The organism is Oculatella sp. LEGE 06141 (genome assembly GCF_015207605.1).
GTDB lineage: Bacteria > Cyanobacteriota > Cyanobacteriia > Elainellales > Elainellaceae > Oculatella.
Genome location: NZ_JADEWO010000032.1, coordinates 1 through 57,671 on the forward strand (window position 1 = coordinate 1; position 57,671 = coordinate 57,671).

General features: G+C 50.9%; 47 protein-coding genes (1 of these 47 running past the window's edge). 20 read left to right on the top strand and 27 right to left on the bottom strand.

Annotated features, from left to right (window positions below; genetic code table 11):
- A partial coding sequence (locus IQ268_RS19780) for an N-acetylmuramoyl-L-alanine amidase (RefSeq protein ID WP_193882962.1) occupies positions 1–593 on the bottom strand: 593 nt, incomplete at its 3' end.
- Positions 594–903: 310 nt separating this feature from the next.
- Between IQ268_RS19780 and dnaG the strand changes: the two genes are divergently transcribed.
- A complete protein-coding gene (dnaG, locus tag IQ268_RS19785) occupies positions 904–2,877 on the top strand; it encodes a DNA primase (RefSeq protein WP_193882964.1) in 1,974 nt (657 codons plus the stop codon).
- Positions 2,878–2,914: 37 nt separating this feature from the next.
- Here dnaG and IQ268_RS19790 read toward each other — a convergent pair whose 3' ends face one another.
- On the bottom strand, positions 2,915–3,436 hold the full coding sequence (locus IQ268_RS19790) for a pentapeptide repeat-containing protein (protein WP_228035541.1): 522 nt from the start codon (positions 3,434–3,436) through the stop codon (positions 2,915–2,917).
- 171 nt (positions 3,437–3,607) lie between these two features.
- Between IQ268_RS19790 and IQ268_RS19795 the strand changes: the two genes are divergently transcribed.
- Positions 3,608–4,144, top strand: a complete 537-nt coding sequence (locus IQ268_RS19795) for a YraN family protein (protein ID WP_339383427.1) — start codon at positions 3,608–3,610, stop codon at positions 4,142–4,144.
- A gap of 259 nt (positions 4,145–4,403) precedes the next feature.
- On the opposite strand, the gene IQ268_RS19800 is transcribed toward IQ268_RS19795, so the two are convergent.
- Positions 4,404–4,793, bottom strand: coding sequence for a hypothetical protein (locus IQ268_RS19800; protein ID WP_193882968.1), 390 nt, complete (start codon positions 4,791–4,793; stop codon positions 4,404–4,406).
- Between the two features lie 252 nt (positions 4,794–5,045).
- Here IQ268_RS19800 and queA point away from each other — a divergent pair, with 252 nt between their 5' ends.
- The 4 genes from queA (at position 5,046) to IQ268_RS19820 (ending at position 10,678) form a co-directional block, all read left to right on the top strand.
- Positions 5,046–6,107, top strand: a complete 1,062-nt coding sequence (queA, locus tag IQ268_RS19805; protein ID WP_228035551.1) for a tRNA preQ1(34) S-adenosylmethionine ribosyltransferase-isomerase QueA — start codon at positions 5,046–5,048, stop codon at positions 6,105–6,107.
- A gap of 462 nt (positions 6,108–6,569) precedes the next feature.
- The gene (locus IQ268_RS19810) at positions 6,570–8,147 is read left to right on the top strand and encodes an MBOAT family protein (protein WP_193882972.1); all 1,578 of its coding nucleotides are present in this window, start codon (positions 6,570–6,572) and stop codon (positions 8,145–8,147) included.
- Positions 8,148–8,305: 158 nt separating this feature from the next.
- Positions 8,306–9,256: a hypothetical protein gene (locus IQ268_RS19815; protein WP_193882973.1), complete on the top strand. Its 951-nt coding sequence runs from the start codon at positions 8,306–8,308 to the stop codon at positions 9,254–9,256.
- Positions 9,257–9,553: 297 nt separating this feature from the next.
- Positions 9,554–10,678, top strand: coding sequence for a peptidoglycan-binding protein (locus tag IQ268_RS19820; RefSeq protein ID WP_193882975.1), 1,125 nt, complete (start codon positions 9,554–9,556; stop codon positions 10,676–10,678).
- Positions 10,679–10,777: 99 nt separating this feature from the next.
- Here the strand turns inward: IQ268_RS19820 and IQ268_RS19825 are convergent, their stop codons facing one another.
- Positions 10,778–13,162: a 5'-nucleotidase C-terminal domain-containing protein gene (locus IQ268_RS19825; protein ID WP_193882977.1), complete on the bottom strand. Its 2,385-nt coding sequence runs from the start codon at positions 13,160–13,162 to the stop codon at positions 10,778–10,780.
- Between the two features lie 269 nt (positions 13,163–13,431).
- On the opposite strand from IQ268_RS19825, the gene IQ268_RS19830 reads away from it, so the two are divergent.
- Positions 13,432–15,918: an endonuclease MutS2 gene (locus IQ268_RS19830; RefSeq protein WP_193882979.1), complete on the top strand. Its 2,487-nt coding sequence runs from the start codon at positions 13,432–13,434 to the stop codon at positions 15,916–15,918.
- Positions 15,919–16,325: 407 nt separating this feature from the next.
- Positions 16,326–17,927 (top strand): DUF3370 domain-containing protein, encoded by a 1,602-nt coding sequence (locus IQ268_RS19835; RefSeq protein WP_193882981.1) that lies wholly within the window; start codon positions 16,326–16,328, stop codon positions 17,925–17,927.
- Here the strand turns inward: IQ268_RS19835 and IQ268_RS19840 are convergent.
- A complete protein-coding gene (locus IQ268_RS19840; RefSeq protein ID WP_193882983.1) occupies positions 17,896–18,450 on the bottom strand; it encodes a hypothetical protein in 555 nt (184 codons plus the stop codon). The two genes, IQ268_RS19835 and IQ268_RS19840, sit on opposite strands and share 32 nt — an antisense overlap.
- A gap of 222 nt (positions 18,451–18,672) precedes the next feature.
- Here IQ268_RS19840 and IQ268_RS19845 point away from each other — a divergent pair, with 222 nt between their 5' ends.
- Entirely contained in the window at positions 18,673–19,689 is a 1,017-nt protein-coding gene (locus tag IQ268_RS19845; protein ID WP_193883053.1) for a hypothetical protein, read from the top strand.
- Between the two features lie 8 nt (positions 19,690–19,697).
- On the opposite strand, the gene IQ268_RS19850 is transcribed toward IQ268_RS19845, so the two are convergent.
- Both IQ268_RS19850 and acsF read right to left on the bottom strand, forming a co-directional pair.
- Complete coding sequence (locus IQ268_RS19850) at positions 19,698–20,639, bottom strand: hypothetical protein (RefSeq protein ID WP_193882984.1); 942 nt, start codon at positions 20,637–20,639, stop codon at positions 19,698–19,700.
- A gap of 116 nt (positions 20,640–20,755) precedes the next feature.
- Positions 20,756–21,832: a magnesium-protoporphyrin IX monomethyl ester (oxidative) cyclase gene (gene acsF, locus IQ268_RS19855; protein ID WP_193882985.1), complete on the bottom strand. Its 1,077-nt coding sequence runs from the start codon at positions 21,830–21,832 to the stop codon at positions 20,756–20,758.
- A gap of 617 nt (positions 21,833–22,449) precedes the next feature.
- Here acsF and IQ268_RS19860 point away from each other — a divergent pair.
- The 3 genes from IQ268_RS19860 (at position 22,450) to IQ268_RS19870 (ending at position 29,067) form a co-directional block, all read left to right on the top strand.
- Positions 22,450–24,210 (top strand): iron uptake porin, encoded by a 1,761-nt coding sequence (locus IQ268_RS19860; RefSeq protein ID WP_339383428.1) that lies wholly within the window; start codon positions 22,450–22,452, stop codon positions 24,208–24,210.
- Positions 24,211–24,560: 350 nt separating this feature from the next.
- Entirely contained in the window at positions 24,561–25,091 is a 531-nt protein-coding gene (locus tag IQ268_RS19865; protein ID WP_193882986.1) for an NINE protein, read from the top strand.
- 508 nt (positions 25,092–25,599) lie between these two features.
- On the top strand, positions 25,600–29,067 hold the full coding sequence (locus tag IQ268_RS19870; protein WP_193882987.1) for a PAS domain S-box protein: 3,468 nt from the start codon (positions 25,600–25,602) through the stop codon (positions 29,065–29,067).
- A 24-nt stretch (positions 29,068–29,091) separates the two neighbouring features.
- Here the strand turns inward: IQ268_RS19870 and IQ268_RS19875 are convergent, their stop codons facing one another.
- The 5 genes from IQ268_RS19875 to pgeF form a co-directional block, all read right to left on the bottom strand.
- The gene (locus tag IQ268_RS19875) at positions 29,092–31,137 is read right to left on the bottom strand and encodes an ABC transporter ATP-binding protein (RefSeq protein WP_193882988.1); all 2,046 of its coding nucleotides are present in this window, start codon (positions 31,135–31,137) and stop codon (positions 29,092–29,094) included.
- Positions 31,138–31,352: 215 nt separating this feature from the next.
- Complete coding sequence (locus IQ268_RS19880) at positions 31,353–32,537, bottom strand: glycosyltransferase family 4 protein (RefSeq protein ID WP_193882989.1); 1,185 nt, start codon at positions 32,535–32,537, stop codon at positions 31,353–31,355.
- The gene (locus IQ268_RS19885; RefSeq protein WP_193882990.1) at positions 32,521–33,573 is read right to left on the bottom strand and encodes a glycosyltransferase family 2 protein; all 1,053 of its coding nucleotides are present in this window, start codon (positions 33,571–33,573) and stop codon (positions 32,521–32,523) included. Before IQ268_RS19885 ends, IQ268_RS19880 begins: the two co-directional genes overlap by 17 nt.
- 25 nt (positions 33,574–33,598) lie before the next feature.
- Positions 33,599–34,669, bottom strand: coding sequence for a glycosyltransferase family 2 protein (locus IQ268_RS19890; protein WP_193882992.1), 1,071 nt, complete (start codon positions 34,667–34,669; stop codon positions 33,599–33,601).
- 606 nt (positions 34,670–35,275) lie between these two features.
- Positions 35,276–36,076, bottom strand: a complete 801-nt coding sequence (gene pgeF, locus IQ268_RS19895) for a peptidoglycan editing factor PgeF (RefSeq protein ID WP_193883057.1) — start codon at positions 36,074–36,076, stop codon at positions 35,276–35,278.
- Positions 36,077–36,150: 74 nt separating this feature from the next.
- Between pgeF and IQ268_RS19900 the strand changes: the two genes are divergently transcribed.
- Complete coding sequence (locus IQ268_RS19900) at positions 36,151–37,017, top strand: biotin--[acetyl-CoA-carboxylase] ligase (RefSeq protein WP_193882993.1); 867 nt, start codon at positions 36,151–36,153, stop codon at positions 37,015–37,017.
- 355 nt (positions 37,018–37,372) lie between these two features.
- Positions 37,373–38,764 (top strand): M23 family metallopeptidase, encoded by a 1,392-nt coding sequence (locus tag IQ268_RS33265; RefSeq protein ID WP_305082380.1) that lies wholly within the window; start codon positions 37,373–37,375, stop codon positions 38,762–38,764.
- Between the two features lie 220 nt (positions 38,765–38,984).
- Here the strand turns inward: IQ268_RS33265 and aroF are convergent, their stop codons facing one another.
- The 5 genes from aroF to IQ268_RS19930 form a co-directional block, all read right to left on the bottom strand.
- The gene (aroF, locus tag IQ268_RS19910) at positions 38,985–40,040 is read right to left on the bottom strand and encodes a 3-deoxy-7-phosphoheptulonate synthase (protein WP_193882995.1); all 1,056 of its coding nucleotides are present in this window, start codon (positions 40,038–40,040) and stop codon (positions 38,985–38,987) included.
- Positions 40,041–40,173: 133 nt separating this feature from the next.
- Entirely contained in the window at positions 40,174–40,647 is a 474-nt protein-coding gene (locus IQ268_RS19915; RefSeq protein WP_193882997.1) for a PAM68 family protein, read from the bottom strand.
- Between the two features lie 11 nt (positions 40,648–40,658).
- Positions 40,659–40,928: a 30S ribosomal protein S15 gene (gene rpsO, locus IQ268_RS19920; protein ID WP_193882999.1), complete on the bottom strand. Its 270-nt coding sequence runs from the start codon at positions 40,926–40,928 to the stop codon at positions 40,659–40,661.
- 169 nt (positions 40,929–41,097) lie between these two features.
- Complete coding sequence (ruvA, locus tag IQ268_RS19925) at positions 41,098–41,724, bottom strand: Holliday junction branch migration protein RuvA (protein ID WP_193883001.1); 627 nt, start codon at positions 41,722–41,724, stop codon at positions 41,098–41,100.
- An 81-nt stretch (positions 41,725–41,805) separates the two neighbouring features.
- Positions 41,806–42,561, bottom strand: coding sequence for a sucrose-phosphate phosphatase (locus IQ268_RS19930; protein WP_193883003.1), 756 nt, complete (start codon positions 42,559–42,561; stop codon positions 41,806–41,808).
- A gap of 282 nt (positions 42,562–42,843) precedes the next feature.
- Here IQ268_RS19930 and IQ268_RS19935 point away from each other — a divergent pair, with 282 nt between their 5' ends.
- The gene (locus IQ268_RS19935) at positions 42,844–44,094 is read left to right on the top strand and encodes an MFS transporter (RefSeq protein WP_193883004.1); all 1,251 of its coding nucleotides are present in this window, start codon (positions 42,844–42,846) and stop codon (positions 44,092–44,094) included.
- Positions 44,095–44,120: 26 nt separating this feature from the next.
- Here the strand turns inward: IQ268_RS19935 and IQ268_RS19940 are convergent, their stop codons facing one another.
- Together IQ268_RS19940 and hisIE are read right to left on the bottom strand one after the other, a co-directional pair.
- On the bottom strand, positions 44,121–44,762 hold the full coding sequence (locus tag IQ268_RS19940; protein WP_193883006.1) for a MarC family protein: 642 nt from the start codon (positions 44,760–44,762) through the stop codon (positions 44,121–44,123).
- A gap of 36 nt (positions 44,763–44,798) precedes the next feature.
- The gene (gene hisIE / locus IQ268_RS19945) at positions 44,799–45,449 is read right to left on the bottom strand and encodes a bifunctional phosphoribosyl-AMP cyclohydrolase/phosphoribosyl-ATP diphosphatase HisIE (protein WP_193883008.1); all 651 of its coding nucleotides are present in this window, start codon (positions 45,447–45,449) and stop codon (positions 44,799–44,801) included.
- A gap of 119 nt (positions 45,450–45,568) precedes the next feature.
- On the opposite strand from hisIE, the gene hemL reads away from it, so the two are divergent.
- Positions 45,569–46,870, top strand: a complete 1,302-nt coding sequence (gene hemL / locus IQ268_RS19950; RefSeq protein WP_193883011.1) for a glutamate-1-semialdehyde 2,1-aminomutase — start codon at positions 45,569–45,571, stop codon at positions 46,868–46,870.
- Between the two features lie 83 nt (positions 46,871–46,953).
- On the opposite strand, the gene IQ268_RS19955 is transcribed toward hemL, so the two are convergent.
- From IQ268_RS19955 to IQ268_RS19990, 8 genes are all read right to left on the bottom strand, one after another.
- Complete coding sequence (locus tag IQ268_RS19955) at positions 46,954–47,118, bottom strand: metallothionein (protein WP_193883013.1); 165 nt, start codon at positions 47,116–47,118, stop codon at positions 46,954–46,956.
- A gap of 104 nt (positions 47,119–47,222) precedes the next feature.
- On the bottom strand, positions 47,223–48,488 hold the full coding sequence (locus IQ268_RS19960; RefSeq protein WP_228035544.1) for an adenylate cyclase: 1,266 nt from the start codon (positions 48,486–48,488) through the stop codon (positions 47,223–47,225).
- A gap of 173 nt (positions 48,489–48,661) precedes the next feature.
- Positions 48,662–49,222 carry a cofactor assembly of complex C subunit B gene (locus IQ268_RS19965; protein ID WP_193883015.1) on the bottom strand — a complete coding sequence of 187 codons (561 nt, stop codon included), beginning with the start codon at positions 49,220–49,222 and terminating at the stop codon, positions 48,662–48,664.
- Positions 49,223–49,532: 310 nt separating this feature from the next.
- On the bottom strand, positions 49,533–49,895 hold the full coding sequence (locus IQ268_RS19970; protein ID WP_193883016.1) for a PadR family transcriptional regulator: 363 nt from the start codon (positions 49,893–49,895) through the stop codon (positions 49,533–49,535).
- Positions 49,896–50,407: 512 nt separating this feature from the next.
- Positions 50,408–51,067: a response regulator transcription factor gene (locus IQ268_RS19975; RefSeq protein WP_193883017.1), complete on the bottom strand. Its 660-nt coding sequence runs from the start codon at positions 51,065–51,067 to the stop codon at positions 50,408–50,410.
- 134 nt (positions 51,068–51,201) lie between these two features.
- Positions 51,202–51,945 carry a DUF554 domain-containing protein gene (locus IQ268_RS19980; RefSeq protein WP_193883018.1) on the bottom strand — a complete coding sequence of 248 codons (744 nt, stop codon included), beginning with the start codon at positions 51,943–51,945 and terminating at the stop codon, positions 51,202–51,204.
- A gap of 287 nt (positions 51,946–52,232) precedes the next feature.
- Entirely contained in the window at positions 52,233–52,910 is a 678-nt protein-coding gene (locus tag IQ268_RS19985; protein WP_193883019.1) for a response regulator transcription factor, read from the bottom strand.
- A 234-nt stretch (positions 52,911–53,144) separates the two neighbouring features.
- Entirely contained in the window at positions 53,145–53,477 is a 333-nt protein-coding gene (locus IQ268_RS19990) for a 2Fe-2S iron-sulfur cluster-binding protein (RefSeq protein WP_193883021.1), read from the bottom strand.
- Between the two features lie 246 nt (positions 53,478–53,723).
- Here IQ268_RS19990 and IQ268_RS19995 point away from each other — a divergent pair, with 246 nt between their 5' ends.
- The 4 genes from IQ268_RS19995 to xth form a co-directional block, all read left to right on the top strand.
- On the top strand, positions 53,724–54,140 hold the full coding sequence (locus IQ268_RS19995; RefSeq protein ID WP_193883024.1) for a hypothetical protein: 417 nt from the start codon (positions 53,724–53,726) through the stop codon (positions 54,138–54,140).
- Between the two features lie 461 nt (positions 54,141–54,601).
- Entirely contained in the window at positions 54,602–55,825 is a 1,224-nt protein-coding gene (locus tag IQ268_RS20000) for an acetamidase/formamidase family protein (RefSeq protein WP_228035545.1), read from the top strand.
- Between the two features lie 295 nt (positions 55,826–56,120).
- Positions 56,121–57,107 (top strand): cation diffusion facilitator family transporter, encoded by a 987-nt coding sequence (locus IQ268_RS20005; RefSeq protein WP_193883026.1) that lies wholly within the window; start codon positions 56,121–56,123, stop codon positions 57,105–57,107.
- 87 nt (positions 57,108–57,194) lie between these two features.
- Positions 57,195–57,671 carry the 5' portion of an exodeoxyribonuclease III gene (gene xth, locus IQ268_RS20010; RefSeq protein WP_193883028.1) on the top strand. The gene runs 327 nt beyond the window's last position, so 477 of the gene's 804 nt are visible here — the first part of the coding sequence; it begins with the start codon at positions 57,195–57,197; the stop codon falls past the right edge of the window.

The window sequence follows — 57,671 nt, forward strand, 5'->3', positions numbered from 1 at the left end:
GGGGTAGGGGTGGGAGATGGCGAAACGCCAGAGACCGCTCGGCTCCATGCCGCTAACCCTTCTGCAATGCCAACGGCATAGTCTTGACGGCGGGTTTGCAACAGTTGACGATCATCAGGATTCGTCAGAAAGCCCACTTCCATTAGCAGGGAGGGAGGAACAACTTGACGGCAAAAGGCCAGCGTTCCCGTTCCGGTAGCGGTGTCGGGTTTAGCGCCTCGGCTGGGCAATTGCGGTAAGCGGCGCAAGAGCGAGAACAACAGCAGTTCCGCATGGGAGCGGCGCTGGTCGTTGTTGGCAATGTAATAGACTGTCGCACCTCTAACGGAGGGGTTGTTAAACGAATCGGTATGGATTTCGAGCGCCACATCTCCCGGTTGCGCCCGGACATTAATCCAGGAGAGGGTTTGACTCATGCTGAGATCGTCTGGAACGGCCAGCACTTCATATCGCCGCGATCGCAACTCTGCCACAATTAGATCCCGCAACAGAATCATTTCTCTGGCTTCGGTTGTGCCGCCTGCAATCACACCTGAGTCAACGACTCCACCTTCTAAACCGCCGTGCCCTGCTGAAATAAAAATTCGTGCCATCTATTCAACCAAAATGTCTGCTGCAAGTCTCAATGGATGACTCTAACTGTCAAAAATACCAGTTAATCTCAGTTTTGCTCGCTATCGTGCCCAAATCTGCACCAATCCAATCAAAAAACAAATGGATGGAACCGAAAGCGTGCCCGATGCAAAGGCGATCGCCAGCCGTTCATCCTACATTTGGAACTGACTACACCCTACTGGTTACTGGCACCTGTGAACCATAGACGTAGGACAACGCAAAAAAAATCGCAATCTATTCACCAGAGGCGGCACAATAGAGGTGCTTCCGGTCATCAACAGGGTTGCAATGGAGATTCCTCGACTACATCCCGATACGATTGAGCAGGTCAAACAGCGTGTTGACATCGTGGATGTCGTGTCTGAGTATGTAGTGCTGCGGAAACAGGGTAAAGATTTTGTGGGGCTGTGCCCGTTTCATGACGATAAATCGCCAAGCTTTAGCGTTAGCCCCAGCAAGCAGTTTTATTATTGCTTTAGCTGCGGGGCGGGCGGCAATGCGTTTAAGTTTTTGATGGAGTTGGGCAAGCGATCGTTTGGTGAGGTTGTCCTCGATTTAGCTAAACGGTATCAGGTTCCCCTGCAAACGCTGGAACCCGCTCAACGGCAAGAACTCCAGCGGCAGATTTCCCTCCGAGAACAGCTCTATGAGATTTTGGCGCTAACGGCTCGATTTTATGAACATGCGCTGCATCAGGCAACAGGGGAAGGAGCGTTGCGCTACTTGCAGGCCGATCGCGGCTTATCTCAAGCCACGATTCAGCAGTTTCAGCTTGGGTATGCCCCGGCAGGGTGGCAAACCCTGTATGGCTACCTGATTGAGCAAAAGCATTATCCGGTAGAACTGGTAGAAAAAGCAGGGTTAGTCGTACCGCGTCAGGGCAACAACGGCTATTACGATCGCTTTCGCGATCGCCTGATGATTCCGATTCATGACCTGCAAGGACGCGTCATTGGCTTTGGTGGCCGAAGCCTGGGTGATGAGCAGCCCAAATATTTGAATTCCCCAGAAACAGAGCTATTTGACAAAGGCAAAACTCTGTTTGCCCTGGATAAGGCACGAGCTGCGATCGCCAAGCAAGATAAAGCCGTGGTGGTTGAAGGCTACTTTGATGTAATTGCGCTCCATGCGGCGGGCATCGTTAATGTGGTGGCCTCTTTAGGAACGGCTCTCAGCCTGGCTCAGGTGCGGCAACTGTTGCGCTACACCGAGTCGAAACAGGTTGTCCTCAATTTTGATGCCGATGCGGCGGGCACCAAAGCAGCAGAACGAGCGATCGGAGAAGTTGCGGATTTAGCGTATCAGGGTGCCGTTAAGCTGCGAATTCTCACCATTCCTGAAGGCAAAGACCCCGACGAGTTTCTCAAACACCATGCGGCAGATGACTATCAAGCCCTGCTGGATGACGCACCGCTATGGCTCGATTGGCAGCTCCAGGCCATTTTTGCCGATCGCAACCTGAGGCAGGCCGACCAGTTTCAACAGGCAACGCAGGATGTGGTCAAACTGCTGGGAGACATCGCCAACGCCGATACCCGAACCCACTATGTGCGACAGTGTGCCGAGTTGTTGAGTAATGGTGATTCGCGGTTGGTGCCTCTCCTGGCTGAAAACCTGCTGGCTCAGGTGAGACGGCAGCGACGGCGATCGCCGGAAGGAAAAGAATCGCCCAAAATCGCTAAAGTATCGCTGGTTGAGTTCTTAGAACAGGCAGAAGCCACCCTGTTGCGAATCTATTTGCATTCGCCCGATTATCGTCAGCAGGTGGTGGATGCCCTGGAAGAGCGAGATCTCCCCTTCAGCTTGTCGCACCACCGTTTTCTCTGGCGACAAATCCGCGACATTGAACAGGCTTCATCCACCGATTCTGGCTCGGACGATTTAACGTCGATTGATTTGGTGGGGCAACTGCGCGATCGCTGTGCCGAGTTTGCCGGAGCGTTTAACCAGGTCGATCACCTGTTTCAGCTTGAAGAAAAAACGCAACGCGATCTGCTGCGAACGCCGTTAGTTATCAAAGCCGCCTCCGACTGCCTGGAGCGGGTGATGTGTGAAAAGCGGTATCGGCATTTCAGCGATCTCTGGCAGCAAACCGACTTTGTCACCTCGGCTGACCTGAGCCAGTATTACTACAAGCAACTCTATGCCGAGAAAAAGCGGATGGAAGAGCTAGATCGGCAGCGATCGATCACATTTGCTGAACTGGCTCAAACGCCCTGGATCGGTGAGTTCTATGAAACGCTAGGGATTCCCAAGGGTTAGTGAACTCAGGCAACGTTATTGGCTAAATTGTAAACACCTAACACTCCAGCGTGTCTCGGGTTTTGCGCCCGGTGACAGGGTTGGTACCGCTGGCTATTTTACAGAGTTGCGCCTGGACATCTTGCCGTAAGAGAACATCTGTAAAATCGGCACCGTCAATCACCGCCCCATCAAATTTGGTATTGAAGGCAAATGCGCCTTCCAGCACAACATTCTTTAAATTCGCGTTGGAAAACCGCGCCGTGTCGAGGGTGGCAAAGCTCAAATTTGCCTCTTCTAAGTTGGCACCTTCTAAATTGGCACCAAAGAAACTGACACCCCGCAGATCGGCTCGGCTGAAGTCGCTTTCGCGCAGATTCGCTTTGGTAAAGGTAGAGTCGGTTAGCGATCGCCCTGAGAAATCGACTCCAATCAAAATATCTTTGGTGTAATTTTCGGCTAACGCTGCCGGGGGCAAGCTCACGCTAAGTACCGCAATTGCCCCAATTAGCACAAAGCAGATGAAGCGAGGGGCGATCGCACCTGTTAACCGAGCATATTGCCGAACATGCGAGTTCAAGCTCGAAAAACGCTGCCTACCAGTTATGCTGAGTCGATGCATGTCGTAAACCAACCACCACCAATGCTTTTCTCTCTAGATACTACCCGAATGTGTTAGCCCTCTTTGTGCCGGGGATCAACGGTAACGGGCAAACTTGAGTTACATCTTGTAAATGCCGAGCGTCGTCTTGTGACTGATCCCACATCTGATTGCGCCTCTCATCATTGCCAACCCAGTTCCGCAACCGTTGGACTATTGGCAGAAAATATTGTGGCACAGTGGCTAATGAGCCAGGGATGGACCATTCTGCACCGTCGCTGGCATTGCCGCTGGGGAGAACTCGATTTAGTTGCCTATTCAGAGGCGATCGCCGCTCAGCCTTGCCCCTTCCAGGCTCCGTTGTCCTTTGTAGAAGTAAAAGCGCGCCGCAGCGGCAATTGGGATGCCAACGGCTTGTTGGCTGTGTCTTCTCAAAAACAAATCAAACTCTGGCGAACCGCAAAGGCATTTTTGGCCGCTCAGCCACAGCTCTCAGAAGTGCCTTGCCGTTTTGATGTGGCGTTGGTACGGTGTGAAGTAGTGCGATCGTCGTCCCCTGTAGCGAATCCGCACCTGATAGACGGGGCAACGCTAGGTGCCATCCAGATTGGGCAACCCATTGTGATTGCACCATACCGCTTGAGCATTCAGCAGTATGTTCAAAATGCCTTCAACATTGAAGCATAGACCTGTTTCCTTAGAGGATGCTTTAAAAGTCTATTTGTAGCCCGACACCCGTAGAGGCGTGGCATTCGGGCAGTACTTCTGGGTCTTTTTCAAGGGCTATTTGCCGAATGCTACGCCCTTACAGGAGACATTTGATACTTTTCAAACAACCTCTTAGACGTTGAAAACTGTCAATTAAAGCACCCGTTTAAATAAAGTAAAGGCGCACTCTCGTGCGCCCCAGATTCATCACCCAAACTTGTTGTAAAGATATAAAGAACTAAGCAAGCGTTTCTGGACAGTAGCCCAGCCCTTGAACAAACTGCTTCCGAAATTCTTCAATCTCGGTACGATCAGGAGTACCGTGAGAAACAACCGCTACCTGGTAACGTCGCATAACATCTACTGGAGACTGCCCTGTTTCTAACCCCCACAGCACCATTCGCACTCGAATTTCAGGCTCATAGGGAATACCCAGTTCATTCAAGAATGCCCGAAAATCGCCATCTTGTTGAGGGGTAAGAGGATAGTCTAGTTTAACTTTGATGACCCAACCATCAATCTGGTGAATCACTGTAATGAAGCGAGCCGAAAGCCAATACGAATTGTGAAGATGCTCCACAACTCTTAACGTCAAACTGGCATTCGCAAGGTAATAGATGTATTCCATGGCGCGGAAATTCAGACAAATGCTAAATTTTTTCCTTGACACTCTTATTGTGGCGAGAAACTACGAATGCTAATAGGGGAGAAGCCCCCGTTCTGACATAGGGGATACCCCCAATTTTTCAGCAAACCCGAATTAAGAGCGCTCCCATAACCGTAGCGACGATCACTATTTTCTGCAAACACTATGACCCAAACTGACTGGGACAATCCGCTGCAAAGCCCTCAGGGGGTGCAACCTGACCCGCTAGAAACGATGCTGTCTGCTTACGACTATCACCTCCCAGAAGGGCGTATTGCTCAGAACCCAGCCGTTCCCAGAGACAGCGCCCGTCTGCTGGTCGTGGCTTCAGAGTCTTGTCAGCATCGCATATTCCGAGAGTTACCCCAATGGCTGCAACCCGGGGATTTGCTGGTGCTTAATAATACCCGTGTTATTCCGGCTCGGTTGTATGGACGCAAGCCCGATGGTGCGAACATCGAACTGCTGTTGCTGGAAGAACAAGCGCCCAACCGCTGGCTGGCGCTAGTGCGCCCTGGTAAACGTCTCAAACCTGGAGCCTGGATTGAATTTAGGGCTGATTTTGCGCTCGGCTCACCCTCTGAAGAGTCGATTGTGCAGGCTCAAGTGCTGGAGATAGATACGGCTACAGGCGGGCGAATTGTCCAATTTGATTTGGCCGATCGCTCGTTGTGGCAACTGTTACCCCAGTTGGGGCAGGTTCCCCTGCCACCGTATATCACCGAGTCTCAGGCTGACCCAGAACAGTATCAAACCGTGTATGGCGATCGCCCCGGTGCGGTGGCAGCTCCGACGGCGGGTTTACACTTCACACCAGAGTTACTGAGCCACCTGCAAGAGCAAGGGATTCACCATACATTTATCACCCTGCATGTAGGGGTCGGCACGTTTCGCCCGGTTGAGGTGGAAGAAATTACCCAACACACGATGCACGGCGAGTGGATTGACGTTTCTCCAGAGACAGTAACCAAAATTCGGGAAACAAAACGAAACGGCGGACGAATTATTGCCGTTGGCACCACTGTTGTTCGCGCCTTGGAGGGTGCCGCGCAAACTGGCGTTTTACAACCTCATTCTGGCAAAACCAATCTGTTTATTTATCCCGGCTATCAATGGCGAGTCATTGATGGACTGATCACCAATTTTCATTTGCCTAAATCAAGCCTGTTGATGTTAGTGAGTGCATTGATTGGACGGGAACGGCTACTGAGCTTGTATCAAGAGGCGATCGCCCAGCAGTACCGCTTTTACTCCTTTGGAGATGCCATGCTTATTCTGCCAGAAGCTCGGATTTGAGGGGATAGGGCTGCAAGTTCTGCCCAATTTTCCAAAACAGGGAGAGCCAGGAAAATTTAGAGGATGTTTGAAAAGTAGCAAATGTCCTGCATTCGCCCCCTAAATCCCCCAGAATTGGGGGACTTTGAACGAGAATCGGCTCGGAAGTCCCCATCTTGGGGGATTTAGGGGGCGGTTCGAGTGACGTTCAGCACTTTTCAAACATCCTCTTAGAGCGCCTGGTTCTTCATCCTTGTCCTTGACGCGGCTCGTAAAATTACTGACTGTTTTTTTAAGTCATCAAGCATTCATTAATTTTTGATGAACTTGCCTTAAAGCTTCCATGAAATTACTGGCAGAGTACCATCCTGCCTGGGAAAGTAAAGATACGTTACTTATGGGAACTCACTACGGCTTGAAGAATTTGCCGTTAGTTGCTTTCTAGCAGACTATTTTAATGGCCGATTTAATGGCCGAACGACAATGCTCTTCAATTCATTTGAGTTCATTTTTGTATTCCTGCCCGTTACTGTATTCATCTTTTTCTTCATTGGCAGACGAGATGCTTCAAAGCACTATAAAAGTGCCATTGTTTGGTTGGTCATCACCTCTCTATTTTTCTACGCCTGGTGGAACCCAGCTAACTTATGGCTGCTAGGTTTTTCGATTGTATTTAACTATTTAGCTGGTTATCTCCTCAGAAAAAAACAAGGCTCAACTCTTAACGCTAAATGGTTGCTAATAGGCGCGATCGCCGTCAACTTAGGGTTGATTGGCTACTTCAAATATGCCAGCTTCTTTGCTGCCAGCATTAATGCTTTAGTTGGATCAAACTTTCAGTTTGGCTCCACTGATTTACCACTGGCCATCTCGTTTTTTACGTTTGTTCAAATCACGTATCTGGTTGATGCTTACCAAGATGAAACTAGAGACGATAATTTTTCAAACTACACCCTGTTTGTCACGTTCTTTCCCCACTTAATTGCTGGCCCGATTGTCCATCACAAAGATTTAATGCCCCAGTTTGCCGATCGATCGATCTATCGGTTTAACAGCAAATATGTGGCGATCGGGTTAACCATTTTCTTCATGGGCTTGTTCAAAAAAGTAGTCTTTGCTGACCCAATTTCAGCCTATGTATCTCCCGTTTTTGATGCCGCTGCTCAGGGCATTCCTGTCACCTTTTTTGAAGCCTGGGTTGGTGCCCTTTCCTATACATTGCAGCTTTATTTTGACTTCTCTGGCTATTCCGATATGGCGATCGGCGCGGCTTATTTGTTTGGGATTAAATTACCCTTGAACTTTGATTCACCCTATAAAGCCAGCAGCATTATCGATTTTTGGCGACGATGGCACATTACTTTATCCAATTTCTTGCGCGACTACCTTTACATTCCACTGGGTGGAAGCCGTAAGGGGCCGTTTCGACGACATCTTAATCTCATGATTACGATGCTGTTGGGCGGACTCTGGCATGGTGCCGGATGGACGTTTGTACTGTGGGGAGGATTACACGGCCTATATCTGGTCATTAACCATCAGTGGCGATCGCTTCGACGGCAGTTCGGCCACGATCCAAATCAGTCTCACTGGTTGTATCGAGGCATGAGTTGGCTGGTCACGTTTGTAGCAGTGGTGGTGTCATGGGTGCTGTTTAGAGCCGCGAGTATGCAGGCCGCAACCGTCTTGCTAGGAACGATGGCTGGAACCAACGGAATTTCTCTTCCTCGCGGTTTGGAAAGCAAGTTATCAGTTTTAGGAAATGTTGGCTTTCAGTTTAATGGCTTGAGCAGCTCATTAAATTTATCCATCGCTCCAGTGATTCAAGGCATCACATTACTGTTACTCATTGCTTGGTTTACCCCAAACACTCAGCAGTGGATGGGCAAATATAACCCAATTGAAATTGAACCGTCTACAACCCCACATTGGCTCGATCGGGTTTGGCAAAAATGGCAATGGCGACCCAATATGGCCTGGGCGATCGTTGGTACATTGATGACCATTACAGCATTACTTAATCTGACGAGAGTCAGCGAGTTTCTCTACTTTCAATTTTAGAGACACGCTGCTGTTCTCGTCTTTTGCACGGTTTAATGACGCTGCTTTCCTGCTTGTAATTTACTGCGATCGACTTTTCTCTACAGAGTTAGTCGAAGGAGTTTCTAATGAAATCGTACCTGAAGCTGTACTTCACTTTGTCGTTGCTGTTGCTATTCTTGGCAGAATTAATTAACTGGATGGTTGATCCCCTTTGGTATAGTCATGGCAACCGTATTACAGGTCAAAACTTCTCATTCAATGAACGGATTTCTAAAACAAACTTGTTGTTGCAGAGCAAAGATGAAGGATATGACTGTTTGATTTTTGGCAGCTCACGAGTCACACTGCTAAAGGAATCGTCATTCAAATCGCGCCACTGTTTCAATTACTCGTTTAGTGCCGGGAAAATCGAGGAATTTGTTGAATATGCCAAGCTTGCTAAAGTCCAAGGCATTAACCCTGAAACTGTTTACGTTGGTGTTGATTCCTTTAATTTTAGTCAAAAGCCTGTGAGCGAAAAGACAACCGTTGTTGATATCAAGCCAGGCTTCATTGCTTACTTGTCGCTCGATGTGCTTATTTTTTCAGTAAAGACACTGCTCGGCTTCTCCCCCGATCCGAGATATTACAATCAGCACTTCGAAAGTGAAGTGATTGACGATCTACCTCAGTTTGATCCAACCTTTTTCAACAACCAAACGGAAGGGCTGTGCGATCGATCTAAAGTTGCAAAATATAAAGAGCTGAAAGCGATATTTCCCGATGCCGAATTTGTGGGTTATGTTCCCCCCGTTTCGGCCTGGAATGTTGTGAATGAAGTGTATTCACGGGATTTGACAGACTGCACGTTGCAAGCGTTCTATCAAATTTCTCGTATTTACGATGAAATGTACGATTTTTCAATTCCGTCAACAACAACGGCACAAATAGGCAACACCTATGATGGCAGCCATTTTTATCCCCACGTTCAGGCTCAGGTAAGTCTCGTTTTACAGGGCAAAAATACAGGGTTTGGCATTGAATTAGATGACTACAGCTTGGCTGAATACGAAAAGTTATACAAAGCAAAAATCAAGACCTTCTTGGTTCAGGAAGGTCAAGAAGAACGTTGGCAAGCTTATCTCTAATTGAATGGCACTGAAATAAAGCTGCGCCATTAGTTATAGACTGGGATTCGACTACGCTCAGCCCTCACCAACGAGGGCTGAGCGTAGTCGAATCCCGGAATGAACGCACTTATTTCAGTGCCATTCATCTCTAATTGCAGTATTTTTGATTTGCTTCGTTGCCGGGGCGATCGTCCGTTGGTGTAGCAACATACCTCTTTTGCAATCTGCCAGTCTGCGGAAAATGGATTTCCTTGCATGTAGATTGCAGAATATTCAATCGCTACATTTAACTGGATTTCAATCCTAGAGGTTTCTATGCCGATTTTGCGTCCTCCGGTTGGCACGTTGATTAACAATGCCCGATTTAGTGCGGCTGATCTGGCTGCTTTGCGGAAGTCTATTCAAGCTCGAACTGCAACCGTTGAGGATGCTAAACTCATTGTCAGCCGTTACGCCGACACGCTAGAGCCAGGGGTGGGAAATCAGTTGCGATCGCTGCTCCGCAGTTTGGGCAGCCCTCACAACGTTGAAGCGGCGATCGCCAACCTTGCCAGTGATACTGGGTTGCTAAACGGGCAGGTGATTCTACCGGATAGTGGCCGCAAGCATCCTTCTGTGCGGAACGTGCAACGCGCACTCATTGCCCTGGCCAGCCGTACCCAACAGCTTGGCTACATGCTGCCAAAATTTGGGGCAGATGGGGACTACGGCAACGAAACCATACAAGCGGTGAAAGTGTTTCAGCAGCGGCAGGGTTTGGCAGCCACGGGCAAAGTGGATGCGCGAACGGCTAAAGCCCTGGATCAGGCTCTACGCAACACCCGCGTACCGGGCATTATGAGCGCTACGTCACACGATATTGCCAGTGCAGCCAGAGAACTGTGTACTGGCACGATCGCAGCACACTACGGGGTGCCCAAACCGTGGATCAATATTGACCCCAACCATAATGTGCCAGTGGAGCGACCGTTTGAGTTTTTAACCAACAAGTGGAAATGTAATTTGTTTGGCGGCAACGTGCTGCGTAAAGGCGGATTTGAGCCGCCGTACTACGGCAATCAGGGCAAAGGAGAATACCCCAATGCCAACCAGTGGTTTAAGTGGAGCGACAAGTATGCCGTCCAGAACGGCAACAAAGTTCACTTTCAACTGATTGCTGAGGTTTCGTACGACACATTACAAGGAGAGGTTTTACGGCAGGCGATCGGCACTCTACTGTCGAAAGCGCAACCGGGCGATTGTCTGATGGCCGATCACCTTGGTACCCAGGTAGCAGACGGCGGACATACTCGCGTCACAGTAGCCAACAGTTTCCACATCGATGGCCTGGTTCAATTTGCTCAAGCAGGATTTGACCGTGCCGAAGTTCGGCAAGAAGGAATCGACTCGCTTGAATATGAAGAACATATCTGGCTGCTGCGTCCAACGGTTCGCATGTAGCCTGACTAGCCCATGACGTTCTAGAGAATTGGTTTTGATTTTTTGATTTGGGGCATGGAGTGATCTGATTACGATACCCATTCCCCTGAATCGAAACAGCTATGCTGCGTTGATGTTGACTCGAACAAAGTCAGCCGCAGTGAGGTCATCGGCTGAAACGTTGCGAAGGGTTGCCAACTGAGCGTTTTGGAAACTAATTTGGGTGTTACTGCCACGCGTGGTAATGGTCAAGTTACCAAAGCGCAAATTGCCTGTTAAGCCCAACCGATCTTGGCCATCGTTGAAGTCTTGAATCAGATCTACACCGTTCCCCCGTTGCAGCACAAAGATATCGCGCCCGCCGCCGCCACGGAGGATATCGCTGCCACCCCCGCCAATTAGCGTATCTTGACCCAAACCGCCCACTAATCGATCGCGCCCTGTGCCACCCAAAAGGCGATCGTTGCCATTGCGTCCGGTGAGCGTATCCTCGCCAGCCAAACCAATCAAGACATCATCACTGGGGCCACCAATCAGCCGATCGTTGCCGCTAGTACCTGTGCTGCGAGTGCCGAGAACCGTGTCTCTGCGAACAGCGACATTTTGAATTCGCAAATCGCCGGATGGCTCGGTGTCGGCATCATTGAAGGACATGGTTCGAAAGTTGGCGAGCAGGTATTCTGCTAACGCATCTTGCTCAGTTCCCGGTGCGGCAAAGGTAGCGGCTCCAGCGGCAATGTTAACAGGGCCGTCTACCCGTCCGTTCAGGTTGAGGTCGCGTTCGTCACCGTCAAAAACGCCGTTTCCGTTTGCATCTTCGCCCAAAAAATCAACCCGATTGGCAAAGGTAGGATTAGCGGCAATGAAGTCATCAAAGGGATAGCCGTCTCCCCCATCTGCCAGGAAACTTAAGGTAACAATACGAATAGCTCGGCCTGGATCGCCAACCACTTCACCATCGCGAGCGATCGTATCTAGCAATTGACCGGATTGATCTTTAACGGACAATGACAGGACGCGATCGCCAGCCGGACGAGCGGCATCATAACTAAAGGCCAGCCCGCCAATTTGGGGAAACTGTCCTGGAGTTGCGCCAGCCGCCGTTTGTGAAACGCCATGCTCTACAATTTGCAATAACTGCTGCGCCGTCAGCGTAACCAGCGCCAGCGCATTGTTAAAGCTGAGCGCATTTTGCACATCCAATTGAGAGATATCCCCTGCTTGCTTACCTGCTAGTTCGTTTGCGGCAGGGGGGCTTTTGATGAAATCATCGGGGTTGGTGGCTCCGGTTGGAACGTCGATCGAGCCAATATCATTCCGAATACCGCCCCCATTCTTAATCGAGACGAGAACCGTTGGATCAACCTGCTGCCCCACAGCCAAATTGGCATCAGCCGTCAAATTACCCAGGTTTGTCTCCTGGGTGCGAACATCACCACGGGTGCCATTGAGAAACACCTCAGTGCGACCGAAAATGTTGCCTTCCTGTACTGCGATCACCTGCGACAGCGCTTGAGTAATCGCCACGACTTCTGGGTCGGGAGTGCCGCCAACCGCCGCAACGCCTTGTTCATCAGTAGCATAGGCTCCACTCACATTGGCATCAATGCTAGTGGGAATGATGACACCGTTATCGTCGAAATCTACAACTAAGCGCCCTACGTATTTGTAATTGCCGTCGGTGTTGATAATGGCGATCGGCTGTCCGGTTGCAGACTGAGTTAGGATTGGATAGGCCCCTTCATTCTGATCGCCCGCACGAAGCCGATCCGTGCTGTCTGACAACAGCGTGTTTGAACCGCCCGCCATAACAATGTCTACATTTCTCAGCAATGGAGCGAGCTGTTGTTCTAGCGCAATTTGCTGAAGGTGAGACAGCAAAACGACTTTGTTAACGCCCGTTGCCGTGAGTGCATCCACTTCTTGCTGAATCTCAGCCGCCAACGATTGCAGATCGCTTGCATTGGGCGGCAGAACCGTCACACCACCGGGAGATGAGATGGTGCGAAGCGTTGGGGTTGTTGCACCAACGACTCCAACCGTTTCACCGTTCACCGTAATCACAGTGCTGGCAGCAATCTTGCCAGGAATGCTGCTGGCCTGTTGACCATTGTTGGTGACCAAACCCGCCAAACTGCTGTCAGTGCTAAAGTCGAGGTTAGCGCTAAGATAAGGGAACTGTGCGCCTACATATCCCGTACTGGGTGTAAGCACATCAGCAACAACGCCCGTGCCCCGATCGAATTCGTGGTTTCCAAAGGCGATCGCCTGAAACCCTAGCTCGTTTTGAATCAGAATATCACCACGTCCAACCCCTCCAAACACCTCATCGCTGGCCGAGAAGAATGCACCTGGAATGTACGCGTCCCCTGAAGAGAGTACCAGCGTGTTGGGGAAGTCGTCTCGTAGCGCATTGAGGACAGCCGAGAACCGGGGAGCATCTTGCAGAGCCGCTATCCCAGCTTCCTGATCGGAAGCGTGTAACAGTTGGAGTTTAAAGACCATGATTTGTGTTGGGTAGTAAATCTAATAGAATTACGTTCTTCGCATATCAGTCTCCAAACATCCCACGGCAACGTTAAGGCACTCTCATGATCTGATTAAGTGTCTACGTACAGTCGTAGGGGAAGTAATCATGCCCCAAGTCCGTTCGATACGTTCACCGCTCGGTGAGTGGCGAAAAATCCTCACCTTTTGCGTTAGCGCAGTTTTGATGTGTTGTTTGATAATTAAATTGGTAAGACATTCGGCTGCTAGCGCTAGATTTGACAACTTTGATTCAATCAGAAACTCTCGAACTACTGGAATGGTCGCGGTTGTGCCAGCATTTAGCCACGTTTGCGGCAACCAAGCTGGGATCTGCGGCAGCACAACGTCTCAAAATTCCAACCACAATCGAGCACAGCTTGACCTTGCTGGCACAAACCCAGGAAGTGTATGAGTTAGAGAGCCAGTTACCGAGTGGATTGTCGTTTGAAGGCGTTCAGGATATTGGCGAATCGCTCGATCGCGCCGAACTGCAAGGATTATTGGGCGGTGTTGAACTGCTGGCGATCGCCACCACGTTATCGGGTGCAAGGCAACTGCGGCGTGTGATCGACAACCAGCCCGATCTGCCCGTGCTGAAAGCCCTGGTGGCCGATCTGCGTACCTATCCAGAACTGGAGCAAGAAATTCACCGCTGCATTGACGAACGGGGACGCGTTGCCGATCGCGCCAGTTCTAAATTAGAAGAGATTCGCGAAAAACTGCGGCAACAGCGCGATCGCATCTACAGCCTTCTGCAACGCATTTTGCAACGGCAGGCTAACGCCGTGCAGGAACCGCTGATTACCCAACGGGGCGATCGCTTTGTAATTCCCGTTAAAGCGCCTCAAAAAGATGCCATTCCGGGCATTGTGCATGATGCTTCTAGCAGTGGCGCAACCCTATACGTGGAGCCAAACAGCATCGTTAGTTTGGGCAACCAAATGCGGCAACTGATCCGGCAAGAGAAAACCGAAGAGGAAGCTATTTTTCGCGCCCTGACCGAGCAAGTGGCTGCCGTCAAACCCGACCTGGAACGGCTGCTGGCGATCGCCACTACGTTGGATTTGGCAACGGCACGGGCGCGTTACAGCCTGTGGTTGGAAGCCAATCCACCCCGGTTCATTCCCTTTAACGCAGCAGAAGCGGGTCAAGCTCCTGAACCCACCGTGCTTCGCCAACTGCGCCATCCATTGCTCGTTTGGCAACAGCACCATGAACAAGGCTCAGCGGTTGTGCCAATCGACCTGGTGATTCAGCCGCGTATTCGCGTTGTAGCCATTACTGGCCCCAACACGGGTGGCAAAACGGTAACCCTCAAAACCCTGGGATTAGCCGCACTAATGGCAAAAGTGGGGCTGTTTGTCCCCGCACGGGAACCCGTGGAGATTCCGTGGTTTGACCAGATTCTGGCTGATATTGGTGATGAACAGTCGCTAGAACAGAGTCTATCTACGTTTTCGGGGCATATCCGCCGCATTAGCCGCATTCTGGCAGCACTGGATACCTCTACTACTGATCTCCCCAGCCACGAAGACGTTAGTGAACCGATCGAGACAGCAACTGACTCTTCAACGCCGCCGCCCCCTCTTTCCAATACGTTAGTGCTGCTGGATGAAGTGGGGGCTGGCACTGACCCATCTGAAGGAAGCGCGTTGGCGATCGCGCTATTGCGTCACTTAGCCGACCATAATCTGCTCACCGTGGCAACTACTCACTTTGGCGAACTAAAAGCCCTGAAATATCAGGACGATCGGTTTGAAAATGCCTCAGTTGAATTTGATGATGTTAGCCTGTCTCCTACCTATCGCTTGCTGTGGGGCATTCCTGGACGCTCCAATGCGCTGGCGATCGCCCGTCGGCTGGGGCTGAATTCAGACATTGTCACCAAGGCCGAACGCCAGGTTGGGGCTGGCTCCAGCGAAGATGTGAATCAGGTAATTGCTGGCTTAGAAGCCCAACGTCGCCAACAGGAGCAAAAAGCCAAAGAAGCCGCGCAACTGGTGCAGCAAGCCGAACGGCTGCATCAACAGGTGTCACGCAAGGCAACCCTGCTTCAGGAACGCGAGCGCGAGCTGCAACAGCAGCAGGAACAGGTGGTACAGCAGGCGATCGCCGAAGCTAAGGCCGAAATTGCCAGTGTGATTCGCAGACTACAACGAAGCAACGTCACGGCTCAAGCCGCGCAGCAAGCCACTGAACATCTCAACCAAATTGCCGAGCAACAGTTGCCGTCGCGACGGCAACCCGCCAAACCCAAACCGGGTTTTCGCCCGCAAGTGGGCGATCGCGTTCGCATTCCTCGCCTGGGGCAAACGGCTGAGGTCATCACAAATCCCGATGAGGATGGTGAACTCACGGTTCGGTTCGGCTTAATGAAAATGACCGTCTCGTTAGCCGATTTAGAATCGCTGCAAGGCGAAAAAGCAGAACTGCCCGCCAAACCCAAACCCGCTCCGGAACCAGCACCACCGCCGCCACCCGCCCCAACTGTACGGACTTCCAGCAACACGGTTGATCTGCGAGGTAAGCGAGTGGTTGAGTCTGAAGCCGAACTGGAAGAGGCGATCGTATCGGCTCAATCGGGTGCCCTGTGGATTATTCATGGGCACGGCACCGGAAAGCTACGGCAAGGGGTACATGAATTCTTGAAACGGCATCCACAAGTCGCACGGTTTGAACTGGCAGAGCAAGCGGAAGGCGGTAGTGGAGTGACGATCGCCTACCTGGAATGAGTCGCTTTCCCGGATCGTACGCTCCGGATCGTACGCCATGTACGATCAAGGCGGGCATTTGGGTACTCTAAGGAACCTACAGATGCAATCTAGACAGATGGAATCCAGAGAGGGTTGGCAACAAAGCGATCGTCCTCCGTTAGCGATCTAGCCCTTAATGGTATGGTTGAGGACGGTGCATTCTACACAAATAGCGTCACCTTTGCTATCGGCGTGCTGTTTTGGATGGGCTGAAGCAGTCCGACTATGGCTAGCCGCTCGCGTTAATGCTGGCTCAATTTTACGGTAACCCTGCATACATATCCGTTATGGTGTAGGGTTTACGTTTATCTGTTGGCATTACAACCAATCGCAGGGCAGTGTGTTTACCGCCAATTTGTTGATTTCCATCGGCAGTTATCTATCTCATGCTCACATTTTTGGTGTTCTTTCCGTTTGCTCAAATTACGCTTCCTACTCCGCCTGCCGTAAACACACCTCCTCCTACTATTCGTCGAACAGAAGTGGTTCAATCCCACGAGGTTCGCTCCTTACCAGGGCAGCTAGATGAGGTGCCCGTCTTCAACAGCAACAGTCCAGAGTTGATTCAGTCTGAAGGCATTTTGCTATCGACCTTTCCACCCGATGGCAAGCGATCGCCCGCCGCACACCTCGACTTTTCGTTTGAGGGACGGTTTGATATTTTTGCTCATCATGTTGCCAGAGGGGTTAATGCCGCCGATACCCGAACACGATATTTGGGAATTGTGCTTTACAATCCTGGCCGCGCCCCTGTCACGGTGGATGTGCTGCAAGCGGTTAGCTATCTTAGCCAGGAAGCGCCCTTTCACGATCTGCCGCCCTATGTTGCCAACCCACTCGGAACGGTTTATTCGGGGCCGGGTAGCCGCACGACCAATGATATACTGCGTGGGCAGCGGCAACCCTATTTTCCGGCACATGTGGTTATTCCACCCCGGCGCACTTACCTGCTGGTGAATTCGCCCATTCCGCTACGACGGTTGAATTACTCTCCGGTGAATGGCGCTATACTGCCCGATCCAACACCGCTGATACCCTCGGCTAATGCGGCTACTCCACCCTCTAGCAATGGAGATGTAAACAGTACTAGCGCTTCTGAGAACGAAACGCTGCGGCTTAATCGTCCCATTCCAATCAATGGCCGATCGCTGCTGATGCATCTATCGAGCGATGGCCCAGTTTACGTTGCTAGTTTGACGATGCCTGCGCCCCTGATTCTGGGTGGTGGCGAACGTGCCCCGTCTCAGGCGGAGTGGCAAGCCCTACTTGAGCAAGGGCAACTGGCCGAACCGCGCGATCGCCCCCCCACCTTGCCCAATGTGAGAAGCATTGAACGCTATTATTATGGTCGCGTTGCGGGGGTGGCTCAGGGGTCGCAGTGGGAGGCTCAACTAACCGATTCTCCACAGAGCGATCGCTTGAGCATTCCATCTCCAGGAGATGCTTTCTCTTATGTGTTGAGTACTGTTGACCGCAACACCTTTGGCACCGGGCAAATTCAAAGCGCTCCGCTGCTGACACGCTATCCCGATACGGCCTATCGTGCCCACGGCAACTACGGCATTCAATACAATCTGAGGTTGCCACTGTATAACAATACTGACGAGACTCAAACCGTTGAACTGCTGTTTCAAACGCCCTTGCAAAACGAACAGCCACAGGGCAATCTGCGATTTTTAGATCCACCCGACGACCGTATCTTCTTTCGGGGGACGGTTCGACTTCGCTACAACGACGATCTAGGAATTAGCCAAACCCGATATTTGCATCTGGTTCAACGGCGCGGACAGCAGGGGCAACCCCTGATGCGACTTAATGTTCCCAGGGGCGATCGACGGTTAGTTCAGGTGGAATTCCTGTATCCCCCGGATGCAACGCCTCCCCAAGTGCTGACCGTTCGCACGCTGGATCGCCCCAGGGATGGGTTTTCATCGACAGACACCAGCCGCCCTGGCGTTACACCAGAGATTGTTGAACAACCTGAATAAATCCGATCGCTACCTGAACCAACGGCCATCCCACTAAACAAATCAAAGCAGCCCGACGGGTGCTAATGCTTAAGCCTTCACGGACGGCAACTGTTACCGCTAACAGACTCCAAACGGCTAGCATGAGCGCAATTGGTTGCCCTAACAGTGGAATTAAGGTGAGAAAGTTCAGCACTTGCGGCGCATACGCAAATCCGATCGGACTTAACAAATCACCATAGGTTGGGTCAATTGGTTTGAGCCATTGCCCAATTTTGAGGATGGTAAAGGTCCAAAAATAATAGCCAGCAATCACGCTCAGCGTATTCACCACTAGTGCCATTAGCAGCAACAGCAGGGAAGCCCGGTTTACAATCAAAATTACGGCACCGCCCATCGCATGAGACCACCCGGCCAACGCTACGATCGCCAACGCCACGTGACGATGTTTCGGGATGTCTAACGCATCCCCATAAATCTTGCCATCCAGGATGAGTGCATCCCAAAGAGTGGCTCTGAAGCCTTTTACCGTTTTTTTCGTCACCGATCGCTATGTCTTGCTCCTCTCAATAGGCGACAATGCCGATATAAAAGACGGCCTTAATACCAACCTACAATAAGCTGTCTCACTCGGCGTTGCTGATTTGATGGATGAATTTGTAGGGGTAATGCCATGCCATGCCCCTACAAGAACGAACCACACCGCTTTCATACCGTCCAGCAATGCCTCTCACTCAACCTCACAGACCCTTTTTCCTTTACTGGGATGCTGAGATTCATTCAACGGTTGCTGGCTCAAATTCAGGGTGAAACGCTACGGCTGCTGATTTTGGCAGGTATTGTTTTACTGGTCTGGGGCGTGTTTTCGCCGATTGGAACATTAGTCTGGTGGCTACAGCAAGATATTGAAAGCCTGGGGCTGAAGCAAAGACGACTTCAAACTGCCCTGCCTGATGGTAATCCCAATTCATCTGAGGCGGATCTGCTGACGTGCTATATCATCTTTTTGACTGGAGTGGGAGATTTCTCTGCCAATCAGCTAGCTCCCGGCGAAGAACGGTTTTTAGAGCAGTTAGAGGCGCAGCATACAGACTGTGTTGTAGTCTCCGATGTCTTTCCCTATTCGGCTGCCAATGAAAGCCTGGAGGGTCGTCGTCTGCTGGCTCCTCTCTGGCGGTTTGCAGAACAGGCACGGGGATGGCTCGAAAACGCCAGTGTGTTAATCAAAATTCGTAACCTTTGGCGGTTTGCCATTTCAATCGATCGCCGCTACAGCCCGGTTTACAACTTTGGCACAGCCACCGCGATCGTCGATCGGATGGACGCGGCTCAGCCCATTCCCAACGGCTCACAGCAACCCCTAAGGCTAATTTTGATTGGAACCAGCGGCGGGGCGCAAGTCGCTCTGGGGGCTGCGGATTATCTGGAGCAATGGCTCAATGCTGAACTGACTGTAGTGTCGGTGGGAGGTGTCTTTTCCGGCACAAACGGCTTCGATGTCGTCGATCGCGTCTATCACTTACAGGGAGAAGCCGACTGGATTGAAAACCTCAGCTACATTTTGTTTCCGTCCTGCTGGCCGTGGGTTGTTGGTTCACCGTTTAACCAGGCTCGGCGGCAGGGGCGGTTTTGGGTTTACGATACAGGTCCTCACGCCCACGACGGTGCAACGGGCTATTTTGGTCAAGCCCCACTCGACCATGGCGATCGCCTGTATGTGGATCTCACCCTGAATGTGGTGAATCAACTTCCTATTTGGTCGGAACCCGCACCCTCTGACTAATTCCCTCCCTACAACATCCACTCCAGCCCGACCCCAACCCGGCTATCCTTATCCTGTGGTGCATTCTGCCGCTGCAACTGAGTCGAGAACCGTAACTGTTGGGTGACGGCATAGCCCACTGAAACGGAGGTAATTCCCACTTCCTCGTCAGGTTGTCCTGGATTTACCCAGGTTTGCGATACCGATAGATCGGCAGCTCCTGTGCGAGACAGCGTCAGTTGCAGCCGCAGTCCCAGATGCAGGCCATCAGTAGTATAGGCATCCGTTTCCAACCGACGATAGCCTACAACGGGTGCCAGGTTGACATAGTTGCCCAGGGGCAGCACGTAATAGCGCAGGTCAGCTCCATAGGTTTGGCGATCGCCATCCAGCGTGGTTTCCACATCGGCACTAACCGTTGCGCCACTGCGCCCCAGAAACACATCTTCAACGCCAAACTGCACGCCTGCGGCATCGTCCGTTGACGGAACCTGAACATACCCCAGGTGCAACCGGGTGCGAAAACCAGGGTCGTTCTGCATCTCAGCCTGGACGTTGGGCACCTGCTCCAACCATCGTTGCAGCACTGGACTGCCCTCGATGATCGCCGGATCGAGGTTGAGCTGTTCTGCTGGAGAACTGGCAGGGAGCGGAGCCACAACAGGGAGCAGCTCTTGCGCTGTTGTTACGTCTCCGGCCTGAGGATGGGTTAGACCCTCTTGCCAGGTCGCCGGATTTGGCTTGCGCTGTACTGTTTTACTGGCAATGGTGTTTGTCCTCTGAAGGGTGAGCGGTTGGGCGATCGCTCCCTCAGCAGCCATCAGGCTAACAACCGCCAGTGCCAACGAAAGGCACGGTAGAAACCAACTGCTTGGAGTTCTGCATCGCTCTCGAACGAAGCCATCCCTGCGGCTGGTGGTACTATTCCCTGCCAAGGGTAAGGTACCCTGGCTATACAATCGTCTATTCATGAAGCAATGTTGTCAGAATGCCTGCTCATCTGTTGTAACTGACTCGATCAAAAACAGCGCAAAAAAAGCGGCTCTGCTTTAAACAGAACCGCTATACCCGAGGGGTGAAACTAAACCTAACGAGCTTTACCTTGCATCGCAGCCGCATTGATCGGCTTCATGAAATAAAGCCGCACCAAGTTTGCACCAATGGTGACAATGTGAGGCAGCTTCTGGAAGAACTGAACCACTGTAGGAGCGTTGGAATGACCAGCCGCTTGCAGCTTCAAGTTGGCGGCTGAAGCAGAATCCATCAGTTCAAAGAACTTCGGATGGTCTACATCCAAAACCACCGGGAAGACGCGTGCTGCTGTCTCGTTGGTTTTGCGAATAACATGAATGTCGTACTCGCGTGCATCCAGCCCTAACGATCTGTAGAAATCCGATCGCTGAATATCGTTGAGATACATCGTGGCAAACACCGATAGCAAGAAAAATCGGCTCCAGAGGCGTGCTTTCCAGTCATTTAAAAACTGGGGCTGCGACTGCATAATGGCATCAAAGAAATCGCCGTGGCGGTTCTCATCCTGACACCAGTTCTCAAAGAAGCGGAAGATGGGGTAGATGCGATCTTCGGGATGAGCCTCAAGATGACGATAAATGGTGATGTATCGCCAATAGCCGATCTTTTCGGACAGGTACGTGGCGTAGAAGATGAACTTGGGCTTAAAGAAGGTATAGCTGCGGCTCTTGGTCAGAAACCCCAAATCAAGCGACAGGCTAAAATCTGACATCGCTTTGTTGAGGAATCCGGCATGGCGTGCCTCGTCTCGTGCCATCAGCGTAAAGCACTCGGCCAGAACCGGGCTTTTGTCTTTCAGCCGCCGCCCTAATTCTTTGTAGAGTAGGAAACCAGAAAACTCTGCCGTGCAAGAGCGCTCTAAAAACTCAATGAAGAGCTGACGAGTTTCGCCATCGATGTGATCCCAGGACTGCTGAAACTCCTCGTCTCGCACGAAATGGTGGCGGTTGTAGTCTGTTCGAAACTCTTCTAAAATCGCCAGGAGTTCGTCTTCATTGACCGAGATGTCCATTGTTGACATCTCATCAAAGTCTGTCGTGTAGAAGCGTGGGGTGAGAATGGTTTCCTTCGCTGGAGATTTAACCCCAGGCCGAAGTTCTTCAACATTAGGTTTTTTAAGAGAATCGACCATGTGTACTTCCACTCGTTTCTAATCTTCTTTTACCTCAGCCGCCGTGCCCTGAAATGAAACAGCATTCTCGCCAGGCAGCACGCGCCAGGATTACGCTGAACGTAATATGCATCAAACTATTACGTCATCAAGTCTACAACGCTACACGAGAGTAAAGGGGGCAGCAGTATTAAGAGTTAATACAAACCGTTATGAGTATGACTTTGAGGTTGCGATTTAAGTCATTTCGTTGACATTTGTCTTCTTTGTTTCTTACCTTGCCGCCAGCACCCAGATGGATAAAGCGCCACAGTATCAATGCGACTCGTCTCTGGACAATTTATTGCGACCTTAACCTAACCTTTGTTCCCTGTTCAGATCATCTTTAGTTTTGGCTGCTAATCTCGTGTTGCAATGGCAAAATGCTTCTTTGTAAGGGGCGGCGTTGCTGAACGATGGTATGCAAGCAATGAGGTTGCCCCTGTAGGGGGTAATACCTTATAGGGGCATACCTTGCCTGTGCAAGGTTAATCCATCAAATCAGCAATGCCCTGCTTGGAAAGATGCCATTGAATCAACCAGATGGTTTCGTTAGATTGACCTGCTTTTGAATCGTCTGGATTGATTGGCCGAAATTTGTGCTTGAAACTGAAGCTATTTACGTCATTTTTGGGTGGGGAGTGTTTGCTATGGTGTCGAAGGGTTTAACAAAAGCTTGGTTCGTGGCTCCGCTGATTGGAAGCGTGGTTGTGCTGGCTACGTTTCCAGCATTGGCTTCTGAGATGGGAACTGATGCTTTATCTGAATCAGAATTGTCAGCCACAGAAGTCGATCGCCTTGATTTTCCAACAGAGATGGCGGATCAATCGGCTACCGATTTTTCAACACAACAGACGTTGATTGAGCCGTCTGCTGTGGGTGGCGTTGATGCAATTGAAGCATTGCCCGCAACCTCAGAAATGACAGACGTTTCGTCGCTGGAGCAGATCGATTCAACACGCCAGATGGGGCAGGTTACGTCCATCTCGCAGTTATCAGATGTGCAGCCGACCGACTGGGCATTCCAGGCTTTGCAATCGCTGGTGGAACGCTATGGGGTCATTGCGGGTTATCCAGATGGCACGTACCGGGGCAACCGGGCAATGACTCGCTATGAATTTGCGGCGGGCTTAAACGCGGCGCTCGATCGCGTCAATGAGCTGATTGCCGCCGGGTTGGCCGATGCTGTTACCCGTGAAGACCTGGCAACGCTGCAACGGTTACAAGAAGAATTTGCTGCTGAACTAGCGACGCTGCGGGGTCGAGTAGATGCCCTTGAAGCGCGTACTGCTGAGCTGGAAGCCAACCAGTTTTCAACCACAACGGTGTTACAAGGTCGTACCCAATTCCTTGTTTCTGCACCTTTTGAGGAAGATGAACAATTTGATGATCAGGTGATTTTTGGGTATCGAGTTCGCCTTAATTTTGACACTAGCTTCTTTGGCGAAGACCGCTTGAGAACCCGGTTAGAGGCAGAAGACTTGCAACAGTTTGAAGGAGATCCTCTCGGCTTCCAAGCTGGGGGTAACAGCGAAGGTAATTTTCGCTTGGATGACTTGATTTATACCCTCCCAGCAGGCGATCGCGTTGGCTTTACCATTGGTGCTATTGGTCTAGACATTGATGATCTGGTTCCTAACGTCACCTATCCTCTCGGTGCTAGCTCAGATACGGGTGCAATTTCTGAGTTTGCCGATCCGCGTCAATATGAGCAAGGGTTTGCAGGCAGTGGTGCGGGTGCTGGCATCGAGTTTCAGCTCATTGACAACGACAACTTTGGGCTTAACCTGGCGGGTGGTTACGTAGCAGATGATCCAAACAATCCGGATGCTGGCAATGGGTTCTTCAACGGAGACTATAGCGCGATCGCCCAGTTAACCTTCACTAGCGGCTTTGTAGATGCGGCATTAACCTACGTCAATGCCTATTCTGGCTCTCCCTTTGATGTTGATATTTACACAGTGGAGGGGCCAGCCGTAGCCAATACTTACGGTGGACAGATCAACTTCAAACTGTTCGATGATGCTGTTCAAATTGGGGGGGGTGCGGCTTATACCGACGTTGATGGGATTGGTGCCAGAGATGATTACGATCTTTGGAGTTATCAAGGAACGCTTGCCTTTCCCGATCTGGGAGGAGAAGGGAATTTGCTAGGTATCCTGGCTGGTGTACCGTCCTATACGCGCGATTTGCCAGGGCAATCTAGAGACACTGCCTTCCTCGCTGAGGTCTTCTATCGCTATGCTCTCAACGACAACATTGCGCTGACACCAAGCATTATCTACATCTCCGATCCGTTCAACGACAATGAGAACGATGAGACGTTCATTGGTTCACTCCGAACAACCTTTAGCTTCTAGCCATTAGCTAAACGCCTGGTTGCTCCTTGACGGTGTGGCAGATGGGTTAAGCCTCATCTCACACCGAATATCTCAATGTCGGACTATAAACTCCAGCCCCGCTCGCGAGCGGGGCTTTTCTGTGGAAGTCGTTCAGGTTGGCGGTACGATCGCCCCTCAGATAAAGCTTTTTTGGATAATCGTGTCATTTTTCGCCCGTCTTAGAATAGCGCTTTTATAATTGATGCAGTGTTCTTCAGGATCTTAGTCACCCCAACTAAGCCACGGTTCGTCTAGCCCCAACATTGAGCCGAGAACCAATTAGCCGTTTCTCTTATCAATTCCATTCAGCAGCTTTGAGGCGATCGCAGATGAATGACACCAAAACCAGCTATCTATTGTGGCTCGGCGTTTTCTTTGGAGCAGCCGGACTTCATCGTCTCCACAATCGGAAGATTGCGTCTGGGTTGCTTTGGTTTTGCACCTACGGATTGTTTGGCGTTGGACAGTTGGTTGACCTGTTCCTGATTCCCAACATGGTTGAAGAGCACAACTTGCGGCTACGAGCCAAACTGGGTACCTCTCCTACAGGAGTCCCTCTGAACCAGTCCACTATTCAATTTGTCATACCACCAGAGGCGATCGCCCAATCGGGGCCACCATCTGTCTCGTCCCAGTCGGCTGAGGCAAAATCGTTGACCCGCGAACAGATGATGATTAAGTTGCTGAAGTCGGCAGAGTCCCGAGGCGGCAAAATTTCTGTCACACAAGGCGTACTCGATACAGGGTTGGGGTTTGAAGAAGTTGAAGCAATCCTGAAAGATATGTCTCGGTTGGGATATGTGGCGATCGAAAATCATCCGTCTACAGGCGTTGTCACCTACAACTTCCTGGAGCTGTAATAGTTTCAATGTTGGTGCAGCCAGGCTCTGACCCCAGTAACAGAGCCAACTCTCGTTTCTTTAGCCTCATTGAACTGCATTAATAGTTAGGGTTACTCGTTTCAAACTATTAGTAACTCTACCTTGCGATGTGTTCTGCTCCACCTGAGGATAGTTGCAAACCAGGGTAGAAAATAGGTTTGCTATTAATAGATACACTTGGTAGAAAAATCGCTAGAAGCCAGCGCTAGCGCTAGGCTGAATCTAGACTTTTAATAAACACTGAAACAGTTGTGCAGCACTATCTAACTCTTAGAGCTGGCTCCATTTCTGTTTCACTTTTACACGTTGATAATCGCTTAAACGTTGCGTCATTTCATTCAATTCAGCTTTTTCATCTGCGGCAGCATAACAGTTGCCGACGGATTGTCGTGGTTGGTTGGATCTGTTTCGTTTTAGTTCAGATTTAGTTCAAAGCCTCTGTTTTTTAGCTGTTTGATATACGCCAATTCATGTCTGTATAAGACAAATGATTTACCCAAACTCGTCCGCAAGTTCACTCAGTTCTCAGCCTGTCAAGGTCGAAAGTCCACCGCTGTTGCGATCGCCCAAGGCGATTATTGGGCTGGTAGGTCTGGCTATTGTCTATTTTATGCTAGCCAGGCTAACCCTTTCGGTACTCCATAGCAACGAACTCATTTCCCCGGTGTGGTCTCCAGCAGGCTTCAATCTTGGCATCCTGCTGCTAATTGGCAGGCTGGGATTACCCATTGTTGGGCTAAGCAGTGCCGGGTTTGTGCTCTCGCTGGGGTTGCCGTGGAGTGTTGCCGTTGGCATGACCGTTGGCATTACGCTTCAGGCGTTGGCAGCGGCGACACTGTTACGTCGCACTCGCTTCAACGTCCAGCTTAGCCAGGTGCGGGATGTGGGAGGGCTGGTGCTGTTTGGGGGGCTGTTCTCCACCCCGATCGCGCCAGTGGTAGGGTTTATTAGCCTGTGGCTGGGTGGCGTTTATACCTGGAATCAATTTCCAGAACTCGTTGGAGAGTGGTGGTTGAGTGATGCCATTTCGGTTCTGGTTGTTACTCCGGTTTTATTGAGCTGGTTTATGCCGTTGCCTCAGGGTAAACCTGTGGATGATACTATCCCACGGCTGCAACGAGTGGTTGAAATCGTTCTCTGGTTCTTGTTGCTAATTACGCTGAGTTGGTTGGGGTTTATTTGCTCTTGCTACCCAGGGTCAACCCTTTACCCAATTGAATATCTGCCGTTCCCGCTGGTTATTTGGGCGGCTCTACGGTTGGGGCAACGGGGAACCACGTTGAGTAATTTGATGATTGCGGCGATCGCAGCGTGGGGGGCGACCCAGGGCAGCAGTTTGTCTTGGGCAAGCGGGGAGTTGCGATCGATCGTGTTTCTACAAGCCTTTTTAGGTGTAATAACCGTCACAGGCTTGTTGCTGGCAGCAACCGTCTCCGAACGGCAGCAGGCGATCGATCAGCTTCAAGTATTGGCAGATGACCTCGATCGGCAAGTGGTAGAGCGCAGCGAGCAACTCAAGGCCAGCGAAGCGCGAGCCAGCCAACTGATCGAGTCGAACCTGATTGGGATTGTGTTTTGGGATGGACAGGGCAACATCCTGGAAGCTAATCAAGCTTTTTGTACTCTAATCGGCTATAGCTGCGACGAAGTCATGCGCGGAGAGGTAAATTGGCTAGAAGTAGTGCCACCGGAACGGCGATATCTCGACCAGCAATGGCTGAGAGAGATGCGCCATGCAGAACAACACTCTCCGCTTGAAACAGAGTATATCCGTAAAGACGGTCAGCGGGTGCCTGCCCTGGTGGGTGCCACGTTTCTAGAAGGATCGGATAATTTTGGCTTTAGTTTCGTGCTCGATCTGACGGAATACAAACGGACGCGAACGGCATTAGAAGAGAGCGAAAAGCGATTCCGGCGGCTGGTTGAGTCCAATATGTTTGGTGTCGTTTTTGGCAATTTCAACGATGGAATTCGCTATGCCAATGACTACTTTCTGCAAATGATGCACTACAGCAAAGACGAGCTGCTTTCTGGAAAAATTCAGTGGAAACAGCTTACCCCATCAGAGTTTCAAAATTCTGATGCCCGCAGTGCTAAAGAGTTAAAGACGCTCGGAGTTTGTACTCCTATCGAGAAAAACTATACCCGCGACGATGGCAGCCAGATTCCGGTACTTATTGGAGGTGCCTTACTGCAAGAACCATACGACCAGCAGCAAGAGCTAATTGCTTTCTACTTAGATCTGAGCGAGCGTAAACGAACAGAAGAAGCCCTGCGTCTGCTAGCGGAGGTGGGAACGGTGCTGACGACCTCACTCGATTACAAGAATACGTTGAAGCGCATTGCCAGATTAGCAGTTCCCGGCCTGGCTGATTATTGCCTCATCTTTACGGTGGAAGAGTCTAACTCCATTCGGTGTCTTGCCGCTACCCATGTGCTTCCTGAGTGCGAAACCCTGTTGCACCAGCTCGAACCGCTGGGGCCGGCACCGCTCGAGGATACCAATCCGTTGATCATGAAAGTGATGCGGAGTGGGCGATCGCGCTTTATCCCAGAGGTAGCCAGGTTGCCAATACCTGAATTGATGCATACGGAACAACTGGTCACAGCTCAGCCCGAGCTATGGCCCACTTCACTGATGTTGGTGCCTCTGACGGCACGAGGCAGAACCCTGGGGGTATTAGTCTTAGCCACCACAGAATCCAAGCGACACTATGAACCCATTGATTTAGCGCTAGCCGAAGATGTGGCACGACGCGTAGGCATGGCGATGGATAATGCGCGGCTCTATCGTCAGGCGCAAGAAGTCAATCGCATTAAGGACGAGTTTTTGGCGACCCTATCCCATGAGTTGCGATCGCCTCTCAACGGCATTTTAGGATGGGCACAACTGCTGCGCCGACGGCAGTTCGATCAGGCAACCGCCGCACAGGGGTTAGAAACGATTGAGCGCAATGCTAAGGCACAAGTGCAGCTCATTGACGACCTGTTAGATATTTCTCGCATCATTCGAGGCAAGCTGCGGCTCAATGTCCGTCCGATGGACTTGCCGCCCGTCATTGAAGCCGCTATTGAAGCTATGCGCCCAGCCGCCGATGCTAAAGGTATTCTGCTGCAAAGCCGCTTAGACAGCACCGCTGGCCCTGTTTCTGGCGACCCCGATCGCCTGCAACAGATGTTATGGAACTTATTGTCTAATGCCATCAAGTTTACCCCCCAGGGAGGCCGGGTTGAGGTTCGTTTAAGCCGAACGAGCCGATATGCCGAGATTGCTGTAATCGATACTGGCCGAGGCATCAATCCTGAGTTTCTGCCCTATGTGTTCGAGCGGTTCCGGCAGGCAGACGGTTCCATCACCCGTTCTCACGGTGGCTTAGGGTTAGGTTTGGCGATCGTCCGTCATTTAACCGAGCTACATGGGGGAATGGTGCAGGCGGTTAGCTCTGGTGAAGGAGAAGGGGCGACGTTTACGGTCAAACTGCCGCTTATGGCTGTGGTTCAAGAGACTCATCAAACGTTAGAACCCAGCCAGACTGCTTACAATAGTGAGATCCCTTCGGTCTGCTCGCCTTCGCTAGACGGGGTGCGGGTGCTGGTGGTTGACGATGAACTGGACGCGAGGGATTTGGTATCGGCCATTTTGGAAGACTGTGGTGCTAATGTTGCCACCGTAGCCTCGACGCAGGAGGCGATCGCCATTCTCCACGACTTTTCGCCCCATGTTTTGGTCAGCGATATTGGAATGCCCAATGAAGATGGCTACTCGCTGATTCGCCAAATTCGATCGCGGCAACCCGATCAGTACAGTAAAATACCAGCCGTGGCTCTTACCGCCTACGCCCGTCAGGAAGACCGTAGGCAAGCTTTGCTGGCCGGGTTCCAAACCCATATCCCTAAACCGGTCAACCCAACCGAACTGATTGTTGTCGTTGGCACCCTGGCAGGACGGGACTAGTCTATATCTACTCAATTGAGCGTTTCAAGCGGGCTTGATCGGCAGCGGAGTAGCCTCTGGTGTTTCAATCCTTTCTTGAATATGTTCTAGAGATTCAAGGCTTTTAAGCAAACTGAGAGCCGAGTAGTAGGCTTCCTCAGTCAGTTCGTTCCGCTCTTCAGGGTTATCAATGTATCCATCTACAATTAACCGCAGCGATCCCATCATGGCGTTCAACCGAGTGCGAATTTCGTAGGAGGTCGCTGCAATTTGGTTGCGGGTTGAACCCACAATCGATTGAGTGGTCTCGCTAAACTGCATCTTACACAGTTCGGCATAATATCCGCCCCTATTCAGGAGTTCATCATGGGACCCCAGTTCTACCACCTTGCCCTGATCTAAAACGGCAATCTGCTCTGCCTTCTGGACGGTTGAGAGCCGATGGGCAATAACAACAGTGGTTCGGTTAGCGCTGAGCTTGTCGAGCGCCTCTTGCACCAACCGCTCAGATACGGTGTCCAGGGCACTGGTGGCTTCGTCTAAAATCAAGATTTCAGGATTTTGTAGGAGCGCGCGGGCGATCGCCAACCGCTGCCGCTGACCACCCGAGAGCAACACGCCTCGATCGCCAATTTGGGTGTGCAGTCCGTTTGGTAAACGGAGGATAAACTCGTAGGCATTGGCTTTTTTGGCGGCTTCAATAATCTCGTGATCGGTCGCATCCGGACGCGCATAGGCAATGTTGTCGCGGACGGAGGCATTAAACAGAAAGGTATCCTGGCTCACCACGCCCATTGCTCGCCGCAAGTCTTTAATATCCAGATCGCGTAAGTCTACATCATCAATGGTAATGGAACCTTCAGTGGGGTCATAAAACCGGGGCAACAGATCGGCCAGCGTAGATTTACCAGCACCCGAAGCCCCTACCAATGCCAGGGTTGTTCCTCGGGGCACATGCAAATCAATATCTTTTAGCACCGGGCTGCAATAGTCGGGGTAAGCAAACGAAACCCGATTAAATCGAATTCCCTGACGCAACTGTTGGAAGGGCACCGAGCCATTTGCCATGAACGATTTGTTGTCTCGCCGCAGGAAATCGTTAGCCACATCCACGCTGGGCGATAGGCTGGCATATTGGTTTCGCGCTCCGTTCAGTTGAGCCATCAGCGGCAGGGTGCGGAAGAGCAGGAACAGGTACGCCAGCAAAACCGTTGAGAAAGCCTCAATTTGATCAGCCAATAGCGTTCGTCCCAGCAGCACAATTAGCAGCAGTGCTACAACTCCAGTGACTTCACTTAAGGGGGCGATCGCAGCAGAATTGGCCTGAGAGTTGTACTCCGCCTGTTCTCGGTCGCGCATCAGCTTCTTCAGCCGCTCGTATTCAATGTCTTCATTTGCCGTGGAACGAACTAAGCGCATTCCCGCCAAAACATCGAGCAGGGCGATCGAGTAGCCCCGTGAGACTTCCGAAAGATACTTACCAAATTGACGAGCGCGGGCAATACTAACCTGGTTAACCACTGTCACCACCGCCAGCAAAACAGTGGAGGCGATCGTCAACTGCCACGACAACGATATTAATAGACCAATAAAAATAGTGATCGTAATAATGGTGGTGATCGCCTTCACAATCGTCATGATCGCAGTGGCCGCACGCACCATCTCGCTGTTAAGCCGATGGATGATATCACCAACTCCAATCTTGGTGTAAAAATCAAGATCGACATCCAGCAGCAGTTGCAGCCCCGTTTCCCGCAAATCGTTCGATAAGGCTCGCTTGAGAGCGCCCGACACTAACGTGTTAAAATAAGCCGCTAGATTTTTGAGCAGGATCAGCAATACCACTGCCCCCGTCATCACCAGCAAACGGTAGTTGGGTGGAACCGCATCAAAGGGAGACAAAATCGTTTGAATCACCGAGGGCGCATCATCGGTACCCGATGCCTGGCCTAAAAAGCCCAGTAGAACGGGGGCAATTAAGGCTGTCCCAATACCGTTGAACAGACCACCAGAGAAGCCCAACAGCACCGTTAGAAAAACCCAGCCAGGATATCGCCCAGCAAATCTCAACAGTAATTGATAAGAAGACATCTAGGATTTCCTACTAAGACTCACCAAGTACCCAACGACCAGGTGTAGGACGTACAATCGCCTTACTTGACTTCCTACTAGACAGATCTCTCAACAGATCTCCCAATTGATCGATTGAGCCGCAGGGAAAATGCAAGCTGCTGTAGGGATATCCTCTTAACATTGGCAGAGGAGAGAAACGGATAATCGTTTTTTGCCAATTATTATAAACACGATTATAGGTGTGAAATGATTTCTTCAAGAATAGTTGCCATCGTATCGGTACTGTAGCATTTAACGCACTTAGCTCTGGCTCGTTGTCCACGGGTGATTGCCTCATCAAAGTGGTTGAAGATCTGTTGAATCTGGTCAGCAATTTGCCCAGGAGCACCTGGGTCAACCAGGTATCCGGCACCATCCAAGATTTTAGGAATATCCCCCACTCGGGTTGATAGAATCGGCTTTGCCATCGCCATGCCGTCTGTTAACTTCAGCGGAAACTGAGCGTTTGCAACCAGGGTGTCTCGTTGGGGTACTACGATCACATCCGCCGCCGCCAACACCTCTGGCATCTGTTCAACTGGGTGTTTCGGCAGCTTGATAATCCACCGTCCCCACTGCCGAATCAACTGGTCATCGTAGTCATCGTAGGGATTGCCGCCCACAATCACTAATCGAAAGTCAGGCTCGTTCAGTTGATCGAGCGCCATGAGTACATCCTCTAACCCTTTGTGTGGTCGGGGTGCACCGGGAAACATCAGCACACGATAGGCCGATAATCCATAGCGATGTTTGCTGGCTGCCCCATCGTAGCGATCGGGATCAAACAAGGCGGTGTCTTTCCCGTTCGGAAGGTAGACGCCTCCAAACCGATCGAGTAGAAACTGGGTATCAACCGTCAGGGCATTGGCCTGAGATACTAGCCGTTCCATCCAGGTAATGTACAGCGGATGGTCTGGCTCTCGCAGCACGCCGCTCGGTTTTAACAGATCTCTGGCAAGCTGCTTTAGAGACGGACGATAGCTCCAATCGTCGCCTCCATGCCAACTGAGTTCCCAGTCATCCATGTCTAAAATCACCGGACGACGGGTTTGCAGTTTTTTTAACACGCTCAAACCAAAGCTGGTCGGCTTTGGTTTCACCGCATAGATGATGTCTCCGTCAAGCCGATGCAGCAGTTCGGCAGCCGATCGCACGAACTGAGGGTAACGCGCCCCCGGCACAGAGGCGATCGCCATTCCGCCGGGAGGAGCCGCATACAAATCGTTGCCCACAAACAGGAAGCCAACGACTTCAACGTCATACCTCAGCTTTTGCAAAACCTGCCCCAACAAAAAGGCTCGCACCGCACCGCCGCCTGCTAAGTCGCTGACGACAAGAGACACTTTCAGTGCTGATTTTGCCCTATGGTTCAGAGTCATAGTGTTGAGGCCGTTGGACTCTACCACGTAACTGAGATAGCGCTGCAATCAGTTTTTTCGAGCGGGGTCCCCGGTGCTGTTCGTATAGTAAGAAGTTGGGAGTCAGTTGCCTTAAGCTATAAGCCAGCCGAAGCAGCCACAGGCTAGAAATCGTTAGCTTTCGATCCAGTAAATGCAGCGGAAATTGAGTGAGTTGGCTTAACGCCTGAACGCTACGCGTGTCTCGGTCGGCAATGGCTCGATTGATTAAAAAGTGAACGCTGGTTTGCATGAACGGTAGCAATGGCTTGTGTTGCTGGTACACCAGATTGAAGTACTGGATGTAGGATTCCCGCATCAGCGCATCATTATCAGTCAGGTTGGCAGAATGTTTGCGATAAAACGCGCCAATCATAGGAACGTAAACAAACGGTGTTTTTCGCAGCAACAGCTCCAAAACAAGCGCTCGATCTTCACAGGCTCTAAGGTCTTCATTAAACTGAATCCGTTGAAAGATCTGTTTCTTAAACAGCATGGCCTGTTGCAAGAGGGGAAAGGGCGATCGCGCCAACCGATCCGGACAAATCAATAACCGTTCAATCAACTGTTGCGCGGTTAAATCACCAACGATGCAGGGTTTTTGGTCAACGAGCTGATGCTGGCGGTTAAAGTAAACCCGTTGATAATCTGAATAAACCACAACATCCGCAGATTCAACCGCAGATTCAACCGCACGAGCATGACTCAGTTGCACCTCGATTTTGTCAGGATGAATCCAGTCATCTGCGTCTAAAAACTGAATCCACTCGCCCTGGGCGTGTTGAATGCCAGCATTGCGAGCGGAGGAAATGCCCCCATTGGGTTTGTAAAAATACTGTACCCGCGCATCCAGATCGACTAACGTCTGAGCGATGTCAGCCGTATAGTCTGTCGAGCCGTCATCTATAATGATGCATTCAACATTAGTGTAGGTTTGCGCCAGTACACTCTTGACCGCCTGTTCAAGATAAGGAGCTTTGTTGAACGCGGTGACAACCACAGAAACCAGAGCAGTCATTCCTCAAACCCAGTAGCAGAATATTTTAAGTTGTTGGCTGCTTGGCGGACGGGTTCAGAGCTACATCTAAATTTGAAGGAATACCGGTCTTGGGAAACGTTAACTCAAGAACCCATTGCTCAAGCATCATGCGTAATACACTGGGGCACCAGGGATGCCGACAGGCTCGCAGCAGTTGGTGCGGAAAATGACCCTTCGGTGTAGAAAGCTGTGCTGGAATCTGTCGATTACTGATCACCCATTTCCATATTGCCCAAATTGATGGATCTTTTCGATCCAGGTTCCATTTACGTACCGAATGCCTGAAGTTTTTGGCAACGAATGGATCGTCCCATTTAAACCGATAAAAGGGCAAATCGTCTGGGGTAAATACTCTGATGTGTCTTGGGTTCAAGAAGGTCACCCTGGAACTTGGTTCCAGGAAGATGCTGCCGCCCTGGGCTGCTATTTGAAAACAAAAGTCTGTATGACTGGCGAGGGTATCAAACACTTCGTCTAATATCACATGGTCAAGATAGCTACGGCGCACCAACAGGCAGTGAAACTCAACGGAATCCACTGGCATTCGGCGCAGGGTTCGTTCTACATCACAGAAGCGTTTGCCATAGAGCAGTTGCTTTTGCTCGAACCAGCGTTTGCCCAATCGCTTTCTCCGAAATTTGGTTTGAATTCCGGCCACATGAACTTCAGTCGTGGGCGATCGCGGCTGCCCCTGTAGCACAACAGGCGCAACCACTCCAGCGCCTTCGGCTTCGGCACAGTCTACCAGTGCCTTCAACCAACCGGGTTCCACTATTACATCGTTATCTATAAAGACAACATAATCGCTCCTCGTTACCATCGGCAGAGCCAGGTTGCGAGCTTCGTTCGATCGCAAGTAGCGCTCCTGCCGAATGAGAGTGAAAGCGTGCCGTCTGGCCTGTCTCTGCAAATAGTGCTGAACGGAGGTTGGCGAATTGCCATCCACATAGATGAGCTGAAACGGGTAGGCAGCATAATCTGCCAAAATGCTCTCAAGAGAAGGCTTTGTTAAACTGAAGCGCTCTCGCTGGGTGATGATCAGAGTAACACTGGGCAGTGCCACATAGTCTACCATTCGACTATTTGTCCGTATCAGTGTTTACTGCCGATGAGTCTATCAACTCCCCTTTTCGGGTGACCTTCACAAAGCGGCCTATTTTGTCAAGATTGCATAAAATTCAGTGCCGCAGGTCAATTCCGGCGGGTTTTTAAAGAGACAGTAGAACTAACGAGAAAAGCAGTTCCGTTTGATAAGTTTATTTGAGACAAATGTCTCGAATTAATGGCAAACTGATAACCTTCGCTTACAATAAAGGAAGCGGAGACGCAAGTTTCCGTTCACTCCTCACACCACACTCCGCCTGGACTACCGTTCAGGCGGTTCCTATTTTAAAGCCTCTTAACACACGGTTTGGAACTCAGGAAGCGGGTTACAAAAATGGAAACAGCCCTGTATAAAGAATTACGGTTTTACGATTGTTGGGGTGCCATTTTACCCTGCCAAAGTCACTTTTACGGCTATCACGTTTTGAGCAGCAAGCAGATACTTAGATTTGCGTTGAATGGCATTTGAAATAAACGTTGATGCTTGCCCTGCCGATTTGATTACAATCGTAGCCTCGTTGTTGTCTGTGGGCAAGCCAAGGGGCTGAAATTGGTGTTAGTTTGCTTGCTGGTTCGTTTACCCACTGACAATGCCTGACCATTGCACTTTCTTCAGCCGATTGCGTCGGTACGAGAAAAAGTGTTCTGGAGATTGATAAGTGCAGTAGGGTGCGATCGCCACCTGATCGGGTTGAATTCCCATTTTTTCCAGTTGCAGCACGCTCACCTGGCGCACATCAATCCGGGCGCGTCCCGGTTGCGGATCGGCTAACAACGGTGAATGAGGAAGCTGGTACAGCGCTTCTAGAATCGATTCGGGCGAGTGAGTTAGGGCAGACGGTACAAGCGTTGCGCCAATTTCAGCCGCAACGGTGGTTGAAACCTGGTAAACATCGCCAGCGATCGCCGGCCCCATTGCGATTCGTAAGTTTTGCAGTTGGCTGCCCTGGTCTTGCAGCCGAACGATCGCTTTTGGCACAATTTCTGCGGCAGTACCGCGCCAGCCTGCATGAATGGCCGCAACCTGGCCGCTCTCAACATCTGCAATTAGCACGGGGGTGCAATCTGCTGAACACACCCAAACGGCCTGGTCGCTGTCGTCGGTTAATAAGCCGTCAGCATCCGGTAGGGGTGGTGCGGTTTCAAGCTTGCCTGCGGTTTGACTCTGAATTATTTCGACTTCAGAGGGGGTTAGCACCACGTCACCGTGGACTTGCTTAACCCGATAGACCTGCGCCTCCGCATCTAAAACATTGACCAATTCCTCTGGAGGGCGAGGCGAAAACTGCTGGGTGAAAAAGCCGTGGGAGTACGGCTCTAACACGCTACAGGTGAGGTAAGAGAGTCCTTGCCAGGTTTGCCAGTGCCAGGTGTGCATTGAGTGTAAGGGGCGATCGCAAGTAGCCAAACACATCTATGCTAATTTAAGCCACGACCGTTGCGGGGGATGGGGTGAAATTCGATCGGCAACAGCTAGAAGCGGCACTACAACAAAACTACATTCAACTAGATGGGCTTCAGCTCAAGCAGCTCAATCAATTCTCTGTTCATCTGTTTGAAACGCTGCCGTCTACCAATCGTACGCTTTGGCACCTGCTGGAGCAGGGTGCCCGTGAAGGAACCGTTGTGATTGCGCTGCAACAGCAAGCCGGACGGGGACAATGGGGACGGCAATGGCAATCGCCGCCCGGTGGACTGTATCTCTCGTTAGCGCTCTCTCCAACTCTGGCCGCAGAATATGGAGCGCAACTGACCCTGTGCAGTGCCTGGGGCGTTGCTACTGCATTACGTCAGTTTGGGATTCCGGTACAGCTCAAGTGGCTCAATGACCTGGTGATAGACGGGCAGAAGTTGGGAGGAATTTTAACGGAGACAAAAATTCAGCACGGACAGATTGCCCAAGCGGTGGTGGGAGTGGGAATTAACTGGAGCAACCCCGTACCAGAGACGGGCATCAATTTGCAGACTATTCTTAACCAGCATTCTCTGACCCGTTGTTCCGTGGAAGCTATTCCATCCATTCAGCCCATTGAGTCCATTGAACGGCTGGCGGCGATCGTCCTTCAAGGGCTGATGGCAGGCTATTGCCGCTGGCAACAGCAGGGAATTGATGCAGTTTTGGCCTCTTACCAGGCACTCCTCACCAGCATGGGACGGTCGATCGCAATAGATAACCGTGAGGGAAACGTAGTAGGGGTCACAAAAGCTGGAGAATTGCGGGTTTGCCTGTCTTCAACTGCCACCCACTCATCCGGCTCAGCCTCAACGGAAGTTGCCCTGAAGCCAGGAACGGTTCAGCTTGGCTACGGTCAAAGGTAGGGTGATGGATAACGGCGTTTCTTTGCAGGACTGTTTGCAGGACTGTTTGCAGAACTGATAGGCTGGCTTGTCAGATGGGAAAATTGGAACTGGAACTCTACTATTGGCGACTAGATGAGCAGGATGTTATCGTGAACACCGTTGCGTTTGAAATCCTATCAACGGTATCTTCAAAGGGATAATCTTCAACCGTCTGAACTAACTCATCCGGTTAGGTGAATCAGGTGGATGAAGTCGATTTGCATCCCATACGGCATAGTCTAGATTGACTATATCTAGATTGGCTAACGTTTTGACCCAGGTCAAAATTCAATGAAAGGACATTCGAGGTTACTATCTCGTACAGGCGCTAGCAATGACTGAACAAAATCACTCTACTCGCATCACATCTAGAACCATTGATCAGCGCTTCTTGGTAGCGCAGGGGGTAGCCTGGTTAGGAGGATTAGGAATGTTGGGGAGTGGGGTTGCGATCGCCCAAAGTCAGCCAGCTCCTGATGCCGTTGTTGTGCCCAGCGCTCAAGATTTGCTTGTATCGCCTGCCGCTCCGGCACCCGTCGCACCTGCCCCGGCACCTGCTGCCCCTGCTCCGGTTGCGCCCACATCAATTCCAACCATCCAGCCACAGCCTGCTGCGGTAGAGGCACCCACCCCCAGCGCAGCTCAACCAGAGGTGCCTGCGAGCGCAACCTCTACTCCAGAGCGTGCTACGTCTGATTCAGCCGTTCCAGGTACAAACGTCACGATTGACAGCGTCACCAACCTGGACAACTTGAATAATCTGGGTAATTTAGACAACCTTAACCGCGCAGTTGAGTCGCCCTCGGCTACCGAATTTGGCAATGCCTACATCGACTCAACCGATTACAGTATTGGAGCCACCCGTCCGCAGCCCTCTATTGTGCTTTCGGAGCGCTCTACAGGATGCCAAACGGTGCTAAACGCTGGGCAAGGCGTGCCCAATAGCATCTGCAACTCAAATGCGGTTGCCAGTAACGGTCAGGCTCGACCCAGTGGAAGTGCTGGAAGCCTTAGCTCCGTTAGTCTGGGGCCGGTTAGCCTCAGCGCTGGTGGCATTCGAGCAGGCGGCACAGCCCCATCTGGACGCGACTTCTACAATATTTCAGCTCGTCCTCAAGCTCGAATTGGTAACGGCAATGTGAGTTTGATGTTTCCGCTATCGATTCCCGCTGCGATTACCTCTGTATTTGGCTGGCGGTTACACCCCATTGCTGGCACCTATCGCCTCCATTCGGGAACGGACTTAGGTGCTCCCATGGGAACACCCGTATTGGCGGCATTTGAAGGGCAGGTGTCGATCGCCGACTTCATGCAGGGATATGGATTAACGGTTGTATTGCAACACGAGAAGTCCACGAAAGAAACGCTGTATGCTCACATGTCTGAAATCTTTGTTCAACCTGGAGAGTGGGTGGAACAAGGCACGGTCATTGGCCGAGTGGGCAGTACTGGGTTATCAACTGGGCCACACTTGCACTTTGAGTTTCGGGAACGCACGCCGCAGGGGTGGTTGGCGCTTGACCCAGGTGAGCTGTTAACCTATGCCCTGGCTCAGATGGTAGAGTCACCTCAGCTTGCTTTGGCGATGTCTAAAACTGGAGACGACAAAACGGTTGGAGAATTGCAGTTGATCAACTGGGCGATTCCGACCCTGGAAGGCGCAGCGGTAGACCTTAGCAAAGAAATTACCAAAGAAGTTAAGCCAGTTAACCAGCCTACTCCTTAGTAAGCAGACGATCTCCGCTCCACTACGATTCCACAACTACAACATAACTACAGTTTGATTTCAGGGCACTCTCATCAGGTGCCCTATTTTTTGGTCGCCTGTTCTTCTGCAAAACGTTGACATAAAAAAACGCTGCGTTCAGCTTTAGGAAAGCAGATTTGAACGCAACGTCTTTAATTGAAAGAATGGATCAGTTTAAATAGCCACTTTAGACGTCACTTCAGACAACGGCGACAGCCTGAGGCCAACGTCCAACCGCTTTACCAATGACGGCTAATTCTTGCATGAGGCGATCGAACCGCTCGGGTGTGAGGGACTGGGGGCCATCAGACAGAGCTTTGGCCGGATTGGGATGTACCTCAATCATGAGGGAATCGGCTCCCCCGGCAACAGATGCTAAGGCCAGGGATGGAACATATTCAGCCCGACCCGTACCGTGGCTGGGATCCAGCATGATCGGTAGGTGGGTGAGCGATCGCAACACGGGAATGACCGCTAAATCCAGCGTGTTTCGGGCATATTGGCGATCGAACGTCCGAATGCCTCGTTCGCACAAAATCACGTTTGGGTTTCCGGCAGCCAGAATATATTCTGCCGCCATCAACCATTCTTCGATAGTGGCAGACATGCCGCGTTTCAGCAGGACTGGCTTGTCTTGCGCCCCTACCTTCTTGAGCAAAGAGAAGTTTTGCATATTGCGGGCACCCACCTGGACGACATCCGCAAACTCTGACACCTTGTCCAGGTCAGCCGTATCCATTACTTCGGTGATGATGCCGAGTCCCGTTGCTTCGCGGGCAGCCGCCAATAAACCCAATGCGCTTTCGCCATGTCCCTGGAACGCATAGGGAGACGTGCGCGGTTTGTAGGCTCCACCCCGGAGGAATTGTGCCCCAGCCGCTTTGACGCGACGAGCCGTCTCAATGATCATGGCTTCGTTTTCGACCGAGCAAGGCCCTGCGACGACGACAACAGGCGCATGTTCGCTAAAAGTCACGGGGCCATTGGGCGTAGAGACAATTACTTCACTGGCTTCACCGTGACGATATTCTCGACTGACGCGCTTGAATGGCTTCTCAACTCGCAACACTTGCTCGATCCAGGGACTGGATTCCTGGATCTGAAGCACATCCAGATCAACCGTATCGCCCACTAAACCGATGACCGTCTTGTGCTTACCGACAATTTTTTCAGGTGTCAGCCCCCATGCCTCGAATTCGTCGCCCAATCGAGCGATTTCAACGTCAGGAGTGCCGATCTTCATGACAACAATCATGTCAAACTTCCTAGCTAAGTGAGTTGTTTTCTAAACCTCTCAGATGGGTTAGTCGCCCAACCTTCGATATTCTACGACCGACAGTGCCCCCCTACCTTCACCTGACCTGGGGTGCCGGGTTGGGTTGTTACGATTATTTACCTGCCGATCGCCAGGCTTTGGTCATTCGCCCTAAGTTGGTGGTGAACTCTACCCAACCCAACTTGCTGCCAGGAATTTCTTCATCCCAAGAGGCTGAAAGGACACCATAACTTAGCCCGAGTACGCCCAATCCAAAGAAGCCCATGCTGACCAGGACAACCGCAACATTGGGCAGCTCGATTAGATTGTTGCTGACCACCAGATAGCTGGCCACAAACGTGGACATGCCAAAGACCGTTGGAATGCCGCAGAACAAGGCCATTCGACGCACCATTCGCTTACTGACTACATCTGGAATAGTGGTTTGATTGCTGGAGGCGGTTCGGCGTGGCTTTTCAGTGGCGGATTTGGTTGCTGCGGCCTTCTTTTCAGCCTGTTTGCGGCTTTTGGCCGGTTCAAACGGAAGGCGATCGCGGCTTGAAGTATCGGTATTGTCGTTTGATTGCGAAGGGGGTTGAGGAGCCATACGCTTTACTCTTAACCCCGAATACCCAAACGCTGAATCAAGGCACGATAGCGCTTTTGGTCATTCTTCATGATGTAGGCCAGCAACCGCTTGCGCTGCCCAATCATTTTTAGCAAACCGCGACGAGACGCGTGATCTTTTTTGTTCTGCTTCAGGTGAGCACTCAACTTGTTGATCCGCTCGGTTAGCATTGCCACCTGCACATCGGCGGATCCGGTGTCGGTCTCGTGAATTTGGTATTCAGAAATGATTTCGTGTTTGCGCTCTTGTACCAGTGCCATGGATGTACTTTATTCCTAGTTCCTTATCAATATGCAGTCAACCATCCTATCATAGCGGCTCTCTCACGGGGAGGGTAGAGGTTAAAAAGAGCGGTAAGCGGTGAGTTGGGTGCGGTGTGCCAAAGCCACGACACTCTGAATCGTTAGGGTGGGGTGATGCGGCTCGGTGTTACTGACTGAGCCAGGCGATCGCTTCTCGAATCCAGTCTTCGGCATTGGACGTTTTGGAAAGAGCGGTCTTCTGACCGACCGCTTGCAGAGCTTGCATGATTTCGCCGCTGCTGTAACCCAATGCCAGTAACGTCATTTCCACATCTTCTTGAATGGCAGAGGTTGGCCCAGCACCAGGAGTTGGAGCCAAGCCAGACTGCATTCGCCACTCCGCCAGTTTGCCTTTGAGTTCTAAAGCAATGCGTTCAGCCGTCTTGGTGCCCACCCCAGGCGTTAATGCCAGCATCCGCGTGTTGCTGGAGACGATCGCCTGCACTAAATCCTGCAGTCCCAATTTGTCGAGCAGGGCTACGGCGAGCTGAGGGCCGATGCCACTGACGCTGATCAATTGGCGGAATAGATCTCGTTCTGCTGCTGAGCCAAAGCCAAACAGCACCATCTGATCGTCTCGAATTTGCAGGTGAGTAAACAGTTGGACGGTGTCTTCCGCCTCTGGGAGGTGCTGTGCCCAGCGGGGAAGCACCTGAATTTCGTATCCGAGCTGATTGACTTCCAGAATCAACACCACACGGCTAGGGCTGATTTTTTGCAGACTGGCAACAGTTCCTTTTAAGTAACTAATCATGAGGCGGGGAACATTGACCTGAACATGGGCGGAACCATTGATGCATTCGTCGTTATCTATAGCCTAGCGTTCGTGCATTATTCACGCCTCCAGAAAGCCAAAGTGCCGCAACCCTTCCAAAATTCCACCCGCACAGTGCGCTTTGGATACATAACGGTGGGGAGATGGATTGGCGTGATGCCACTCTCGTAACTCAGGTTGAGCGTTGCCCACAATGATTCCCTTACCTGTAGCCGCCGCAAACATAGAAATGTCGTTACCAGAGTCACCGCACACCACCAGACGATCGCCCGGTAGCCTCCAGGTTTGCTGCAAGAAGGCGATCGCCGCTCCTTTGTTGCCCCGGCTTGGCAGGATGTCTAAATCTTTACCGCTACTGTAGATAAGCTGAATGTCTAATCCCTGTTTTTGTAGGGAAGCTTCTAGCTGCGGCAAGACCATCGGAGCAACTTCCTGGCTGAGGTGATAGCTGGCCTTAAATGGAGTTTGCTCTTGCGGCGATTGGGGCACCAGGTCGGCAAAGTGAGCGGCGATCGCCGCTACCTGGTCACGATCCCAGCCGTGGGATAATTCTGCAACCCAATCTGGATCTAAATCATCCTGGCCGTGATGGTAGATCTCGGTACCCACTGACAACAGGAGGGCATCGGGGGTAAGCAAAAACGGTTTTTCGGTTTTCAGTTCCTGGTAAAGCTCTGGCGATCGCCCCGTGGCATAAACGATCAGCGTGCCGTAAGCCTGACGGTGCTGTTCCAGGTGGTAATTCAGCGTTTTAAGAGCCGCATCATCTCCAACTAGGGTGTTGTCGAGATCCGTTATAAACAAGAATTTTGTCACAGGATTTTACCCAACCGCGAGCCATTGGTTTAGCAAGGATATCCTATCAAAATCTGTCCACCGTCCTGGCCTCTTGCAATCTTCCGAAAAGGTACGTGTCTTTCGCCATTCCAGCAGGAACACAAAGTTCACACCCATTCCACCGATGTCTCAACGACTTGAGCCAGGAAGCCTCAAAATTCAGCCGCGTCCATACCACCAACTTTCATTACACTGACAAAGAGACAATCTATCGGCAGCAATTGCCGCGCTGGAGCAGTCGTATCCTTTACCTCCAATTCGGTGCAAAAACTTCTCACATGGCTGCCTCGCTTAGATCATCGCGTCTGGATTTTAATTGCGGGTCGTTTGCTGTCTCAGCTTGGCAGCGGATTTACGTTGTTTTACGCTCCTATTTTTTTTGTGAATCAGGTTGGGCTATCGGCAACAGTGGTGGGGATTGGCATCGGTAGCGGCTCGATCGCTGGCATTGCAGGACGCATTGTGGGCGGCTCATTTGCCGATTCACCCCGATGGGGGCGACGAAAAACTCTATTGCTGTCTGCCGCCGTCTCTGCTCTTGCCGATGTGTTCCTGGCTTTGACCTATGACTTTCCTACCTTTTTGCTCGGCAACTTGCTGATGGGTCTGGGAATTGGGCTGTACTGGCCGGCGACGGAAGCGGTTGTGGCCGATATCACGACCGTGGATCAACGGAATGAAGCCTACGCCCTAACTCGGTTGGGAGATAGTTTAGGGGTTGGGTTGGGTGTGGTATTGGGCGGTTGGTTAATTGCTGCAACAGGTGCGTATCGAGCCTTATTTGTGATCGACGGCATTTCATTTGTGGTCTTTCTTGGCATTATTTATTGGGCGATCGCAGAAACATTAAGCACGCAGCAAACCTCAAGACGGATGTTTCAGGGATGGGGTCGAGCTTTGCGCGATCGCCCTTTGCTGGTGTACGTTCTGGTCAATATTTTGTTCACCACCTATTTAGCGCAGATCAACAGCGCCATGCCGCTCTATTTCACCAACTACGTCCAGGGAGCGCAAGGACAGGTTGGGTTTTCGTCCACAACCATCAGCACGCTGTTTTCGTGGCACGTTGTGCTGACTGCCATCACCCAACTTCCGGTGGCGCGTGGCCTGAACCGATTTAGCCGTCCACAGGTTTTGATGATCTCGGCTGTATTCTGGGGTATTGGTTTCGGGTTAACGTGGCTGACCGGAATCGCCGTCACCGGGCAACTTCTCTGGGCAGGATTTAGCTTGAGCGTTCTGGCGATCGCCACCGTTGCCTACACGCCTGCGGCATCATCGTTGGTAGTGAATCTTGCGCCTGAAGCTCTGCGGGGTGTTTACCTGGCCATCAATTCCTTGTGTTGGGCGGTTGGTTACTTTGTGGGGCCTGCTTTGGGCGGTTGGGTCATGGATCAACCGCGCACCATTGCCGATGGCTTCTGGATTGTTTCTGCCCTGAGCGTGCTGTTAGCCATTGGCATCCTGCGCTATCTGGATCGCATAACTTCCTCTGTGCCCGTCACGAACTAGTCGGTTGTTCCTGTAATGGCATTTGTTTAGCGCAGAAGACTGGGAGCCGCTTCTTGGATGAAGGCCAGGGTGCCATCGGCAACAAATTGAACAGCGATCGCCAGAATAAAAAAGCCCAGCACCCGGTTTAATGCCCCTAATCCGTTTTTTCCGAGTACCTTTACCAGCGACTCGCCCAGGGTTAGGCAAAGATACAGCGCTATGCCCAGCAAAACAATGCCAACTAAACAGCCAAGGTAGCTTAACCACTGATCCGTCCGTTCGGAAAGACCAATGACAACGCCGATCGCCCCTGGGCCACTCAGCATTGGAATTGCCATTGGAATAAACGAAATATCGTCTTTGTCGATCGCCTCTGCGCTTTCGGCTCCGGTTAACCGCTGTCGGGCGGTTACCATTTCCCAGGCAGTGTGAGAAATCAACAACCCACCCGCAATCTGCAATACTCCCAGGGAAATGCCAAAAAATGACAGAATAAACTTTCCCATGACTAAAAAAGCGGCTAACACCCAGACTACGTTGATAGCCGTAAAACGAGCCTGTTTGGCTCGATAGCGAGGGGTATCTCTTGCCGTCAAGCTGTAGAAAATGGGGATGGCTCCAATCGGGTTGGCGATCGGAAATAGAGCAACAAATGTGGCAAAGGCAAAGGAAAACAAAGGTTGCACTGGCTTGTTCCAAACTTGCTTTAGACTTTAGCTCCTTTAACGTCGCCGTTCTTGCAGCTTTCGATACACAGCTCGCACATCAACGTGGTGGTGAGCCAGAGCCACTAGCGTGTGATAGAGCAAATCGGCGGCTTCACCGGCGATCGCGTCTGGATCATCGTCCTTACACGCCATTACGACTTCAGCCGCTTCTTCGCCAATTTTTTTCAAAATTTTGTTGTCGCCACCTGCTAGCAGCTTGCAGGTATACGAGTCGGGATTGGGGTTGTCGCGGCGATCGCAAATTACCTCAAACACCTGAGTCAGCGTATCTGCTGGAGGGGGCTGAACGGTACTATCAACCTGATGGAAACAACTGCGCTCTCCGGTGTGGCAGGCCACATCCCCCATCTGCTCGACGCTGATTAAAATAGCGTCACTGTCGCAGTCGTAGCGCATGGATTTCACCGTTTGCAGATGCCCGGATGTTGCGCCTTTATGCCAAAGCTCAGAGCGCGATCGGCTCCAGAACCAGGTTTCTCCTGTTTCCAGCGTTTTTTGCAACGAGTCCGGGTTCATCCATGCCATCATCAGCACAGTGCCATCCAGGTAGTCCTGAACAATGGCGGGAACGAGTCCCTGGTCGTTGTAACGAATCTTATCAACCGGGATAGCTGAATGGAGAGGGAGGGAATCGCTGGCTACCATGCTGTTTAGAGATGTAATTGGGAATTGCGGCTTCTCATCAATAGGATAATAAATTGAGCGTTCATCTTTAACGACAGTCAGCCCTTAATTAAGAGTGTACGTTTGCAAGGGAGAAAGTCTTGGTTACTACGACAAACTTGAAAACCAATAAATCGGAAGAGATCTTCGCGGCGGCTCAAAAGCTAATGCCGGGAGGCGTAAATTCACCTGTTCGCGCCTTTAAATCGGTGGGTGGGCAGCCCATTGTGTTCGATCGGGTGAAAGGTGCGTATGTTTGGGATGTAGACGGCAACCAATATATCGATTATGTCGGCTCATGGGGACCTGCTATTTGCGGTCATGCCCATCCAGACGTGCTGAAGGCGCTGCATGATGTTATCGATAAAGGAACTAGCTTTGGTGCCCCGTGCTATCTGGAAAATGTGCTGGCTCAAATGGTAATTGATGCCGTACCTAGCATTGAGATGGTGCGATTTGTCAATTCGGGTACCGAAGCCTGTATGGCAGTGCTGCGCTTGATGCGAGCCTTTACCGGACGCGACAAAGTGATTAAGTTTGAAGGGTGTTACCACGGACACGCCGACATGTTCCTGGTTAAAGCGGGGTCTGGCGTTGCCACATTGGGGTTGCCCGACTCGCCCGGTGTGCCCAAAACCACGACACAGGACACTCTTACGGCTCCCTACAACGATTTAGAAGCCGTCAAAGCTTTGTTTGTGGAGAATCCAGATCAAATTGCAGGTGTCATTTTGGAACCTGTAGTCGGCAATGCTGGCTTTATTCCGCCCGATGCAGGATTTTTAGAAGGCTTACGGGAAATTACAAGAGACTATGGGGCGCTCTTAGTCTTTGATGAGGTGATGACAGGCTTCCGCATTGCTTACGGAGGCGCTCAGCAAAAGTTTGGAGTAACACCCGACTTAACCACATTGGGTAAAATTATTGGCGGTGGTTTGCCTGTCGGCGCATACGGTGGGCGGCAAGACATTATGTCAATGGTGGCTCCTGCTGGTCCTATGTATCAGGCAGGAACGCTGTCGGGCAACCCCCTGGCAATGACGGCAGGGATTAAAACGCTGGAACTGTTGCAGCGCCCAGAAGCCTATGAGGAACTCGATCGCGTCACTAAACGGTTGGCGGATGGAATGTTAGCTGTTGCCAAAGAAACAGGGCACGCAGCTTGCGGTGGGCAAATCAGCGGTATGTTTGGCTTTTTCTTTACCGCAGGTCCGGTGCATAACTATGAAGATGCAAAACAGTCGGATGCGACAAAGTTTGCCCGGTTCCATCGAGGCATGTTAGAGCGAGGTGTGTATTTAGCTCCCTCCCAGTTTGAAGCTGGCTTTACCTCATTGGCGCACACCGATGAAGATATCGATCGCACGCTTGCAGCCGCTAGAGACGTGATGTCCAGTCTTTAAGCCACACACTCTCAGCCAGGATTGATTAGAAAAAAGGGGCGCATGATTCATGTGCCCCTTTTTTCTATGGAATGAACGGTGCATTAACAGGTGCAGCCAGTGTGCCCACAATCACCATGTCCGTTGGGATGCCCTTCTGCACAGGTTTCGCTGCAATAGTACTTTCCATCTTTTTGAACGGCATCTTCGGTGGAAACGATGCACAGGCATGGGTCACAGGCGCATTTCATTTGGGTCACAGTAGACATAATCAGATCCTCAATTGCGTATGGCTCAATCATACAACATATGAACAGATATTCATATATTTTGAGAGGCAATTCATCGAGCCGAGGCAGAAGCACGTTGTCAGCTATCGTTTGCCACAGAGCAGGTAGGTCATCATTGCCCCTTTGCCCTTTACTTCAATAGAGCCGCGCGGTTCAAGCCAGTAGTGTTTTTTTAACTTTAAGTAGGCGGTTTCCGTGACCTGAATTCGGCCTGCCAAGCCTTGAGATTCCATGCGGCTGGCTACGTTTACCGTATCGCCCCAAAGGTCATAAATAAACTTTTTCGTGCCAATGACCCCGGCAACTACAGGGCCACTGTTAATTCCAATCCGAATGTGGAGTGCCTGATTTTGACGTGTGGTGAAGCGAGTCATGGTGGTTTGCATGTCCAGCGCCATATCGGCGATCGCCTCAATGTGGTCTGCTCGCTCAACGGGCAAACCACCCACCACCATATAAGCATCGCCAATGGTTTTGATCTTCTCTAAATTGTGGCGATCGGCCAGTTGATCAAAGGCCGAAAAGATTTGATTCAGTAAATCGACCATCTCATCGGGCGGAATACCTGCCGACAGCCGAGTGAAATCAACGATATCGGCAAACAGCACCGTTACATCCGAAAAGCTTTCGGCAATGGTTCGATGTTCCTGCTTCAACTGTTTTGCAACCGCTGCGGGCAAAATGTTGAGCAACAACTGCTCAGACTTCTGCTGCTCTATTTCTAATTCGCGCCGAGCCTGAAATTCGGACTGTTGCAGGCGTTCATAGAGAAACACAGACAAATCGCAAATGCCACAAAACCAAAACAGGTAAAGCACCTGGCTGGCATCCCAAAGCGGCTGATCGGCTGGGGTTAATTCTAATAGGGTATTAATACCGTAATAGTACAGTAGAACGCCGATTTGAGAAGCCAGGTGTAGCGACCACCGCAGCGGTAAAATCGTCGCCTGAGTCAGGAACACGAGCGTCCAGGCAAACAATCCTGGAAAAGCAACGCCGCGCGAGGTTGCCCATACCTGCTCCACTAGAGTTACAGACCAGGACGCTCCCAAAAAGATCAGCTCTGGGCGTTGTTTCCCCATCGGGCTATGGCGCAAGATGAGACAAAGCACCAGCCCGATCTCGGCACTAATGGCCATGGTTATCCAGGTTGGGTCCCAGCGATCGGGGTTGGTTACCGTTCGCAGCAAATCGAGAATAATAAACGTCAAATAGGCAATGATGGCAATTCGCAACCCTAACCGCAGCCGATGTTGCAAAAATCTACGTCGCCACTGTTGATAAGCCGGAAATTCTGGAAATGTTTGAGCTTGCCTCCACTGTGTTTGCAATGCTTGGAGGCGAGCCATCAGCTTCGTGCCGTTCACCAAGTCAAACCCTCACAACGGTGTAGCAGAGACGGAAATTCTCAGACCCAACGCCATTTCGTCAAGAGGTGTGTTGCCCCTTGTTTGAGTTAGAGTTGTGCTCTAGTTTTAGCACTGTAAACGTACCTCAAGAGCAGGTGCGATTGCTACAGAGTTTAAGCTGACTCGGCTTCAAACTGTTTTAAATTAAATGACTGTTGCAGTTCAGCCAGTTCATCTCGATGGCCTGTGACAGTGAGTAGACTCTGGGCTGCTGCTGAATACGTTGATGCAGGGGTGGCAGAAAACGGCTGAACCTGGAGTGTTACCCGTTCGGGGCGAGCCGACTTGCGCCAATAGAAAATGCCGGCGATCGGGGCGATCGCGAGCAAAATTGGAAAAAAGGCAGCAAAGGCCGGAAACAGGAGCGCCAGCACCAACGCGAGGCAAAGAGTGCCGATTGCGGCTAGTGTGGTCAGGAAAACGGCCAGAAACACGCTAGGACGAACCAACCCTTCAAACGTAACCTGTTGGTGGGCGGCATCAACGGCCACAATTCGATAAGCACGCTGCGTGAAGTACTGCTCTAACTGCTGCAATAGCGGTTCTTCTTCCTGTTCGGTGACGAGCTGAACCACTTGAATGCGGGCTTTGGTCGAGGCTCGAATGAAGAAAATAAGCCCGATCGCCAGTAGAACAGTCAACAAGGCAGTAGACGACAGAACGGACGTTTGCATACAAACCGCATGAACAACTTAAAGACAAGAGAGGACTACTGAATCCACAGATTAATCCACAGATTAATCCACAGAATACCTCTCCTTTCCTACTGTACAGAAGCTATAGAATTTGCACCAGCTAGTGCCCTACTCTCTAGTGAATGGGGCACCTACTGGTGCAACAACGCGGTAATTCAATTAAATTTTGAGACTTTAGATTCAAGTCAGGATTAACCTAACTGTTAAAGCTTGCCAGCCGCCAATTGCGAACCAAAACCGCACTAAGGAAGCTCCAATTTGGCAACTGCTTGCCTATATTCGTCTTAAATTAATGCTGATGAACTAACGTTTTTTTGTCAGCATAACTGTGCCAAAGGTATGAAAGTTCCTCTGCCTTAGACTTCCAATCCGGGCTAATTTGATACATGCGTCGAGGACGACCTCGACCTTCTACTTTCTTCCAATACCCTGTAATCGCATCTGCATCTTCTAGAAACTTCAGCGCACTATATAGCACTGTATCTGAGAGTCTATAACTAGAATACTCTTGTTCTAGAAGATGGATCAGTTCGGTACCGTACGAATCTTGACGTAAAAGTACAGACAGAACATAGCAAACGGCTAGTTCTTTATTCAGATAAAACGGAGGAGGATTTTGAAAGAACTGATAAATATCTTCAAAAGTTGTCATACAGCAAGTCCAAACCGAAAACAGTACAGTAGAAGCGGCTAGCTTCTAGCCTTAACCATGTAGGAGGTAGATTGTAACCTCATTGGCGCGACAGCTTATCTGTTGATAGTTCAGGTATTGCTGCCGAGTTTTAGAATGCTCGCGTTGTTACAGCGCCAAGTTTTGATCTTAGATAGATCAAAATTTGTCTGCATCCTTTTGACTCGTGGTGAAATTGAACTGATTTAAGCTTGAATCCAACACCCACGCTTTAGCAATTGGCCTGAAGTGAGACATCAAATCTCATAATCGAAGCAGATAAAGTCGCTGTGCTTTTGGGGGCTACTATGGCGACAGACAATAACTAATTCTAATCACTGAATTCTATAATCGTCCGTCCTACTTCAGAAGGAGATTTATACCCTAAAGAAGATTTTTGTTGAAGACTTCGTATTGTTCTTTCAACTAACTTTGTTTCTTCTTTAATTTCACTATCAGCAGAGTTACTTTATATATTTCTTTAGTCGTATCTTTTATACTATCCCTGCCCGCAGCGCAATTACAGCGGCCTGAACGCGATCGTCAACCGCCAGTTTATTCATAATGCCTCGAACGTGAGTTTTGACGGTATTCGGACTCAGGTATAAAGCTGCTGCAATTTCGGGGTTACTCTGTCCTTCTACCATCAACTTCAATACTTCCAATTCTCGCTGAGATAGTTGACCGATCATCGCTGTTTCGGTGGGGGCGCTGGGTTTCAGGTGATCCATCACGCGCCGAGCCACCTGGGGATCAAGGTAACTGGCTCCCTCTTGCGCGGCTGCGATCGCCGTAATCAACCGATCGACGCTCGTTCCTTTGACACAATACGCATCTGCACCGCTAGATAGAGCGGCAATCACTTCATTCTCAGTAGTATGAGATGTCAACATCACCACACGCACACTGGGCAGTGCTGCTTTAATTTGTTGAGTGGCAGCAATACCATCCAGACGAGGTAACCCAATATCCATCACGATGATGTCAGGCTTGAGTCTCAGCGCTTCTTCAACGGCAATATAGCCATCATCGGCACGACCCACAACGGTTAGCCCGGGGTAGCCAGCCAGCGCTTGTTCCAGGCCAAGCTGCATCATGGGGTCGTCTTCAACAATGAGAACTTTAGCGGGGGGCAAGTCGGAGGGAGGGGTCATTGAAACAATCCTTCAGGGACATGGCTGCACTATAGCTGCACTTTAAATGATGCGACGAAACTACCAAACTATTCTAGTTTTTTAACAAGAGACGGTGTCGATTGCCAAAGGGGAACGGCAGCAACGGCAGAGATTCAGGTTAATTGGGATGCAATCCAGTGAACCAATGGAGCCAAAAGCAGGGCAGGCAGGAAGGAGGCCACCCGAATACGCGCCACTTCTAGCAGATTGAATCCTAATCCTACGATCATCAACCCACCCACTCCAGTCACTAGCAGCACCTGTGGCGACGTGGTGGGGTCTGGAATGCTCTGCGCTAACACACCTGCCCCTAAGGACAAGCCACCTTGATATAGCAGGATAGGTAAGGTCGAGAAACCCACTCCGATGCCAAAACTGCTGGTGAGGGCGATCGCTGCGAGTCCATCCATTGCCGATTTGATGGTAAGCAGCGCATTATCTCCGGTCAACCCGTTGTTGATGCTGCCAATGAGTGCCAGTGGGCCAACACAGAACAGCAAACTGGCGGCAACAAATCCTTCCGTAAAGCTGCCCTTACCTTTGAAGTGACGCTTTAACCAATCACCTACGGACTCCAGCAACGCTTCCAGTTTCCACCATTCTCCCAACAAGCCACCCAGCACCAGAGCCAACAGTCCGACGATTACACCGTCAACCTGTCCGGCTGTAACGTCGTTCAGGCTGGCAGCCATACCTAAGCCAATAAAAATAGTCAGCAGCCCCACGGCTTGAGTAATCACCTGCTGCATGGCCATCGGCAATCGTCCTCGTAGAAATAAGCCGAGCGCTGTTCCTAGCAAAACAGTGATGGCGTTAATCCAGGTGCCGCTCGTTCTTGCAAAAAAATCCATTGCCATGTGTTCAGCCCATGTTGTGCCGCGCCGAGTCAGGGTTACAGTAAATCTGAAATTCCCCTCACTTATTCAACCATCCCACTCTAGATCTTGCATGTAGGCCGCAGCATTTTGATGGGGCAACAGGCGACGTTCTTGGTTGAACTGGTCTGGTTATCAGTTATTTTCAATGGGCTATTAGCCAGGAGACGCACCGAACTATGTGTCTGCCCAAACATTGTCTGAGGATGATGTTTGCTAGACGTTTGCTAGACGTTTCGCAGGGTGGGCATTGTCTCCCCCGCTTCTTCTTACTCTACCTGTTTCAACCGATATCCCAATCCATGCACCGTTTCCACCAGATCTTCTGGGGCACCTGCCAACCGCAGTTTGTGACGCAAACCCTTGATATGCGCTTTTACAGTATCTTCTTCGGGCGGGTCGGCCAACGACCAAACATGCTCGATCATCATGGCACGACTGAGGACACGCCGACCATTGCACAGTAATAGTTCTAACAACGAAAACTCTTTGGGCGTTAATCGCAGTAAGCGATCGTCGTACGTCACCTCAAAGGTACTGGGGTTGAGCCGTAGTTTGCCCCATTGCAGTAATGGAGAAGCGATCGCATTTCCCCGGCGCAGCAATGCTCGAACCCGCGCCATTAACTCTGGCAAGTCAAAAGGTTTGACCACGTAATCATCGGCACCTGCATCTAAGCCCATGATTTTGTCGGCACTGGTATCGCGAGCTGTCAACATCATCAACGGTAGCTGATAGCCCTGCGTTCTCAGCCGTTGGCATAGGCTCATGCCATCTAGCTTGGGCAAGGTAACATCCAGCAACACCAGGTCGTAGGGAAGTGTTGTTGCCTGTTGCCAACCTCGCTCTCCATCTTTGGCAATATCTACGACATAGCGTTGGTCGATGAGCGCTTCAGCCAAGGCTTCGCCCAATTGAGCATCATCTTCAACCAGCAGTATCCGCATAAGTATATCTGAAGCCAAAACGGTATCAGCCAGCACCCGCTTGAGTGCGAGTAAGCTTCAGTAAAGCGAGATTGGGCAGAGTTTTCTGTGTTGTACCGCACGATTCTCGGCGCGGGTTTTTGCTGCAACGCGCAGGCTCTCGATTTTCAGGCTTTCAATCCCCTAGTTTTGATGGCGCAACCAGCACAGGCGTACTGCTGGTACAACTGAAGCGCTCCAGTTTGAACCGTCTGGCTATGGGTGTCCAGGGTCGAAATAGAGTGCCGACTGGTACAACACCTGTTCCTGATGCGTGTGCAGGGTGCAATCGGAACGAGGATAGGCCACACAGGTGACTACATAACCCGCTTCTAGTTCAGCCGGACGAAGAAACCGTTGCTCGCTTTGATCCAGGGTGCCAGTGACGAGCCTGGCAACACAAACTGAGCATTCACCCTGTTTGCAGCCTGATGGCAGCCGAATGCCTTCATCTTCGGCAATATCCAGAATAAATTGATCGTCTGGAACAGCAATGGTGCGATCGAGACGACTCTCTGGGTTTACGAGTCGAACCTGATAAACTGCCATATCTAATTTCAAATCGTCAATGCCACCAATCACAACTAGCCTATCCGAAAATAACCCGACTGCTGGTGTAGTGCTAAGGTGACGGATTGTAAAGCTATTTCATTTGAGAAATAAATGAAAAGATGGAACCCAGGCAGGGTAATTCAGTCTGATCAACCGTGTAGTGTAAAGATTGATTGCTAAATTTTGCTGATTTTTGTGGGCAGAATGACAACAACCTTAGATTGAACTTTCTGGCAGTGAGCCATGCTTAAAACAGTTAGAAAAACATTCATCAATCTCAGCACCAGTTGGCGCTTGTTTGGGGAAAGCACAAACACAGACACTTCAAGCCAACCAGTCTGTAGAATCGACCAGCTAGAAGAAAAAATCAAGGAGGCTCATGATGCGCTGATCGGTAGCCTGTTAAATCGCAACTTTCGGTTTTATTTGAAGCATGACCCGGCTGTTCACACCAGCTTCATTGTGGGCAGATATGTAGGTGCTGATAGTAAGACGGAGGTTCCGGAGATTTCGATGACTGCTTATGCCAGCGCTAATGGTTACAACGGGATGTTGCTGAAGACAGTCAAACCTGGAAAGGTTGATTTTATTCAGTACAGCGTTCCAACTGCTTCGGAGATTGCAACGACGATCGCCAACTATCTCAACTTACTGGAGTAACGCTATTTCGTCAGGACACTTTTGAAACAGAGTGGTTAGGGGTGTGGGTTTTGTTGCGATCGCCCCTAGCTGTCCTAAGCTCGACTTTATCCGCATTCTAGAACCCATTGTCACTTCTAGTTCTGGCACTTCAGAATGACCGCAATTTCAAATGAATAAAGCCGAGCTAAGGGCGTGGCATACTCTGCGGCAAGCCAGCGACGGGCACGTCTGGATTGATTTCAAGGACTATCTGCTAAATGCTGCGCCCTGATAAAGATGACCGTTAATCCGTTTCAAATAGCCTCCAACCAAGGTTTAGAGGGCAACGGGACGAGTAATTACCCAATTCAACCAGGCGTATCCTGTACATTCGGTTACAACCCTGATCTCTGAAAAGTTGTTCACTAATTCATCTGCTGGTTGATTGATTTCAACTCAGCCGTAGTGTGAGACCACTTTAGGAGCTAAATCACAGAGATATGAGCAGGTTTTGGTTAAAGCAGCTAACAGATAGCTTGCTCTCAGGCGCGGCTACCTTATCGAGGCCGTTTAGACGGATAAACTGGCGGCAGATGTATCGATCGCGCCGTCGCCAATGGCCTATCTGGGTTGGCGTTAATACCGCTATCATCTTTGTCCTGGCTGGATGGGTTGGGGTTGCCTTGTCAACGCCTGCAACGGTTGGACAACTGTATGAGGTTGAGTCCACGCCCGAAAACGTCATTTGGGGAGAATTGTTTAAGCCGGATAGTCAGCCCATTCTCACAGTGCAGTCGGGCGATCGCATTACCATGCAAACCGTATCCCATGAAGGGATCTTGGCTGACCAGGGAGATACCGTCCAATTTTTGACAGGGGGCGGAATCAAACAGGAAGACATCCTGGCCGATCAGATGACGATTAAAGCACAGGTAGAAAAAACTGGGCCGGGTCCCCATGTAATTACTGGCCCAATTTATGTGGAAGGAGCTGAACCAGGGGATGTTCTGGAAATTAAAACCCTGAACATTGATTATCGGGTGCCCTACGGCGTGATTTCCAACCGTCATGGAAAAGGGTCATTGCCAGGGGAGTATCCAGAAAACGGTGAGCCAATTTACACCAAAGTGATCCCGCTTAAGACCGAAGAAGCGATCGGTGTGTTCAAACCAACCAACGGTTTGCCGGATATTGATATTCCGCTCAAGCCGTTTATGGGCATTATGGGGGTGGTTCCGGCGGACGTTGAGCAATCGGCTAACTCGGTACCTCCTGGTGTGTATGGCGGCAACATTGATATTAAGTGGCTGGGCGAGGGCAGCAGCCTTTACCTGCCCGTTCAGGTTCCTGGTGCCTTGTTTTACTCAGGCGATCCTCACTGCGCTCAGGGGAACGGAGAGGTGGCGCTTACGGCGATCGAGTGTTCTCTTACGCCCACATTTCAGCTAGTGCTGCACAAGGATATGGAGCTAACGGCTCCAATGGGTGAAACTGCAGATGCCTGGATTGCGATCGGCCTCGACGAAGACCTGAACGAAGCCATGAAAGACTCGGTACGGGAGTATCTGCGGATTGCTAGCGATGAATACGGTTTAACCAAACCGGATGCTCTATTGCTGGGCAGTGCTGCGATCGACTTTGAAGTGTCTCAAGTGGTAGACATCGTGAAGGGCATTCATGGCGTGATTCCAAAACAGATGTTTCAGGCTCTCAAGCCCGAATAGACGTAAAACGTACAGACATCCGTTCTGATGACCAACTAATCTGATGACCAACTAACGGTGGAAGCTAAAGACGGAATGGTCTTTCCTGAAATAGCTTCCATTTTTATTGTCTGTAGGTGGCTCAGCCTGATTGTGCTGACTGCAATCCAGACCATAAATCTGGCTGCTTAGATGAGTTCACAGCACCATGAAGCTAGTTATACTGCCTGAAGTTCTAAAAATCAGCGCAGTCAAGTGTTAAAGACTTGCTTTACAGTTATTGCTCAACAGTTATTGCTCAGTTTAATTAGTTCGAATGCATCATCATTCCACCTGTTCTCACTGTCAGATCGATCCAGAGCGGCAAGCCCAAAAAGTTCGCCTGTTGTGGACAGCGTTAGTTTTAATTACTGCGTTTTCGCTAACTGAGCTTGGAGTCAGCGTTTTTAGCCACAGTTTGGCACTGCTGGCCGATTCCGGTCACATGCTTTCAGACAGTGTAGCGCTAGGCATCGCGTTGCTGGCAAGCTGGATTGCTCAACTTCCTCCATCGAATCAGGCCACGTTTGGCTATCGTCGGGTCGAGATACTGGCCGCCCTGGCCAACGGAGTCGGTCTGGTGGCGATCGCCATTTGGGTCGCCTGGGAAGCCATTACTCGGCTGCAAGCTCCGCCTACCGAAATTTTGAGCCTGCCGATGTTGGTTACTGCTGTGATTGGTTTGGGGGTCAACAGCCTCAATGCCGTCTTTCTGCACGATCATAGCCATCACGATCTCAACTTAAGAGGTGCGTTTTTGCACATGGTGGCTGATGCCATGAGTTCGGTTGGGGTCATCATTGCTGCGATCGCCGTTTGGTTGTTTCATTGGAACTGGGCAGATGGTGCCATTAGCCTGGTGGTATCTGGATTGATCGGCGCAGGAGCAATTCCGCTGATTCACCACAGCGTCAAGATTTTGTTGGAACAAGCCCCGGCTCATCTGGATATGGCGCAACTAAAAAACCATCTTCAGGATTTCGAAGGGGTCGTTGCCGTCAGCGATTTGCGGGTGTGGACGATTGCATTAGGGCAGGAAGCCCTCTCGGCACATATTAGTGTGGCATTGCAGGAGGGCTGGGCACGCGATCGCCTGTTGTATCAGCTTCAAACCTCGCTCCAGCAAGAGTTTGGCATCCAGGATGTCTTTCTCCAAATGGCGGCTCCTATTTTGTCTCAAACGGTCAACCTATCACAACCGCAAACGCTGGATCGGATTGGCCTATCGCCGATCGAACCCTCTAGCAATGCCGAAATTCGATGAATCCAGTGGCACCCTTCCCGATGGCGATCGCTATCGTGTTCCAACTTGCTCTAAGCTAGATAGCGGCTCGTCAGTGACCCTTGCTCAATGAAGATCGCTACCTGGAACGTCAATTCAATTCGAACTCGGCTAGAGCATGTTAGCAACTGGCTCAACACTAATTCTGTTGATGTGCTTTGTGTTCAGGAAACGAAGGTGGCCGATGCCGACTTTCCGCGATCGCCACTGGAAACGCTGGGGTATCACGTTTATATCAGCGGTCAGAAATCCTATAACGGCGTGGCGCTGTTGAGTAAAGCTCCGTTAGAGGATGTGAGTAGCGGCTTTTCGGCTGTTTTAGGTGAAGCAGAAGTCGGCAACTTAGACGACCAGAAGCGCGTCATCACGGGTGTTTTAGATGGCGTTCGCATCGTCAACCTTTACGTACCCAACGGGTCTGCGGTAGGTAGCGAAAAGTATAACTACAAGCTGCGCTGGCTGGCTACTCTGCAAACCTACCTGAAAGCGTTGCTGGCACAACACCCTGACCTGCTGGTGTGTGGCGACTTCAACATTGCCTTTGAA

Excerpts from the sequence above, each read along its gene's own strand:
- IQ268_RS19820 (WP_193882975.1), top strand. The coding sequence starts at position 9,554 with ATGCCGATTTTGCGTCCTCCGGTTGGCACGTTGATTAACAATGCCCGA.
- IQ268_RS20000 (WP_228035545.1), top strand. The coding sequence starts at position 54,602 with ATGAGCAGGTTTTGGTTAAAGCAGCTAACAGATAGCTTGCTCTCAGGC.
- IQ268_RS19915 (WP_193882997.1), bottom strand. The coding sequence starts at position 40,647 with ATGGCTCCTCAACCCCCTTCGCAATCAAACGACAATACCGATACTTCA.
- IQ268_RS19810 (WP_193882972.1), top strand. The coding sequence starts at position 6,570 with ATGCTCTTCAATTCATTTGAGTTCATTTTTGTATTCCTGCCCGTTACT.
- IQ268_RS19825 (WP_193882977.1), bottom strand. The coding sequence starts at position 13,162 with ATGGTCTTTAAACTCCAACTGTTACACGCTTCCGATCAGGAAGCTGGG.
- IQ268_RS19995 (WP_193883024.1), top strand. The coding sequence starts at position 53,724 with ATGCTTAAAACAGTTAGAAAAACATTCATCAATCTCAGCACCAGTTGG.
- IQ268_RS19990 (WP_193883021.1), bottom strand. The coding sequence starts at position 53,477 with ATGGCAGTTTATCAGGTTCGACTCGTAAACCCAGAGAGTCGTCTCGAT.
- rpsO (WP_193882999.1), bottom strand. The coding sequence starts at position 40,928 with ATGGCACTGGTACAAGAGCGCAAACACGAAATCATTTCTGAATACCAA.
- IQ268_RS19880 (WP_193882989.1), bottom strand. The coding sequence starts at position 32,537 with ATGACTCTGAACCATAGGGCAAAATCAGCACTGAAAGTGTCTCTTGTC.
- IQ268_RS20005 (WP_193883026.1), top strand. The coding sequence starts at position 56,121 with ATGCATCATCATTCCACCTGTTCTCACTGTCAGATCGATCCAGAGCGG.
- IQ268_RS19800 (WP_193882968.1), bottom strand. The coding sequence starts at position 4,793 with ATGGAATACATCTATTACCTTGCGAATGCCAGTTTGACGTTAAGAGTT.
- aroF (WP_193882995.1), bottom strand. The coding sequence starts at position 40,040 with ATGATTGTTGTCATGAAGATCGGCACTCCTGACGTTGAAATCGCTCGA.
- pgeF (WP_193883057.1), bottom strand. The coding sequence starts at position 36,076 with ATGCACACCTGGCACTGGCAAACCTGGCAAGGACTCTCTTACCTCACC.
- IQ268_RS19885 (WP_193882990.1), bottom strand. The coding sequence starts at position 33,573 with ATGACTGCTCTGGTTTCTGTGGTTGTCACCGCGTTCAACAAAGCTCCT.
- IQ268_RS19850 (WP_193882984.1), bottom strand. The coding sequence starts at position 20,639 with ATGAATAGACGATTGTATAGCCAGGGTACCTTACCCTTGGCAGGGAAT.
- IQ268_RS19955 (WP_193883013.1), bottom strand. The coding sequence starts at position 47,118 with ATGTCTACTGTGACCCAAATGAAATGCGCCTGTGACCCATGCCTGTGC.
- IQ268_RS19865 (WP_193882986.1), top strand. The coding sequence starts at position 24,561 with ATGAATGACACCAAAACCAGCTATCTATTGTGGCTCGGCGTTTTCTTT.
- IQ268_RS19845 (WP_193883053.1), top strand. The coding sequence starts at position 18,673 with ATGCTGAGATTCATTCAACGGTTGCTGGCTCAAATTCAGGGTGAAACG.
- IQ268_RS19970 (WP_193883016.1), bottom strand. The coding sequence starts at position 49,895 with ATGACAACTTTTGAAGATATTTATCAGTTCTTTCAAAATCCTCCTCCG.
- hisIE (WP_193883008.1), bottom strand. The coding sequence starts at position 45,449 with ATGGTAGCCAGCGATTCCCTCCCTCTCCATTCAGCTATCCCGGTTGAT.
- IQ268_RS19980 (WP_193883018.1), bottom strand. The coding sequence starts at position 51,945 with ATGGCAATGGATTTTTTTGCAAGAACGAGCGGCACCTGGATTAACGCC.
- dnaG (WP_193882964.1), top strand. The coding sequence starts at position 904 with ATGGAGATTCCTCGACTACATCCCGATACGATTGAGCAGGTCAAACAG.
- IQ268_RS19985 (WP_193883019.1), bottom strand. The coding sequence starts at position 52,910 with ATGCGGATACTGCTGGTTGAAGATGATGCTCAATTGGGCGAAGCCTTG.
- queA (WP_228035551.1), top strand. The coding sequence starts at position 5,046 with ATGCTGTCTGCTTACGACTATCACCTCCCAGAAGGGCGTATTGCTCAG.
- ruvA (WP_193883001.1), bottom strand. The coding sequence starts at position 41,724 with ATGATTAGTTACTTAAAAGGAACTGTTGCCAGTCTGCAAAAAATCAGC.
- acsF (WP_193882985.1), bottom strand. The coding sequence starts at position 21,832 with ATGGTCGATTCTCTTAAAAAACCTAATGTTGAAGAACTTCGGCCTGGG.
- IQ268_RS19975 (WP_193883017.1), bottom strand. The coding sequence starts at position 51,067 with ATGACCCCTCCCTCCGACTTGCCCCCCGCTAAAGTTCTCATTGTTGAA.
- IQ268_RS33265 (WP_305082380.1), top strand. The coding sequence starts at position 37,373 with ATGACTGAACAAAATCACTCTACTCGCATCACATCTAGAACCATTGAT.
- IQ268_RS19960 (WP_228035544.1), bottom strand. The coding sequence starts at position 48,488 with ATGGCTCGCCTCCAAGCATTGCAAACACAGTGGAGGCAAGCTCAAACA.
- IQ268_RS19870 (WP_193882987.1), top strand. The coding sequence starts at position 25,600 with ATGATTTACCCAAACTCGTCCGCAAGTTCACTCAGTTCTCAGCCTGTC.
- IQ268_RS19875 (WP_193882988.1), bottom strand. The coding sequence starts at position 31,137 with ATGTCTTCTTATCAATTACTGTTGAGATTTGCTGGGCGATATCCTGGC.
- IQ268_RS19965 (WP_193883015.1), bottom strand. The coding sequence starts at position 49,222 with ATGCAAACGTCCGTTCTGTCGTCTACTGCCTTGTTGACTGTTCTACTG.
- IQ268_RS19890 (WP_193882992.1), bottom strand. The coding sequence starts at position 34,669 with ATGGTAGACTATGTGGCACTGCCCAGTGTTACTCTGATCATCACCCAG.
- IQ268_RS19835 (WP_193882981.1), top strand. The coding sequence starts at position 16,326 with ATGCTCACATTTTTGGTGTTCTTTCCGTTTGCTCAAATTACGCTTCCT.